Source organism: Arthrobacter sp. UYCo732 (assembly GCF_040547265.1).
In the GTDB taxonomy this organism is placed as follows: Bacteria; Actinomycetota; Actinomycetes; order Actinomycetales; family Micrococcaceae; genus Arthrobacter.
Genome location: NZ_JBEPPJ010000001.1, coordinates 114,306 through 171,976, shown reverse-complemented (window position 1 = coordinate 171,976; position 57,671 = coordinate 114,306). Strand labels below are relative to the sequence as shown.

Genomic DNA, 57,671 nt, shown 5'->3' with positions numbered 1-57,671 from the left:
CTTCTCCGCGTTGCGGTTGTCAGTACGCCAGCGGATCCCGGCGTCGATGAAGTCGTCAATCTCGCCGTCGAACACCGCAGACGTGTTGCCCACCTCGTGTTCGGTGCGGAGGTCCTTGACCATCTGGTACGGGTTCAGGACGTAGGAGCGCATCTGGTCGCCCCACGACGCCTTGACGTCACCGGCGAAGGCCTTCTTTTCTGCATCCTCCTGTTCCTTCTTCAGGAGCAGGAGGCGGGACTGCAGGACGCGCAGGGCGGCGGCCCGGTTCTGGAGCTGCGACTTTTCGTTCTGCATGGACACCACGGTGCCGGTGGGGATGTGCGTGAGGCGCACCGCGGAGTCCGTGGTGTTAACGGACTGCCCGCCTGGGCCGGAGGAACGGAACACATCCACGCGGATCTCGTTGTCCGGAATGTCGATGGAGTCCGTGGACTCGATGAGCGGGATGACCTCAACGGCCGCGAAGGACGTCTGGCGGCGGCCCTGGTTGTCGAAGGGGCTGATCCGCACCAGCCGGTGGGTTCCGGCTTCGACGCTGAGGGTGCCGAACGCATAGGGTGCCTTGACCTCGAACGTTGCGGACTTGAGGCCTGCCTCTTCGGCGTAGGACGTGTCCATCACCGTGGTGGGGTATCCGTGGCGTTCCGCCCAGCGAAGGTACATGCGCATGAGCATCTCGGCGAAGTCTGCGGCGTCCACGCCGCCGGCTCCGGCCCGGATGGACACCACGGCTTCCCGTTCGTCGTACTCCCCCGAAAGCAGCGTCACTACTTCCAGGTCCTTCAGTGATTTCCGGATCGACTCAAGTTCGGTGGCCGCTTCGCCCATGGAGTCGGCGTCGTCCTCGTCCTGGCCGAGTTCCACCAGAACTTCCAGATCGTCGATCCGCGACACCAGCTTGTTCAGCCGCTCGAGCTCGGACTGGCGGTGGGAGAGCCGTGAGGTGATCTTCTGGGCCGCAGCGGGGTCATCCCACAGGTCCGGTTCGCCCGCGCGTTCGCTCAGTTCGGCGATGTCTTCCTTCAACGCCTCGACATCGCTGACTCGCTCGATGGAGTTGTACGTGGCGCGAAGGGCGCGGATTTCTGCGGAAAAATCAATATTGGCCATGGTTGTTTAAGCCTACGCTATCCGGCCGGAGGCCCGGACTCCCCCGCTGCACCTCAGCGGGTGAGCCGCGAACGGGCGGTGGATGCCGCTTCGATCCGGATTCCGTCCGGCACCAGGAAGTTCACCACCGGTGGGTGGACCAGCGAGCTGAGAACCACGACGGCGGTGGACCCGTCAGGGCTGCCGCTCGCCCCTGTCACGGCCAACCCGTCAAACCGGGCCGACGAGGGGCTTCCGGCCACGAAGTCAGCGGCGACGTTCCGGACGCGCTCGGAGCCCAGGACGGCGGACGGGCCCCCGCTCTCCCCCGCGACCTCACCCAGGGTATAGCTGTCAGCAGCAGCCAGCGAGGCGCCGTCGGCCAGGGACAGCAACCGCTTGTGTTCGAGGTAGACGCTGGAGATGCCGATGACCACGGTGACCACCAGCAGGGCCAGCACAACGTAGCCGATGATCATGACCATCATCTGGCCGTCTTCAGCTGTCTGTTTGGAGCCCCCTGGGGGTGCGGTTGCGACGGCGGCCTGGCCGCTCATTCTGCGGTCACCGGAACCTGCCGACCAGTTGAGTGGACGATGCCTCAACTTCGCTGACCTGCAGCCTAAAGTCGTCGTTGAAGGGAACGAAGGGCAGCGGCACGGTGAGATTCACGGTAATGGTTACGGCCGCCCCGGCGGCCTGGCAGTCGGCCGGATCGCAGCGGGTGGAGACCTGCGCGGCGCTAGTTTCGTGGCCAAAGTCCGCCAGCGCGATGAGGGCTGCCTGCTCAGCGGCGGCCTGGGCCGATGCTGCATTCGGCTGGGCCACAAAGACTTTCGCGGCCTGGTCGGCAGCACCCACCACGGCGAAGGAGCCGCCCTGGATCTGGCCCACGGTGATGATGAAGTACACGAGCGGCACCATGAGGAGGAGCGCCAAAAACGTGAATTCGACGACGGCGCTGCCCTCCTCCCCGCGCTCGTTGCCGCGGCGACCGTGGCACAGTGCCTCGCTGAACCTCTGCTTGAGGCCCCGTTTGGGGCAGGCCCGGATCTTGCGGCGGACCCGGCTGGTGTCACGGCTGGATGGCCGCATGGCCCTTCACCTCCAGCATGTCCCGCGGTCCGATGAGCCCGATGACGGGCAGGGGCGCCTTGATGGTCACTTCGAGAGTGCGCAGGCCTTGGAAGGTCACCACTGTGGTGCTGATGTCCTGGGCGAACTCGGCATTGAGTGCGGTCCCAATCAACATCGCTGCCCGATCCTCGGCATCCGAGGCACCTCGGTCCGCAAGCGTTCCATGGCGTGCACCGGACGCGGCAGCATCAATGAGCGTATTGCGGACGTGCAGGACCAGCGTGAGCTGGATGATGGCCAGGAAGAACATGGTGAGCAGCCCGCCCACCAGCACAAAGTCCACCACCGCGGAGCCACGTTCGTCCCTGCGCCAGTCCGGCATGCCCTATCTTCCGACCCTGTCCATGGCCTGGTTGAACATCGTTTCAAGCGCAGGGCCGGCCAGGGCCAGCAGCGCCGCCACCAGCACTGCGGACATCAGCGTGATCATCACCCACCCGGGCACATCACCCCGTTCCCGGTTGTCCGGGCCGGCCGCGCCGGTCGGCTGCGGGCTATGCGCTCTCGATGGAGACCCGTTGGTCCACGTCCACACGCCAGCCAGCAGAGTGATGAGCAGCAGTCTGCCCGAGATTCCAAGATTTTTCATTGTGGTCCCATTCAGTGAGTGTTGCGGATGGTCGGTGGATGTACGTGGTTGGGGATCTGACAATGGAGTGATGATCATGGCTACAGTCCAAGGCTGATGGCAGCGATGCCGGGGAACACTGCGAACACCACTGTTAAAGGAAGGACGCCAAAGACTAAAGGAACCATCATGGCGATTTCCTTTTTGCCCGCCGATTCCATCAGGTCCCGTTTTGCGGTGTCCCGGACATCCTGGGCCTGAGCCCGCAAAACATCTGCCAAGGGTGTTCCGCGTTCGACCGCGACGATGATGCCGTCCACAAATCTGACCAGCGGGCCGAGGTCCGTCCGGGCAGAAAACTCCTGGAGTGCTTCCACCAGTGGTTTCCCTGCCCTGGTTTCAGCGAGGATCTTGGAAAATTCCTTGGCCAGTTCGCCGTTGGCGCTGCGGCAGACGCGGTCCAGTGCGCCGGTGGCACTTTCGCCGGCGCCGACAGCCAGAGCCATCAGCTCCGCGAGGCTGGGGAATTCAGCCATCATCCGGGACTCCCGTTTGCTGATCTGGACGCCCAGCCAGAAGTCGCGGAAGAGAAAGCCGCCAAGGGCGCTTCCGAGGACGGCCACAACGGCGAGAAAGGGACTAAAGCGACCGGCCGCCGCGCTCAACACTACGATCGCCAGTGAAATGACGAAGCCCGCGGCGGCCCAGAGCAACTGCTCGGCCCGAAAATCCACCGTCGATTTGTTGATCCCGGCCTGCGCCAGGCGGCGGGTCAGCGCCTTTGATCCAAGGTTCAGGCGGCCGAGGGCGGTGAGTCCGTCGTGAAGCAGGGGCCGCACAATCCGCTCCAACGGTCCAAAGGGTGTGGCATTCTGTCCGGTGGCGCGCAGCAGTCGGGATTCCAGGTTTTGCGATTTCAGCTGCGGCTCGATGCGCTGAATGAACGTCAGCGGCCGCATAAAGGGGACACGGACAAAAACCAGCCATAGGCCCACCCCGAGGACGATGCCGCACACAACAGCGGCTGCCGAGAGCCCGTTCATCGAAGCACCCTTTCGTCCTGCGGCAGTGCGCCGATGCGCAGCATGATGGAGTAGCAGATGAGCGAGACCACCAGGCCGCCGAGCAGGACGCCGGCGCCCATCGGCGTGTTGTAGGCACTCACGGCCTCGGGACGGGTGGCCAGGAGGAGCATCACAATCCAGGGAGCGGCAACGGCGAGCCGGGCGGCGTTGACCGTCCAGGATTGCCGGGCTTCCAGTTCGCTGCGCGTGCGGGCGTTCTCGCGCAGGAATTCGGCCAGCGTGCCAAGCAGTTTACCCAGGTCCGAGCCGCCCACCTCCCGCGTCAGCCGGAGCGCCTCGACGATCCGGTCTGCGACGGGATCGGCCAACCGGTCCTTGAGCTTGTTGAGGGATGCATCGAACTGGCCGCCTGCCCGGTAGTCCGCCCCGAAGTCGCGGAAGACGTGCCGGAGCTCCTCGGGCCCCTTCTCCCCCAGCTGGATCAAAGCCTCCGGCAGCGAAAGACCCGCGCGGATGGCGGACCGCAGATGATCAACCACATCCGGCCAGAGTTGGCGCAGCACGGCGGTCCTTCTGTTCGCCCGCCACCGAACCACACTGACCGGGAGCCAGGCGCCGAACAGTCCGAAACAGAGCGACATGGGCCAAGTCCCGCTGACCACAAAGAAGATGAGTGCCACAAAGACGCCCAATCCCAGGCAGGAGGCAACGAGGCCGGCGGCCGTGACTTTCTCGATTCCGGCGGAGGCGAGCAGATCCTCGATGCGGCTGGCCCTGGGACGCCGCCTCACCGCCGTCGGCTTGTCCCAGAATGACCACCAGATAAGGAACAGGCCCGTGCCGGCAAGTACCCCGAACAGCGGCGCCATCAGCGCGGCTCCAGCAGCGCTGCGACGTCGTACCCGGCGCGGGCAAACTTCTCCGCCGCCGGCATGGAGTTGGCGCGCGGCTGCAGCTGGCCGTCCGCCATCGCGAAAACCATGGACGACTCGATGATTCCGTTCTCCACCCGCCGGCCGAGGGAGAGGATCTCGGTGACTTGCCTGCGGCCGTTGGCGTGGCGGCTGCAGTGGACCACCAGGTCAATGCAGGACGCCACCGTGGGGACAACGAACGCTGAGGAAATGTTTTCGCCGGCGAGCAACGGCAGCGTGCAGATCTTCGTCACGGCGTCGTGGGCAGAATTTGCATGGACGGTGCACATCCCTGGTAGTCCACTATTTAAAGCGATCAGCATGTCCAGGCTCTCGGCTTCACGGACCTCGCCCACCACAAGTCGGTCCGGGCGCATCCGGAGCGCTTCCTTGACAAGCCTGCGCAGCGGAATCTCGCCCTCGCCCTCGAGGTTGGGCTGGCGGCACTGAAGCCCCACCACGTCCCGGAGCGGAAATTGGAGTTCGAAGATTTCTTCAACAGTGATAACGCGTTCCCGGCTGCCGATGCTGGCGGCCAGGCAGTTGAGCATGGTGGTCTTACCCGCCTGGGTGGCGCCCGAGACCAGGATGTTCAGTCCGCTGGAGACCGCGGCCCCAAGGAACCGGGCGGACTGCGGCGTCAGGGTGCCCAACTCGACCAGGTGCTCCAACCGGCTGGCCTTCACCACAAATTTGCGGATGTTCACTGCCCAATGCCGGCGGGTGACATCGGGGATGACGACGTGGAGCCTGGAGCCATCGGGCAGGGCGGCGTCCACAAAGGGTGAAGACATGTCCAGCCGCCGGCCCGAGCTCTTGAGCATGCGCTCTACGAGGTCGCGCACCTGCTGGTCGGTGAGGCTGAGCGAGGTCAGTTCGGACTCGCCGTTCCGGGCCACATAGATTTCGTTGGGCGCGTTGATCCAGACTTCCTCGATGGAAGGATCGTCCAGCAACGGTTGCAGCACACCGAATCCGGCGACGGCATCAAAGACAAACCTGCGGGCGGCTTCCAGCGGACCAATCGGAGGCAGCGGCCCCATGAGGGCTCGCTCGTCGTAGTCGCTAACGGCCGCCTCCACCAGGCGCCGGACTTCGCCTGCCTGACGCAAGGGGTCCAGACCCCGACGGCGGATCAGTTCACGGACTTCGTCTTCAACGATGCGCACGGCATCCATAAGTTCCCCAATACAACTGCCGCCCCCGGTGGAGGCAGTTCAACTGTGATACAGCCTAGGGAGAGTACGCCATGCCGCCAAGTCAAATTCTGAGGTTGTGGATAAAATTGACGCATTTTTCACACAGGCAACATGGGAAACACTGGTTGCTGCAGGCACTCCGGTGTTACGGTGGGCCCGTTAACATACAGTCTCTCTGTCCGGTGTCTCCCTGGGGGAACCGCCGGAACAGCAACCTAGATGAGCGTTCACGAGCGCGTCATTGTCCCGGAGCCCATAATGAAGCGGAACCCGTCTCAGTCCCGTCGTCCCGCCATGCAGTCCTTCTGGATAGCAATTCTCTCTACCGCCCTTATAGCTGGTCCTGGACTAGCCGGCGCCGCCTTAGCCGCTGACACTAGTCCTACGCCGGCGCCCTCCCTAACAACGGCGCCGGCGACGGCTCCCTCACCTGCCGGCTCAACGGCTGGAGCGGCGCCCGCTGCAACGGCACCTGCGCCTTCCACCCCACCCGCGTCGGCGGCGGCGCCCCCCAGCAAGCCGGTACCTTCCGCTACGAACGAATCGATGGCGCAAGCCATTGGAGTCGGCGGGGCGGAAATGGGCCAGCGGTCGAAACGAGTGACCGCCTCGTCCCCGTCAGCCTCGATACAGAAATTGCAGACGGAGTCGCTCAGCACCGAGGGCACCTGGATGCCAACGTTTGGTGTCCAGGGACTCGACGTCAGCGGTCATCAGTCGAACGTTGACTGGCAGCAGCAATGGAACATGGGGTCCAGGTTCGCCTACGTCAAGGCCAGCGAGGGCAGTTACATGACGAACGACCTCTTCAGCTCGCAATACCAGGGCTCCCGGAATGTCGGCATGATCCGGGGTGCTTACCATTTCGCGATCCCCAACTGGTCATCAGGGTCCGAACAGGCCCGCTACTTTGTTCAGAATGGTGGAGGCTGGACAGCCGACGGGTACACGCTCCCGCCCGTCCTCGACTTCGAGTTCAATCCCTACGCGGGCCGCACCGATATCCCCGGCTGGTGGCCAGGAAACACCTGCTATGACATGTCCCCGTCTCAGCTGAGCTCCTGGGTCCGAGATTTCGGAAGCACCATGCAGTCTTTGACGGGCCGCCTTCCTGTTATCTACACCAACACGAACTGGTGGAATCAGTGCCTCGGCAATCCGTCTGGATTTGGCGATTATCCGCTTTGGGTCGCGGCTTACCCTATGAATCCCTCGAACAACGCGGGCGCGGTTCCTACTGGCAGCTGGAGCAACTACAGCATCTGGCAGTACAGCAGCACGGGGCCGCTCGCTGGTGACTCCAACGTTTGGAATGGGGACTACGCCGCCCTCAGCGCATTCGCACGCAGTGGCATCCCAGCGGCGGCCATCCAGCAGGTCGCGGCCTACAGGGCTAGCCATCCGGCGATGGGCGCCTCCACAACTGCCCTCATTTGTGGTCTGGCTAACGGTGGGTGCTATCAGGGCTTCCAGGGCGGGACCGTGATGTGGTCAGGACCCTCCGGTGCCCACGCCGTGATAGCAGGCGCGGTCGCAGCAGCATGGCAGGCCAGTGGTGCTGAAGGAGGTGCAGCAGGCTATCCGACAGGCGATATCGTGTGCGGGCTCAAGGACAACGGATGTTTCCAGAATTTCCAGGGTGGCAGCATTCTTTCCTCCTCCGGCTCGGGTGGAGCGCTGATTCAACCGGGCGCAATCCGCGACTATTGGGCGAAGACCGGCTACGAAAACGGACCGCTCGGCTATCCGACCAATAACACCGCGTGCGGCCTTCGACTCTCGGGCTGCTTCCAGCTGTTCCAGGCGGGCTCGGTCTTGGCCAGCAGTTCCAGCGGGGCGCATCTGGTGAAGTCCGGCCCCATGCTTGAAGCGTGGTCCCGCGCCGGATTCGAGAACGGACTCCTTGGCTACCCCACCGCAGACGCCACCTGTGGCGCCACAAGTTGCACGCAGGACTTCGCTGGCGGAGTGGTCGCATGGACCTCGGCTTCAGGAGCATGGCCTGTCTTCATGGGCATTGCGGGGGCGTGGAAGGCGGCCCTCTCCCAGTCCATTCCTATGGGGTACCCGATAGGTACAGAGGTGTGCGGCCTGCGGGACGGCGGCTGCTTCCAGCTTTTCCAGGGTGGAACCCTGCTGTTCTCACCGGCCACGGGCGCATTCCCGATCACGGGCAAGGTGCTGGACTATTGGCAGAAAGCCGGCTTCGAAAACGGTGCTTTGGGTTATCCCACCACTTACGCCGTGTGCAACCTGCCGGACTCAGGGTGCCTCCAGTCGTTCGAGCGGGGCACCGTGGCCTACTCGGCAGGAACAGCCATCCAAACTGTTTCGGCTGGCCCCATGCGTGATGGTTGGGCTGCCAGCGGGTCCGCCTCCGGCTCGCTTGGCTACCCGACATCCCCCACGTACTGCGGCCTGGTCAATGATGGCTGCTTCCAGATGTTTGCAAAGGGCCCCCTGATGTATTCACCATCGAGCGGTGCCTATCCAAGCCTCACCGGACCGATCCGTGATCTGTGGCAAAAGGAGGGCTTTGAGAGGGGGCGGCTCAGCTATCCTGTGTCCACAGTCCAGTGCGGGCTGCGTAACAGCGGCTGCTTCCAGAACTACCTCGGTGGCAGCGTCATGTGGTCACAGGCTACGGGTGCGCAGTCACTGTACTTCGGTCCCATCAGGGACGCCTGGGTAAAGTCCGGTTTCGAGAACGGCTCCCTGGGCTATCCCGTCAGCGGGCAAATCTGCGGCCTGCGTGCCGGCGGTTGCTTCCAGAACTTCGAAAAGGGCACAGTGATGTGGTCGCAACAGACTGGCGCGCAATCACTGACGTCAGCACCGATCCAAGCACGCTGGGCACAGTCTGGTTTCGAGTCGGGTTCGCTGGGCTACCCCAGCAGCTCGTCCATCTGTGGTCTGCGTAACGCCGGTTGCTTCCAGAACTTCGAAAAGGGAACCATCATGTGGTCCGCAGCCAGCGGCGCACACACCATGGTTCCCGGGCCGATCCAACAGGCATGGGCTGGACAAGGATTCGAAAATGGTGCTCTCGGCTACCCCACTGCGTCCCAGACGTGCAGCGCGGATAATCAAAGCTGCACCCAGACTTTCCAGGGCGGAAGAATCGACTGGACGTCCGCTGGCGGAGCGAAAATCAAGCCGTAAGGATGCTGGGGACGTACATCGTGACGGACAGTCCGCTGACAGCAGACGCCAACGCCAGACCATGAGGGGCCCGAGGACGGCATCACACCGGACTCGGGCCCTTTGGGTTTCGACGTCCTGCCCGGGCCGTTATGGGTGGACGCTGGGGACCGGGAACGCTGTTCGTGCATGTCGGGCCTCCTTACACACAAAAATGCTCCCCGACAGTCAGACTGAGTTAACAATCCGGCTGTCGGGGAGCATTTCACCACACGTCGTCGTCTTCCGGCCGCGGGGCCCGGTGACTACCGACCGTGCTCGAGGAGGTTTAGAAGATACTGCCCATAGCCGCTCTTCACCAGCGGCTCGGCACGCTGGCGGAATTCGTCGTCGTCCAGGAAACCAAGCCGCCAGGCGATCTCTTCCGGAGCACCGATCTTCAGGCCCTGGCGGTTCTCCGTAGTTCGGACGAAGTTCGACGCGTCGTTGAGGTCGTTGAAGGTTCCCGTATCCAGCCAGGCCGTTCCGCGCGGAAGAATCTCAACCTGGAGCTTGCCGCGCTCGAGATAGGTGCGGTTCACGTCAGTGATCTCCAGTTCGCCGCGCGGCGACGGCTTCAGGTTCTCAGCGATCTCCACGACGTCGTTGTCGTAAAAGTACAGTCCCGGTACCGCGTAGTGGCTCCTCGGCTGGGCAGGCTTTTCCTCGAGGGAGATCGCTTTGCCGTTGGAATCAAATTCCACCACGCCATAGGCCTTGGGGTCAGCGACCCAGTAGCCGAACACCGCGCCACCATCGATGTTTTCGAATCGGCGCAGCTGGGTGCCCATGCCGTGGCCATAGAAGATGTTGTCACCCAGCACCAGGGCCACGCTGTCATCACCGATGTGCTCTTTGCCCAAGACAAAGGCCTGGGCCAGGCCGTCCGGCGAAGGCTGCTGTTTGTAGGTTATGGATACACCGAAGCGGGAACCGTCGCCCAGGAGCCGTTCAAACTGATCGGCGTCGTGGGGTGTCGTGATGATCAGGATGTCCCGGATGCCAGCCAGTATCAGCGTCGACAGCGGGTAGTAGATCATTGGCTTGTCGTAGACAGGAACCAGTTGCTTGCTGACGCCCAGTGTGATCGGGTGGAGCCGAGAGCCGGTACCGCCGGCAAGTATTATTCCGCGCATGCCCCCCATCTTTCCCTTCGCTAATGGCCGCGGCAAATCCGGTAGTCTTGGAAACTATGCAGCGACTTCTTGTTACCGGTGGTGCCGGGTTCATTGGTTCGAATTTTGTTCACTACGTTCTCGACAATACTGATGATCACGTGACCGTTCTGGACAAACTTACCTATGCAGGTAACCTCGAATCCCTGAACGGGCTCCCTGACAACCGCTTCGCATTTGTTGAGGGGGACATTTGCGACGCCGGCCTGGTGGACACCCTGGTGGCCGATGCCGACGTCGTGGTCCACTATGCGGCGGAATCGCATAACGATAATTCACTGCATGATCCGCGTCCGTTCCTGGACACCAACATCATCGGCACGTACACGCTGATCGAGGCCGCGCGCAAACACAACAAGCGCTTCCACCACATCTCCACGGACGAGGTCTACGGCGACCTGGAACTGGATGACCCGGAGCGCTTCACCGAGCAGACCCCGTACAACCCGTCCAGCCCCTACTCCTCCACGAAGGCAGGCTCTGACCTCCTGGTCCGGGCCTGGGTGCGCTCTTTCGGGCTGCAGGCCACCATCAGCAACTGCTCGAACAACTACGGCCCCTACCAGCACGTAGAGAAGTTCATTCCGCGCCAGATCACCAACGTGATTGACGGTATCCGCCCCAAGCTTTACGGCAAGGGTGAGAACGTCCGCGACTGGATCCACGCGAATGACCATTCCTCGGCGGTCCTGACCATCATCGCCAAGGGCCGGATCGGCGAAACGTACCTGATCGGCGCTGACGGTGAAAAGAACAACAAGGACGTTGTCGAACTGATCCTCAAGCACATGGGCCAGTCAGTGGACGCGTACGACCACGTCGTGGACCGTGCAGGCCACGACCTCCGGTATGCCATCGACTCGACGAAGCTGCGCGAAGAGCTCGGCTGGGAACCCCAGTTCTCGAACTTCGACGCCGGAATCGAAGACACCATCGCGTGGTACCGGGACAACGAGGCCTGGTGGCGGCCCCAGAAGGACCGCACTGAAGCGAAGTATCGGGAACAGGGCCAGTAACAGATGTCCATTGAGTTCTCCAAACAACTGAAGGCCCACGACACTCCCATCCCCGGCGTCGTCCTCTACGACCTTCCGGTCCATGGAGACAACCGTGGGTGGTTCAAGGAAAACTGGCAGCGGGAAAAGATGGTAGCCCTCGGCCTGCCCGATTTCCGCCCCGTACAGAACAACATCTCGTTCAACGAAAAGGCCGGGACCACCCGCGGCATCCACGCCGAACCATGGGACAAATTCATTTCCGTCGCCACCGGCCGGATCTTCGGCGCCTGGGTCGACCTGCGCGAGGGCCCGTCCTTCGGTGCTGTCTTCACCGCTGAACTTGACCCCAGCCAGGCAATCTTCATTCCGCGCGGGGTTGGCAACGCCTTCCAGACGCTGGAAGACAACACGGCCTACACCTACCTGGTAAATGACCATTGGTCCGCCGACGCCCAGGGCCAGTACACCTTCCTGAACCTGGCAGACGAAACCGCCGGGATACAGTGGCCCATCCCCCTCGAACAGGCGGAGCTTTCCGACAAGGACAAGGCACACCCGCGCCTGGGCGATGTCACGCCGATGCCGCCCAAGAAAATCCTTGTGCTCGGCGCCAACGGCCAGCTGGGCAAAGCACTCCGCCGCCTCTACGAGGGGGACACATCAGTCGAGTTCGCCGGCCGGGACGCGATCGACCTCACGGCCGAAGACTCGCTCACGAACGTCAACTGGAAGAACTACGCCACGGTCGTCAACGCCGCTGCATACACCGCGGTGGACACTGCGGAGACCCCTGATGGCCGGTCCTCGGCATGGAATGTCAACGTGACGGCCGTTGCCCGGCTGGCTCGAATCGCAGTGGACCATGACCTCACCCTGGTCCAGGTGTCTTCAGACTACGTTTTCGACGGTTCAGAAAAGACCCATGCAGAGGACGAAGCTCTCTCACCTTTGGGCGTTTATGGCCAGACCAAAGCTGCCGGCGACGCCGTGGTCACCGTCGTGCCGAAACACTACATAGTTCGCACGAGCTGGGTTATCGGGGACGGCAACAACTTTGTGCGCACCATGTCATCGCTTGCATCCCGCGGAGTCCGCCCAGCGGTTGTGGACGATCAGTTCGGCCGCCTGACTTTTACCGCCGATATCGCCAGTGGCATTCGGCATCTGCTGGAAACCAGGCCATCGTATGGCGTCTACAACCTCACCAATGACGGTCCGGAGCAGTCCTGGGCGAACATTGCAGCCGACGTCTACGAACTTTCCGGCTCATCACGGGATGATGTGACGGGAGTGTCCACCGAAGAATATTTTGCCGGTAAGTCTGCTTCACCCCGTCCGCGCAACAGCGGCCTGGCCCTGGCAAAGATCAAGGCGAGCGGTTTTGCACCTGTCCCCTCCCGCGAACGCTTGGTTGCCTACCTGAAGGATGGGGCCTAGGTATGGCGGCTCAGGCACGCCAGCACGAGACTCTCGTCATCATGCCTGCTTGGAACGAGTCGGAGGCCATCGGAAGCACTATCCAGGAAGTCTTCGAATATGGGCCGCCCTGTGACGTGCTGGTCGTCGACGACGGGTCCCGTGACAACACGGCGGCCGTAGCGAAAGCCGCCGGGGCCACGGTTCTGCAATTGCCGTTTAACATGGGTGTGGGCGGTGCCATGCGGACCGGATTCAAATACGCCAAATACCGTGGTTACACCCAGGTAATTCAGGTTGATGCTGATGGGCAGCATGATCCACGCGACATTAAGGCCGTACTCGACGGGCTCAAGAACGCTGACATTGCCATCGGCGCACGCTTCGCCGACAAAGGCGACTATTCCGTAAAAGGGCCCCGGAAGTGGGCTATGAACGTCTTGGCATGGACCATCTCGCGAATAGCCGGCACCCGCCTGACCGACGTCACTTCCGGGTTTAGGGCAGCCAATGCCAAGGCAATTCGACAGTACGTTGATCACTACCCCGCGGAATACTTGGGAGACACCATTGATTCGCTGGTTGTTGCCATCAGGTCTGGCTGCACCGTGCACCAGGTCGGGGTGTCCATGCGCGAACGTCAGGGCGGTGAGCCCAGCCATGACCCCATCAAGGCTGCCCTTTACCTTGGCCGCTCCGGGTTGGCGTTGATCTTCGCGTTGACGCGCAAGAAATCCGACCCTTCGTCCAACTAGGAATCTGACATGTCGTTTCTTATGGGAATTGTCGTCGTCGTGGCGATCCTATTTTTCGTTTTTGAAATGCTTAGGCGCCAGAAGCTACGCGAAAAATACGCAGTTCTGTGGATCATCATCGGTCTGGGGACTCTCTTGCTCGCCGCATTCCCCCGGCTGTTGGAGCTCGCCAGCACGCTGCTGGGCATCCAAGTGCCAGCCAACCTGCTCTTCATCATGACCCTTGTGCTTTTGGTTGGCGTCTGCCTTCACCTCTCGCAGGAACAGTCGCAGGCCGAGGACGAAGTCCGGATACTGGCTGAGGAAGTGGCCATCCTGAGGTCGGAAGTGGAAAACATGAAAGGGCGGCCTACCCTCACCGCTGTTCCGACGGGCACCGATGGACCCACAACACCCTGAGTTCAGGACTTTTTACGCACAGCGAAAGCGGCCACCCCTTGGGGTGGCCGCCTTCTTGTGGTTCTGCCTACCGGATAACGTGCTGAGCCAAGCGCGGCAGTGAATCGAACTTTCCGTGGCTAATCGCCTTGAGCATCAGTGAGCCGGCGTTGAGACGGGACGTCGTGTGGAAAGCAGCGGCAAGGGAAGCTCTCTTCCAGCCAAGGGCGCGGAACCTCGTCGCCTGCAGGTCGAAGAATCTCTTCTCCTCATCGAAGCGGCGCCCGTCTAGTGCCCGGACTGAAGAGTCCGACGCCGAGTGGCGGCGGTACAGGAACGACAGCGTCGGATCGATGATCATTGATCCGCCCTCAGCGGCAACATCAAGGAGGAGCGCCAAGTCCTGGACTACGTCAAGACCCTCAGTGAAGCCAATGCGGGTAACTGTTGCAGTATCCCAAGCGAGGGAGGGAAAGTATGCCCAGTCCGCGCGGACAAGGCTCGTGGCCATGGCCTCGCCGCTGAGTTCCATGCGTGCTTTTGTCTTCGGTGCGTAGACCTTTTTAACGGCGTCTACGAGCGGAGTGCACGCAATTCCCTTCTCGTCGATAACCTGAACTCCGGGCTGCACGACGTCCGCATTCGGATAGGCGGCGAAAGCGGCCGCCACGATGTCCAGATAGTTTGGCAACATGATGTCGTCGGCGCCCATGATGACCATATGCGGGGCTTCAACGAGAGTCAGAGCTTTCCGGTAATTGCCGTTGGCACCCAGGTTCTGCTCATTTTTCATATACGTTACGCGCGGATCAGTGATGGTTGAGAACCAGCGCTCCGGCTCCGGATCCGGATACCCGTCATCGATTACGATCAGGCGCCAGTCCTGGTTCTGCTGGTTCATGACGCTCTGGGCCGCCAATTTCATCTGGTCTACGTCGCCGTAGTAGGGCAGCATTACGTCAATGGCCATGGACTGGATTCCTTTCGGTGGATTTAGCCGGCGTCTAAGAAGCACGGCCCGCTCCCGGTGGCCTTAGAGGGCGGCCCAGGACGCGATCATCGTCCTACCAATCATAGGCCAGAGGAGCCGCCACCTTGGCCTTGGCGCCCCTTTGGTAGACTTGTGTGCGTTTGATCAAGCCCCGCTGGAAATAACTGAGCGGGTACACTCTGAAAGCGGTGTTCCGCCTTAATGGACTCGGTACCGACAGTCATCCCACGTGTCAGTGTCTGCATGGCCGCATACAACGGTGAGAAGCATATCCTTGAGCAGGTCGAATCAATTCTCTCGGAATTAGCGCCAACGGATGAATTAATTATCGTGGATGACTGTTCCACTGACAGTACAAAGTCCGTGATCGAACGAATCGGTGATCCCCGCATCCGGCTGATCGCTGCAGCCGTAAACACTGGATACGTACGTACTTTTGAGAGGGCCCTTTCCGAGGCCCGCGGCGAGTACGTTTTCCTGTCTGACCAGGACGACATCTGGCTTCCCGGCCGTGCGGAGCGAATGATCGCCAGCCTTGACGGAAAGAAAATGGTTGTCAGCAATTGCCGACATTTTGACGGGCCAATGGGACGGTTTCATCGGCTCCGCCTTCGGGAAAAAGATTCCACACACACTTTGCGTAACCTCACCGGGATCATTGTGGGATACCGGCTGCATTGGGGCTGCGCGATGGCCTTTCGGCAGGAATTGTCGCACAAAATACTGCCATTCCCTGCCCACATGCGGGAATCACATGACCAGTGGATAGCAATGGTCGGAATAATTAATCGTGCTATTCAGTATCTGGAAGAAGACACCATCCTGCATCGCCTGCATGGCGAGAACCTGACACCACAAGGGATCAGAAGTGCAGGGAAAATTTTGGCAGCGCGGTTGGATTTTTTCAGGAACCTCTTCATCGCGGTACGCAGACGTTTCGTCAGCTAGCAACAAGACAATATACGGCACGCCGGGAGGCACCCACGTGCCCCGAAAGCACCGAATAGGATGGCGTCCAAATTGCACCCGACTCCCAACATGCTGGATGTGGCGGCAGTAGTTTCCGCCTACCGCCCCACCGAAGAACTCGTGGCAAACGTGGCTTCCCTGAAGCAGTATCTCCAGCACGTGGTAGTGGTCGACGACGGCTCCCCCGGTGACGTGTCCGCGGTACTTACCGACGTGGAGGCTTCCGGCGCCATTATTCTGCGGATGCCGGAGAACTCGGGAATCGCTGCAGCCCTCAACGCAGGCATGAAGCGTGCACGTGAATTGTGGGAGCCTGAATGGCTGATCACCATGGACCAGGATTCCACGTTTACTGGTAACTACGTTGAAGCCGCCTTGGAGGTCGCCAGATCATCAAGTGATCCAGCCACAGTCGGCCTCGTGGCCGCACAGTTTCACAACAACATCAGGCTGCCGCTGCTTGGCGGCCCGGTCGAACCTGAAGTCTTTGATCCCATGCAGTCCGGGACGCTCATCAAAACGTCCGTGCTCGACCAGGTTGGGTATCTCGAAGAGGATTTCTTCATTGACTGCGTCGATTCGGAGTTCAATGCCCGCCTCCGTGGTGCGGGTTTCCGGGCGCTAGCCAGTGCGGGCAGCAATCTTGCTCACTCCTTAGGTGACGCCAGGCCTTTAAAGATCCTGGGCTGGCACGCCCGCATCGGCAAGAAGAAGCTGAGTGTGCACTACCACTCACCATTCCGGGTCTACTACATCACGCGAAATTCGCTGGTTCTGGTCCGCCGGTACGCCATCAGCCAGCCAAAATGGATCCTGCGCCGGCTCTACATGGAACTCCAAAGCCACATCGTTCGGTTCGTTTACGGTCCGAACCGGAAGCTCCACCTGCTGGCCTTCCTCTACGGCCTCCGGGATGCGGCCGCAAACCGGATGGGCAAGATCGATCCGCGCTTAGCGGAGCGGCTCAAGTAGCACTGACGGGCCTAAGACTCTGTGGAGACCGGGGCCCGGTGGTCATCAAGATTACGGAGTCGCCGGAGCGCCGGCAGGATCAGCCCCGCAAACAGGACGGCCTCACTGCAAGCCATACCCAAGGCAATTCCGTCCGCCCAGTTGGACATGCCGGCGGCAATCATGGTCGCCAAACCCAGTACCGCCGAAACAGCCGTCCATGCCAAAATCAGTTTTTCGCCCCCGAACGGAATCAGCAGGTTACGGGAGAAGGGTGATGCAGCTGAAATGAAGAAGAATGCCAAGCCGTAAAACAGGCATGTCAGCTGTGTGGCTTTGACGGGTGAGCCAAAGAGTATCTCTGTTGCTGTTGGCCCCAGCAAAGCCAAGAGTCCACCGCCTACCACGCCCAAGGCTACGTGCGACCAGATGGCCAGTACGTGCCGGCCGCCTTCGGGGGCTTCTCTGTGCTCCAGGACCCAGCCTTGGAATGTGTTGCCCAACGCCATCACCGAAAACAGCCCAAACCGATAGATGGTGTCAGCGGACCCGAACTGCCCTGCTGGTGCTGCGTCCACAAACCCCTGGGCAATAGGAAGCGGCGTTGCAGCGTAGGTGTTTCCGGACGCGCTGATTCCCGCAGAGGCCATCTGTGATCGTAGGGTTGCAGGAGTTTGCGCCCAATGAGTAAATGTTGACCGGCCTGCCGGTACCACCCACCGTTGAAACAGCACCAGGCTGACCGCAACGGCGAGAAGAAAAAGCAGCCCGTATAGCCAAATGGCCCCTGTCGCCAAAACCACAGGAATAGCGACCAGGCTCGCGATAACGCGGGGAATCGTGTCGAACTTGGCCAACAGGGACGGTTTCCCAAGCCCAATGCAATACCAGGCCACGGACAGGCCGCCAAGAGCTGTGGTCCATGACATCGCAACTGCCTCCAACCGCAACTCGGGGACAGCAAGCACCGCGGAAAGCAGCGATACAACGGGCAGCACCACCAGGCTTAGAAGCAGCCGGGTTCTCATGCTCTCCCGATACAGCTCGGCACGGAAACCGGGCGACTGATTCTTTGCGATCTGAACCGGCCCCAGCATGTTCCAACCCCATGCAATAACGGTCGCGCCGAATGTGCCGATGGCCTGGCCCGCCAGCAGGCTGGACCACCCGGCGTCACCAACGAGGCGCGAAAGGACAGGGAGCAACAAGAAGGGCGTCACCAGAGAGAGAAGTGGCAATCCCGTAAAGCCCAGCAGCCTGAACAGCACAGTCTTCACAGCAGCCCCAGCCCGTCGTTCAGTGATCGACCAGCGTCACTTGTTAAGGTTTCGATTACATCGCCTTCCAGCTCATCGGCATCCGGCCATGTACGGACTACTCGCCACATGCCGTAATCCGGTAAAGGGTAGCGGAGCCCTGAGAGTCCACGACGTCGGCCACTCCATTGGCTTTCAAATTAGACAGACCATCGTAGTCAATCGTCCGGCCTTCGCCGTTGTTGACCTCGCGATTACCAAAATCCAGAACGTAATCGGCGTTCAGACGATGTACTGATGAACACACAGCCGGGCTAACGCCGGCTTTGTTGAGGTTGGAAAAGACCTCCCGCGCATCATCCGATACGGCACCAAGAACGTGCGGCTGAAGGGTACGCCGTTGGGCAATCGCGTAGACGAGCGAACTGCCGTTCCACGGGTTGCCTACAATGACGGAACCCTTCGGCACCTCGTCCCGGATTCTGTTCAGAAGCCCCATCTCTGCAGTATCCAGGAGTGCTGAATCGCCGGTCAGTGCATAATTGTGCCTCGCCGAGGCTTCGGCGGCGGCAAGGTTCTGCTGCTGTGTCCCCCACACCAACAACAGGACAGTTATTACCGCAGTGGCGGTGACGCCAGTTTGCCCGGAGAGCTTTGCTCCCGCTGAGCTTTCCGCAGTCGTGCGGACCTTCGCGAACCGGCGGCTGAAGAAATCCCAGCTGCCAACTGCCCCGAGGACGGCAACCGGCAGAATTACCACAGGGAGCGCAGCAGCGAGGCGCTGCGGATCGTTGTACCAAACCCCTACAAGGAAAGTCCTGATTCGTCCCGGCTGGCCGGCTACTGCCATAAAGAAGAGGACCGTAAGTGCGAGGTAGGCACCAAGTAGCCAGTAACGTTTTGTGATGACTGCGAACACCAGCCCAAGCAGCGTACACACCATCACCACCCACGACTCCGGGCGGGCGATGCCGGAACTTGAAACGATGTTCCAGATGGCAGCGGGCGCCGACAGCACGGGCGGCCAGGTTGCTGCTGCCTCCGGCGGCCTAACCAACTTCCACAGCGCAAAGCAAACCGCGCCTGCTGCAGCGAGCATCAGGATCCGAGAGAGGCGGCTGCTCCAGAAGAATGCATGTGAGGCATTCCGGCTGTTCCACTGCCACCACCAAATGACCCCGGCCGGCGCCAAGAGGGGTATCAGGGTCATCAGGCCACTGGGGTGGGCCAGAGCCAGCCCAGGCAGCGCACCAAGAAACGCTATTCCGGCCAGTCCCGGCGTCGCCGTCTCATCGCATCCGAGCTTCAACGTTCGAATGGCAAGCGCCAGGAGGACGGGCAGAACACTGAGCGCCAAAAAGTTCGGATAGAGTACGCCGAAGTCGACCATCAGTAACGGATAGGCTCCGAAGGCCGCCGAAATCACTCCCGCAGAGACGACGGCTTCCGGCCTCCGACCCACAACTGTTTGCGCCAAGTAGACACAGCCTGTCGGCCAGACAAGGGCACCAATGCAGACGTTCAGGACATTTGCCCCAACTGGAATACTGGCTCCGCTGACTTCTACGAGTATCGAGACCAGATCGTGCCACGCTGCCGGATAAAAGGCCCCGCCAGTCATTTCGCCCACGGTCAAAGATGAACCGGAACCCTGGTCCTGAATAAATTGAACGGCGTTCATGTGGAAAACGTTGTCAAACGTTTGTGAAATTGCAGCTGGGTCCGAAATCGCAGCAATCATTCGGCCCGCCACCAAAACCCCAGCGATAGCCAGGGCTCCGCAGACTGCGACACTCTGCGTCAGGCAGTACTCAGCGGCAACCTTTTTAAGCGTCCACCACCGGCTCTTCTGTGCCAACAAGAACAGAACCCCTGTCAGGATGGTTGCTGCTACCACCGACCAGACAGACCATTCTAAACCTGCATACGGCGAGAGTACTGCGGCGGAGGCTACCAGCGAAACCGACAGAGCGGGGGCAGACGCGTACAAGGGCAAACCCCGCAGCCCCACAGTCCATCCGACAACCGCGCCAGGCGCAAACAAGATGGTCAACGCAGCACAGAACGCCGTCGCTTCCGACATCCAGGACATAAAAAACCTTACTCTTGACCGCGATTGCAGCCTGGGCGTCGCAACCGTCCCATGCAGGCGGGGCACCTTAGCCTCAGCCGACTATACTTGACGGCCCATGTCGCAGCGCCCTCGGGCCGGCTGTGCCAAGTTGCCGGGCTGGCCTGAACACGGCCCTGAAATAACGCTGGACGAGCCTTGCCGCGTAGGCTAAGCACGTGAAATATCGAGACAAGAACATTGCGAAACCCAGAACCTCTTTCCCGTACGGTCGGTTCGGTGTCGTCGCAATGTCTGTTGTTTTGGCCACGTCAGCCTGTGCGGCACCTGCACCGGGAGCAAGCGATGGCCAGCTAAGGGGTAGCCTGGTTGGCGTCGGAAACGGCTCCATGAGCGGCCTGGTGGCAGCGTGGCAGGAGGCTTGGCGGGGACCGAACCCGGCTGTGAACATAGCTTTCTCCCCAGACGGAGGAAAGGTGGGTGTGGACGCGCTAGCGAGGGAACAGGCGCACTTCGCCACGACAACCATGCCGGGCTCCGTGGAGTTGCCCCCGACGAGTCAGCCGGTGTGTGGCCAGGCAGGACCTTTGGTCCTCCCTGCGGCCGTGCTTCCGGTGGGAGTGGCGTACAACCTGCCTGGAGTTCGAAGCGTTAGGCTCACCGCTGGCATTCTGGCCAACATCTTCCTCAAGAAGGTCACCAAGTGGAATGACCCGCAAATCGTTCGAGAGAACCCGGACACCAGCCTCCCCGATCTGGAGATCAAACCCTTGCTTTCGGACAAGGACGAAGACGTAACGGAAGCCGTCACGGCCTATCTGTCGCGGGAAGCAAGCAGTGCGTGGTCCCCCGGCGTATCTTCGCGGTGGCCCGACGTTGTCGACGTACAGGACAAAACCAAACCTTTGGAGCTCGACACAACGGTTGGGGGCCTGGCGGTCCTGGACCGTGGGATCATCGGCTCCCGGTTTTCGACGGTGGCGCTACAGTTTGACGGCTCGTACCAGTCGTTCTCACCAGACTCCGTTCTTGCGGCCATTGAAGCAGGCGAGACCAACCAGGTTGCCCCTGGCGCCTTGGAGCAGCAGCTGGACGGCCAGGCCGGCTATGCCTTGGCCGTGATGGAATACGTGGTGTTGTGCCGGGAGTACGCCGAGGAGGAGACGGCGAAGCTGGCCAGTTCCTGGGGACAGGCTATATTCAGCGAAACAGGCCAACGCAATGCGAATATCTTCGCAAGCGCGTTGCCTCCAAACAGGAAAACCTCGGAGCAGGCCAAGGAATTGGTTACCGAAATCGCGGAGGGAACGGAGTGAGCGGACTTGAGCGCACGTCAGACAACACCAGCACCATGAGTAGGACGCCTGGCCTGCACCGGGATGGAACGCTAGCCGGGAGTGAAGCCAAGTCAAGTCAGCGTAAAGGCAGGAGCCTGTTCCTGAAGCTCTTTGCTCTCTTCTCGCTCGTAATTTCCCTGTGGGCATTGGCCACACCCTTGATGGCATTTCCGGATGAGCCTGCGCACACTATCAAGGCCGCCGCCGTAGTCAGGAATCAAATAACTGTTCAGGAGGGGATGTCATTTGGGCATGGCATCCATGTAAAGGTTCCTGCCTATATAGCCAATCTTGATGCCCAGAGGTGCTACAAATACCGTCCGGACACTTCAGCCGGGTGTGCACCGGTTATCCCAGCCGACGACAACTACGAGACGATTGGCGTCACCACGGCGGGTACTTATAATCCGATGTATTACTGGATCGTTGGACTTCCGAGCCTTTGGCTCACTGGTGCGCCCGCACTTTATGCCATGCGTATAGTCAGCTCGATTCTCACCGCAGCTTTTCTTGCTGCCGGCTTCACAGCGCTTTCAAGATTTTTGCGTCCACAAATTCCGATCCTGCTGGCCAGCGTCAGCATGACTCCTATGGTCCTGTTCCTTGGATCCGGAATTAATCCGAACTCTTTAGAGGTTGCAGCTACAATGGCTGCGTTCTGCGGTTTCATCGTGCTGCTCGATAACGCGCATAGACCCGAAGCAGTCATCCCGGCCGTTGTAACGGTCGTAGCAGCCTCGACGATACTGGCGAATACGCGACAGGTGTCCTTGATCTGGCTGCTGTGCGCCCTCATGGTAGGGCTCTCGTTTTATCAGCGACGGTCCATTTTCGCGGCTTTTCGGAACAAGCTTGTCCTGACAGCCGTCGCGGCCACTGTGCCGGGTGTGATTCTCGGCATTGTGTGGATACTGCTGATGCTCAACGCCCCAGCATCCGCCGGCGTTGCCCCCATCGGAATCATCAATCCGATGCCGGGAGTTCGTGCGGACCAAGGGTTTGTCACGATGCTGGACCGCTTCTTTGGCTTCTTTCCCCAGTATGTTGGGGTTATGGGGTGGCTCGATAGCCGCCTGCCGGATGCCGTGCAGATGTTCTGGAGCTTCCTCTTTGTGGTTGCACTCCTGCTCCCGGTTGCTGTCCGTCCGCTCCGGCGAACCGCTGGTTATTGGCTCGCCTTGGTACTGCTCCTTGTCATACCCGCCGCCCTCCAGGCCCAAGTCGTAACTTCCATGGGATTCATCTGGCAAGGCCGCTACAACCTGCCCCTGTTCCTGGTTCTGCTGATCTCGGCAGGAATAGCGTGCAGGCATTTGCGGATCAGCCAGTCAGAGGGGGCCCAGACAATCGGCCGCATCGTGGTGGTGGCTGCAATAGCTGTCCACGGCCTTGCTTTCGCCTACATATTGCGGCGATACGTAGTAGGCATTCGGGAACTGGCTAACTGGCAAATCATGATTACCAAGCCGGAGTGGCAGCCCCCCTTGGGGTGGCTGGTTCTGATTGCTGCCTACGTAGTACTGATGGCACTGGCTGGACATTTCCTGTTCAAATTTGTGTTCCCAGGCGCACTCCTCTTCACGCGCCCCTTCCCCGTACTCTCCGGCGAACCGAAAACGACAACTGAATCCGTCAACCTACGGTCCACCATCGCCGAAGCTCATTCCCGATCACGGACGTAGGTCTCGACTCCACGTTTGGGGAGAACGAAGGCAACGTTCATCCTAAGATCCGCGTGGCCGTCAGTTGCCTGCTCAACCGTCCCGGCGGCGTAATCGGGGCTCGATCATAGGTTCGTCGTCGCGCAGCCGCCACGCAACGTCGTAACCCTGATTTGCGAACCATTAGGAGTGGGCCTTGCCCGACCACAACCTCTGTGCTGCCGCACGGCCTCAAGCGGGCACGTACGTGACCGACGTCCCAGTGGGTCGACGGCGACGCGAGGGAGACCCGTCCAGCTGTATTGCGTTAGTCCCGCAGCTGCTGCAAAGGACTATAAGCTGTTGTCTCGATGACTAAAAGTAAAACCCTCGACACCAGCGGAGCTGCCCATCCCTCGGGTGCATGGCGGGGCTTCAATAAAACGCGGACATTCGCTGCACTTGGTTGGACCGGCGCCGCAGTGGCCCTCAGCTACATCGCGTGGTGGCGGTTGCCAGAAGACGCCCGCGGGACAATTTGGGCGGAGGACGGCGCTGTTTTTCTCAGGGAAACAGTGACCATTGGTCCGGTTGCCAGCATCGTGGAACCTTATGCGGGGTACCTCCACACAATTCCTCGCCTCATATCCGGGATCGCATACACGATCGCGCCCCTAGAGTCGTATGCCGTCCTGATGTCATTTTTGAGTTGTGCTGTCGTTGCCTGCATATCGCTCGCGGTATTCCAGCTGTCCGCTGCCCTGGTTGCCAGCCGCCCGATTCGCCTCATGTTTGCCATGATTCCGGTTTTCGTTCCTGTTGGGCCCCTCGAAGTTCTTGGCAATGCTGCCAATTTGCATTGGTATGTCTTGTGGCTGGTTCCATGGCTGCTTATCTACCGGCCTTCCCGGTGGGGAGCCAAAGTTATTCTCTTCGTCGTTGCCTTGGGCTCCGCAACCACCGAAATCATTTCTGCGATCTTTCTGCCCCTCGCCCTCTGGCAATGCTTTCGAGCCAAGAACTACGCAGCCGCAATGGGAATGTTCGCAGGCCTCGCTTGCCAACTTGTCGCCACGGCGAGCAAGCCCCGCTATTCTTCCCTGCCACCTGTGGATTCGATAGAGCCGCTGTCAGTCTTTTATGGCTTCGGGCTGCAGTCCATGACCTCGCTGTGGGAGACAGACAAGCGCAGTGTCGCCTCCGGCATCGTAAACTTCGGCGCCTACTCTGTTCTCATTCCCGTCGCCGTCATTGTGTGCCTTCTTATTTACGTACTGGCATTCGGGAGCCTCAAATGGAAAGTCGTAGCCGCGTCATCATTCTGTGCTGCAGCAATTTGCTGGACCGCAGCCGTCGTGCTCAACACCACTCCGGAGATAGACTTTGCTAACTTCACGGAGCAGGATTGGCTCGGAAGGTTCACATTCTTGCGGTACGCCGCTGCTCCCTCGATGTTTCTGCTCGTCCTGGTTCCGGCTGCCTGGGCTGTGGCCACCGAGCGCGCAGGCACCACAGGATGCAAGGAGACGTCCCGGGCCTTCCTGGCACCCGCTGTGCTCCTAGTCTTCTTATCAGTGAACTATTTCCCATCTCTGCCCTCGCGGGCCGGAGGGCCTGAGTGGAAAGAGTTCCTGACGCTGGCCCGCACCGACTGCACGGAAAATAGTGAGCCGCGCGAAGCCGCAATTCCGATCTCGCCCACGCTCTGGTACGCGGTCCTGCCATGTGAGGTCATTTTGACCCGCTAACAACGCGAGGCCTCGAATCGATGCGGCAGACCGATATCCTTCGATAAGCATGCGGTGCATCGAAAATATCGGCGCACATTCCGTACTACCTGGCCCTGGTATGTGCGAAGGCTCGTGGCCATCCGGCGTGAGCGTGCCAATCAATCACTCTGACCGGGTCCCCACTCAAACTGCCATGATCAAGCCGTGAATGAGCCAACCTGGTTGATAACCAACGTGCCACCTCAGTTATCAACCCGCACGACTCCCGTAAGGCTTCCAGGCTCGCTCAGCAGCCGTGTCATCGGCCCTCGGCCGGCGGCAGCTACGCAGCTGCGGCGAAACAAATGGTCGGGGGACGAACACTCAGGCCGAAGCGGTTCGGGCCCGGAGCTCCGATACAACATCGTGCACTGCGCCGTCCATGATGATCTCTCCGTGTTCCAAGAGAACACCCCGCTCGCAGACGGTAGCGACGAGGTCCAAATCGTGGCTCACGACAAACAAGGTCTTGCCATTAGCGGCCAGCTCCTTGATTTTCGCGATGCACTTGCGCTGGAACGGCTCATCGCCGACGGCCAGAATTTCGTCGATAAGGAAGACTTCCGGGTCGGTGTGAACCGCGATGGAGAACGCAAGACGTAGGTACATTCCGGAAGAGTAAAACTTGACTTCGGTATCGATGAATTCTCCGATTTCGGAGAACTCCACGATGGAATCGAACATTTCATCGATCTGTTTCTCAGTCATGCCCAGAATGGCACCATTGAGGTAGACGTTGTCCCGCCCGCTGAGATCGTGGTGGAACCCCGCACCGACTTCGATCAGGCCAGCCACACGACCACGAGTGCGGACCGTCCCGCCGTCCGGCTGGAGGACTCCCGAAATCAGTTTAAGCAGGGTCGACTTCCCGGAACCGTTAAGGCCCAGCAGCGCAACCGTCTCGCCCTGTTTAACTTCGAGGGAAACATCCTTCAGGGCGAGAAACTTCTTCGACAGGTCGCCTTTGCGCCCTTTGACTAACCATACGAGCGCTTCCTTCAAGGACCGCGTGTGACGAAGGACGAACTGTTTGCGCAACCCAATGCAGCTGATTGCAACGCTTCCGTGGCTGGACATCTAGAGCTCCTGTGCGAAATGTACGGCCAGACGGCGGAAAATGAACTGGCCCAGGAAAAGGATCACCACGGTGACCAACAGTGACACCGGAAGCCAAAAAGTCAGCAGGCCCGGCGGCATGTCAGCGAGTCCGATCTGGTCAGCCTTCAGCGTGGGCTGCCAAAAAGTCCAGTGAAAAATTTCCACAGCGGTAGTCATGGGGTTCAGCTGGTAAAGCCAATACCACGGGCCCATGACCCGCTCCACCATCGACCAGACGTAAAGTACCGGCGAAGCCCAGGTAACCACCATGACGATCATGTCCACGATGTTTTCGGAATCCCGAAAGTAAACGTTGACTGCCCCGAACATCAGACCGAGCCCGGTCGCCAACAGCGCCACCATGGCGAACACAAGAACGACTGCCACAATCTGAAGGATCGAAGGCGTCCATCCCACGAAGAGGCACGCACCAATGAGCACGAGGAGTTGCGGAAGGAAGTGCGCCGCGGAAACCCACACGGTGGCCGCAGGAAACAATTCCCTCGGAAGATAAATCTTCCTGATGAGGTCGCGGTTATCCACAATTGACCGGGTTGCATTTGCCAGTGACTCAGTGAAGAAGTTCACCAGGACTATGCCGGAAAACAAGTAGATGGCATAGTTGGGCGTGCCGCGTTCAAGGTTGAGGAAAATACCGAGGGCAATGAAATAGATCAGGAACTGCATCAGCGGCTTGACATAGGACCACATCAGTCCCAGGACAGAGCCGCGGTAGCGAACCTTAATTTCTTTGCGGACCAACAGCTTCAGCAGGAACCGGTGCCCGTAAACGTCAAGGAGTCCGCGGCCTTCCCCGGGCTTGACCAAGACGTCCGTTGTAGCGGCCATCTACTTGCCCGCGCCCGGGTTGGCGTCAAAGGTCCGCTTCCAGGCCTCCAGGGACGTCAACTCAGGGAGAGCTTCCCGATACTGCTCGGCCAGGCGCTCCCATTCCCGGAATATCCGCATGTGCAGTCCAGTGGCCTCAGTCAGCATGGCCTTGAGCTTTTTGGGGTCACGGCGGTACCAGGAAGCGCCTGTTCCTTCGGCATTGGAGACAACAACGCTGTCATAGTGGGCCAGCCTGAACCAGCGGTTATCACGGTGGGCGAGGAAGCCCTGGGGGCGTTCCAGGCTTTCAGCACCGGGAGTTGTTACCAGCTGCTTTGCGACAGTCCTGATACCCCATGGAACCAGTTCTTTCTTGCTTGGCATACCGATGGGCGCACCGCCGATGGGACCGCGTCCGATTTTCGGTGTGGGGAAGTCGTCGACGTTCTCCCGGAGCTGGGCATCCGAGTAACTGGCCTTCAGAGCATTGATTTCCGGCAGTTTCGAGCCGAGGGAGGCGTGGAGGACATCCGGACCTTTGAGTACGTCTTTCAGTGCCTCGATTCGACCGTGCTCCGTGAAGTATTGCATCGATACAAGGTGCTTGACGTCGTCCTGGACGGACTCCCGCAGGACCCGGCCGCCCTTCTTATAAGGGCTGTGGATGAGCGTGGTGATCATCCGGTTACGGGCGTGGAAATATGCCTGCCAGCCGACGAGATCGTCTTTGTCGGTCCATGACACATGCCATACCGCAGCCCCCGGAAGCGACACGGTTGAGTAGCCCGCTTCACGTGCCCGCAGACCGTACTCGGCGTCGTCCCATTTGATGAACAGCGGCAGGGACAGCCCAATTTCGCGAATGACCTTCGTGGGAATCAGGCACATCCACCAACCGTTGTAGTCGACGTCGACCCTTCGGTGCAGCCACGCCGTTTGGCGGAGGTTGGCAATGCTGAAGTCATGCCGGACATCCATGTCAGCGTGCGGCTGGGCGGGAACGATGCGATGAGGGTTGACCACTTCGCCAAACGTGTGAAGCACGCTACGGTTGTAGAGGTCGAACATGTGGCCGCCAATGATTGACGGCTTGCGGCAGTGGTCGGCGAAGGTCAGCAGGCGGAGGATGCTCTCCGGCTCAATGACGATGTCATCGTCCAGAAGCAGCACGTAATCGCTGCCATTTTCCACGGACTCGTACATCCCGCGGGCAAATCCACCGGATCCGCCGAGGTTGGCCTGGTTGATGACCCGGAGCTTTCCCCCCAGGGCGGAATCGATGCCGGCAAAGCCGTCCTGGTCCTCAACCTGGTTGGTCCCTTGGTCAACGATGAGTATTTCCTTGACATCCTTGAGGACGTCAAGGTTCTCGGACAGAATCCGTGCGTTGTTGAGGCAGAATTCCGGCTTGTTCATGGTCGTGATTTGGAGCGTGACCTGGCCTGGGCCGGAAACCTGGCTCAAACCTTCCCACTCCGCGTGGTCAAGGACCAGTTCGCCTGAACTGCCGGCCAGATCGAACCAGTACCACCCGCCGTCGCCAAACGGCTTGAGCGACAACTCGAATTCGGAAACCGCGGAGCCTTCGACGTGCTTGCCGTCCACGCGCTGGACGGAACCCCGCGCATTGGATTTGTAGACGGAAATATTCCCCGAGCCGCTCGTCTTCACGACGAGGCGGATGTCCCGTACGGATGTCCAGCGGCGCCAGTAACTGGCCGGGAACGCATTGAAGTACGTTCCGAAAGAAACCTGCTCGCCTGAGCGCACGCGCATCGAGTGCCGGCCCAGGAGGTCCTCAAAGTGGGCTTCGCGCCCGCCGGAGCTGAACATCTGAAGCTTTTCTTCGGGTTGCTTCGGCGTCCGGGCAAGCTCGTCGTTCTCACGAAGCCTGATTCCGTTGGCACTTCCGGCGTCAGCATAAAGCGAGACCGTATCCGTCTGGTCAGGGGACGGCAGGACTACCCTCTGAAGAACGCGCCAGGCCGACGTATCTTCAGTCACTGTCATGCCTCCACGCCTCCGCTTTCAAGCTTAGCTCCGCCCTCGAAATGCGGCCGAATCTGGTTGTCAAACATGGTCAGGGCCGAGCCAATGGCCATGTGCATGTCAAGGTACTTGTACGTGCCGAGGCGGCCTCCAAACAGGACGTCCTTCTCGGCAGCAGCCAGGTCACGGTACTTGAGCAACCGCTCCCGGTCCGCGGCAGTGTTGATCGGATAGTACGGTTCGTCGCCCTTTTCTGCGGCACGCGAGAATTCGCGCATGACGACGGTCTTTTCGGTCTGGTACTCGCGCTCCGGGTGGAAGTGGCGCGGTTCAATAATGCGCGTGTAGGCCACATCGGCGTCGTTGTAGTTGACCACGGACGTTCCCTGGAAGTCTCCGACGTCGAGAATTTCTTCTTCGAAATCGATGGTCCGCCACGAAAGGTCGCCTTCGGCGAAGTCGAAGTAACGGTCAACCGGGCCCGTGTAGATCACGGGGATGTTGCCAACAACTTTATTTTTGCTGTACTCGTGCGACTCATCGAAGAAGTCCGTGTTCAGCCGCACCTCGATGTTCGGGTGTTCCGCCATCTTTTCGATCCACGCCGTGTACCCGTTGGTCGGCAGGCCCTCGTACTTATCGTTGAAGTACCGGTTGTCGTAGTTGTAGCGCACGGGGAGGCGGGAGATGATGCCTGCGGGCAGGTCCTTGGGATCGGTCTGCCACTGCTTGCCCGTGTAGTGCTTGATGAACGCCTCGTAGAGCGGACGGCCAATCAGCTGGATGCCCTTATCGTTCAAGTTCTGCGGATCGGTTCCAGCGAGCTCGCCCGCCTGCTCCTGGATCAGCTCCTGCGCCTGGCCCGGCGTCAGGTTCGCACGGAAGAACTGGTTGATCGTGGCCAAGTTGATGGGCAGGGAGTAAACCTCACCCTTGTGCACGCCGTAGACCTTGTGGACGTAGTTCGTGAACGTGGTGAAGCGGTTCACATATTCCCACACACGCTCGTTGGAGGTGTGGAACAGGTGTGCGCCGTAGCGGTGCACTTCGATCCCGGTCTGCTCTTCCTTCTCGCTGTAGGCGTTTCCACCGATGTGGTGCCGGCGGTCAAGGACAACCACCTTCAAGCCGAGCTCGGTGGCGGCCTGTTCTGCGATTGTCAGGCCGAAAAAGCCAGACCCTACGATGACGAGGTCAGCGGTCACAAAATCTCCTGGTTCGAAAGCGGGCAGCCCAATGGTGCGCATTGTCTGCGGAACCAGCCTACCCGAGACCCCGTCGTGACCTACTAATCCGGTGGGTGACCGTCCACGCAAGCCGGCGCTCAACCTCCGCTAATCCCCCTCCTCGCGGCGCCCGCCGTCGTACTCCTCGTCGCGGCTGCCCGTATGCGGCGACCGTGGCCCAGGAGCCGCTGGTCACTGGGGCAATGCACACAGGCCAATTCACGCGGACAGTATTTTGCCGGTGAAGCCCCACGCCCTTATCCACATACGGCGACGCACGCCACGACACCCCGGCGCCTGATGGCTAGCTTGGAAACAACTCAACCGTGAGGAATGTCAATCATGCTGCTGCACTGCACGCTCGTTCGGAGTCCGGGCGCAGCCCTGCAGGACCCGCCGGCGGAGCTGACCATGGAGGGTCCGGACGGGGCCGCCGGCGCCGGCTTGCAGGCAGTGCTGGCCGCCAGGTTCGGCACCGGCAAAGTGACAGTCGACGGGCAAGATATGAGTTCACTCACGCTCGGGCAACCGCCGCTGGTCAACGGCGCCGTTCTGGTCGACGGGGCGGAACTGAGTGCCCGCAGATCGAGGCAGCGCACTGCGGAACCGCCTGCCTCGCTGGCGCTTGCAGTGCACAGCGGCTCCGGCGCTGGCCTGGTGGTTCCCCTGCGCCGGGGCACCTACACCATTGGCCGCAGCGATGCCGAGATCGTCATCCCCGACGCCGATCTTTCGCGTGCCCACGCGCGCCTGGTTGTCACCGAGACGGCCATTACAATCGTTGACCTGGACAGCGCCAACGGCGTCGAAGTGGACGGCGAGCGCCGGAGGAACGCCGTCGTGTCGACCAGTTCCACGATCCGGTGCGGCAAATCGACCATGTCACTGGTCTTCCTGGAGCACGGCAACCAATTGGACCAGGCAGGAACGGATGTCCACGAACCGATCGTCGTCAGCCGGCGCGACGAACCTATGAACCGGGCGGCGCTCCTGCTGACGGCTGTCCTGCCGGTGATCATCGGCGTGGGCCTAGCGATCACCACGGGAATGTGGATGTTCCTCGCCTTCACCGCCGTCTCCGCGATCTCCATCCTGGTGCCCGTGATCGGCGGGCGCCGGCAGCGCCGCGACCTGGCCGCGGCTGTCAGGGCTGCTGTCGCCAAAGACCAGGAACGACGACGGCGGTCCGCCCCGCCGCTGTCAGCCCTTACTTTGGGGGGTGCAACTCGGAGGGAGCGGACTTCCCGCGCCGCAGGCAAGGGCATCTGGCTGCGGCTGGGCCAAAGCACTCAACCAGCGAACCTCCGATTCGAGCCGCCCGATCCGGGCCGAGCGGTTCCATCCGCCGATCTGCTTCCGCTCACCCTCGATCCCGCACAGCCGGTCACCACGATCCGCGGGCCGCGAGACGCCGTCCTGGGACTGGTGCGTTCATTCCTGATGCAACTGGCCGGCTACCCGCTTGGCCGGGATACCCGCGTGGTGCTCCACGGAAAAACGGACCAGTTGCCCCTCGCGGCCCGTCTTCTGGAAGGAGTTACCCTCTCCAGCCATCCCGGCACCGTTCAGGCGCTGCTGAAGCGCGGCTTCGCGCCCGCAAGTGACCACGGCGTGCTGATTCTCCTGGACGGCAACCAGAACACAGCGGCGATCATCGAAAAGGCGCGCGAACATGCGTGGCAGGTCATCCACTTCCCCTGCGACAGCGAAGCCCCGATCAGAGCAGACATTGAGCTTGGTGAACGCAGTTCTGTGTTCACCGCAGGAGCGGAAAGCATCCGGTTCGCGCCGGATCTGGCGCCCGTCGCCGTCTTCGACAGTTTTTGTCGCCGTCTGGCTAAGGACGCGCCCAAGACCGGCGATGCCGGCGGAAGCACCCCGCTCTCCTGCCGGCTTACGGATCTTCTCCCGGCCTCCACCCCGGAAACAGCACAGCGGTGGTCGGCACACAGCGTGCGGCCCGGACTTGCCGTACCCGTCGGTCTGGGTCCGCAGGGTGCCCGGATGCTGGATCTCCAATCCGACGGCCCCCATCTGCTGGTTGCCGGCACTACGGGCTCGGGGAAGTCTGAACTCCTTCGCAGCCTGACGGTTGCCCTGGCGCTCAGCTACCCGCCGGACCAAATCAATTTTCTTTTTGTGGACTTTAAGGGCGGCTCCGGCCTGGGGCCTCTGACGGGGCTCCCGCACTCTGTAGGCATGCTCACCGATCTGAGCAGCCACGAGCTGGAAAGGTACCTGCAATCCCTCCGCGCCGAAATCAGATTCCGTGAAGAGGCCCTGGCCGCCGTGCAGGCACCCGATCTTGCTTCTTACCGGACCACCCAGGCGGGCCTCGCGGCACAGCTCCCCCACCTCGTGATTGTCATCGACGAATTCCGAATGCTCGTGGAGGACGCTCCGGAAGCGCTCCGCGAACTCATGAGGATCGCCGCGATCGGCCGTTCGCTGGGGATACACCTCATCATGGCCACGCAACGGCCGCAGGGCGCTCTGACGGCTGACATCCGTGCCAACGTGACTACAAGCATCGCGTTGCGTGTCCAATCGGAGATGGAGTCCGTGGACATTATCAATTCGAAGGCCGCCGCCGGAATCAGCGTGGACACCCCCGGGCGGGCCTATCTGGCGCGCGGCACTGAAGCACCAGTTGAGTTTCAGGCCGGTTCGCTGACTGCCGGTGCTCTTACCTCCGAACCGCCCAGCCTCTCGGTGCGCCTGGCATCGGAGTACATCGACACCCCACCCACGTCGGGTAAATCCGAATTTGCGGACGTTGAGCCCACACCGGCCCAGGCAACCGCGCCGTTGGTGGCTTCCATGTCCGCGTTGTGGTCTGCCATGACTGGCCCACCCGCCAGGAAACCGGTCGCTGCCCCGCTCCCCTGCGTTCTGCCTGAGCCTGCGGTTGGGCTACTGGTCAGTCCCAGCACAGCCACCGGTGACGTGATTGGAAACCAGACCGTGAAGTCGGCCGGCGATCTGGCACGGGAGGGTAACCGCCGGATCATCAGGCTCGGACTCATGGACCTGCCGGCGGAACAGAGAACGGCTCCACTCATCTGGGAACCTGCCGGGCACGGGCATCTGGGCCTTGTTGGCGGACCGGAATCGGGCATAGCTGAGGCGGTCCGGCTGGCAGTCCGCGGCCTCGCATCCCATCCGCGCGAATCGCATTTGTACGTCCTGGACCCGGACAGCTCATTCGCGGGGTTGGCCTCTCACGGCCGGGTGGGTGCCCGGGCCGGGCTGCACGAGCTTCGACGCGCCGTCCGTATCCTGGAGCGCCTCGCACAGGAGCAGTCGCGCCGACTGGCCAGTCCCGCCGCCGGTGCCACGCCCCTCGCGCTGGTGATCGCCGGCTGGGGGTCCTGGGCCTCGGCCTTTCGCGCCGGACCGCTGGCCTGGGCCGAGGACCTGGTCCACGATCTGATCCGTGATGGCGGCAGGTCCGGTATCACGGTGATCATCTCCGGCCAGCGGGAGCTTGTCACCGCCCGGTTCTTCGCCGCCGTTCCCAACCGCGTGTATTTTCCCTCCGGTTCAAGCGAAGAGAGCCGGATTGCCTGGCCCAAACTTCCTTCGACTGCACCGGTCCTCGGTCGGGCCGTCGCCATGGGCGCGCTGTCCGCCGGCACAACGGCAGTTTGCCAGTTCTACACGGCCAGCCCAGAAGCAGAGGGGATGGCGAATGGCCGGGCGCAGCAAAGGTTCCCCGCGAACCGGCCGTTCCGCGTCGAGCCGCTGCCGGTCATGGTCAGGGCGGCCCAAATCCTGGATGGGGCTGCGACTCCCATCCTGGATGGCACTGGCCCCGGCTCCCTTTTCCCGGATGGAATACCAGCCACGGCCGGACAGATGCCAGGTCTCTTCCGGATAGGCGTGGGCGGTGACGAACTCGAATCTGTATCCATCCGACTCCAGGCGGGCGGTGTCCTTGCGGTCTTGGGCGGACCGTCGTCGGGAAAGTCCTCGTTTTTACGCCTTCTGCCGCAGGTCAACCCCGGTTCAGGACCTTGGCTCCGGCCGGAAACTGCCACCGATTCCGCGGCCTATTGGTCGGGAGTCCTGGGACAGGCAGCCACAGGCAGCCTGGGCCGAGGATCTGTGGCCTTGGTGGACGACGCAGATCTGTTGACACCCGATGTGAACCGCCACCTGGCCGACCTCAATGCCCTCGGATTCAGAGTGGTGATGACGGCCGGCTACAGCCCGATACTCTCCCAGCGGGTGCCGTTGGCGCTCCAGGCACGAAACCAGGGCACCGGCGTACTGATCGCGCCCCGGACATTCCTGGATGGCGATCTCTTTGGGGTGCGGTTCGAGACGGAACCGAATCCTCCACCCGGCCGGAGCGTGCTGATCCAGAACGGTCGCGCCACGGCCGTCCAGCTGGGCTGGGTGCCTCCTGACGCGCCGGTCAGACGGCTGGCCGCCTGATGGAGCAGGGGGCTACAGGGCCGGGGGCAATCCGCCGCTCTGGGAGGCGTAGCTGATGACGCGCTTGTGGAAGAGGAGCACTATGGCTGTCAGTGCCGGCAGGATCATGGCCAGGCCTGCCAGCAACACTCCGGCGGTGAGGGTTGGAAACCCAATGGTCAGGACGAACAGCTGCGCTACCAGCGCTGCCGCCCGCGTCCACCGGCGTCCCCGGAAGAGGAAGAGCCCCACCGAATACAGCCAGGCAGAGAACGCAAGCAGCAGGCCAAGGGTGAAAACGGCTCCCCAAAGAGAAAGTACAGGGGCGCCCGTCACAAGTTCGAAGGCATACCAGGCCGCGGCCACCAGGAGGGCTGTGGCCTCCGCCGCCACAATCAGCGCGATCACCAGAATGCCCCGCGGGCGCCCTGTGGCCGGGTCCGGCCCGGGACCCGCGTGGGCGCCGCTGCCATCACTTGCACCACCACCATCGCCCGCCGGGGACCCCGGGGTTTCTGGGGCAGGCTCGGGCAGCGGATCTGACGGGTTTTGGGGGGCTCTTGACACACTGGCACCCTACCGGACATAGTCTGACAGTGGTGGGGGTCGGCTAAACGGATGTGATGTATCGCTCAGGAATCCGGGGATTTCAAGCTGTATTACCCCTTGTTTACACAGCCTTAACATGACAATCTTGATGAAGATGACCGATGGGGCCCCGAAGGGCCCCTTTCTTTTGTAGCCAATCGTGAATAATTTCACAAATGGCATTTCCCAGAATTGGAGCAACTGATCAGCATGGATTGGCGTAACCGCGCAGCGTGCCTTGAAAAGGACCCGGAACTATTTTTCCCCGTTGGAAATACCGGGCCTGCCCTCCTCCAGATCGAGGAAGCCAAGAGCGTCTGCCGCCGCTGCCCAGTTGTTGACACCTGCCTTCAGTGGGCCCTCGAGTCCGGCCAGGACGCCGGCGTCTGGGGCGGGATGAGCGAAGACGAGCGCCGCGCCCTCAAGCGCCGGGCCGCCAGGGCCCGCCGCGCTTCCTGATTTCGGAGCCCACCGGCTGAGAGCCGGCCGGCTCAGAGCACACCAGCTCAGAGCCCGTCGGCGCACCCAGCGGCTTGCACAAAACGCTGGGCACAAAACGCTAGGCACAAAACGATGGCCGCGACCCCTTCCGGGTCGCGGCCATCGCCGTTTAAGCTAAATCCTTACCGAACAGCCAGGCTGAGGCGGATCTGGACAGCCGTCCCGCCACCGTCACGGGGATGCCACTGGATGGTACCACCCAGCTCACTGGTGACCAGAGTCCGCACAATCTGCAGCCCAAGACCCTCCACGTGCGGCGTGTCCGGCAGCCCCACACCGTCGTCGGCGATCGTGACCGTCAGCAGTTCCTCGCCGTCTTCCTCCTCGGAGCGGTCGGCGATGAGCCAGACAGTTCCCGCGCGTCCCGCCAGGCCATGCTCGACGGCGTTGGTCACCAACTCGTTGATGACCAGTGCCAGCGGGGTGGCGAAGTCGCTGGGCAGTTCCCCGAACAGCCCCGACCGCTCGGTCTTGACCTGCTGCGAGGGCGACGCCACCTCAGCGGACAGCCTGAATTGGCGGCCAATCAGTTCGTCAAAGTCAACGCTCTGCGCCAGGCCCTGGGACAGCGTCTCGTGCACCAGGGCGATGGTGGCCACCCGCCGCATCGCCTGCTCCAGGCCCTGCTTGGCCTCGTCGCTGACCATCCGCCGGGACTGCATCCGCAGCAAGGCAGCCACGGTCTGCAGGTTGTTCTTCACCCGGTGGTGGATCTCGCGGATGGTGGCATCCTTGGTGACGAGTTCCATCTCCCGGCGCCGCAGTTCCGAAACGTCCCGGCACAGCACCAGCGCGCCAAAGCGCTGCTGTTCATCCCGCAGCGGAATGGCCCGCAGGGACAGGCTCACGCCGCGGGATTCAATCTCACTGCGCCACGGCATCCGTCCGGTGACCACCAGCGGCAGCGTCTCGTCCACCAAGCGCCGGTCCTTCAGCAGCCCAGCAGTCACTTCGGCCAACGACCGGCCTTCCAGCGACTCGCCGTCGCCGAGCCGCCGGATAGCCGACACCCCGTTGGGGCTGGCGTACTGCACAATCCCCTCCGCATCGAGCCTGATCAGCCCATCCCCCACCCGCGGTGCACCACGGCGCGAGCCGGTGGGGGACGCAAAGTCAGGCCACAGCCCAAGTGTTCCCATCCGCAGAAGGTCGTAGGCACACTGCCGGTACGTCAGCTCCAGCCGGGACGGCATCCGGGAACTGGACAGGTCCATGTGGGTGGTCACCACAGCCAGGGTCCGGCCGTTGCGGACCATCGGCACAGCCTCCACCCGCAACGCCATGTCCGAATTCCAGTTGGTCTCGCTGGACCGTTCGATGGACCGGCTTGCCCAGGCCTTATCCACCAGCGGCTGCAGGTCGGCCCGGATGGGGTCACCCACAAAGTCGCTGTGGAAGACGGTGTGCGTCGTTGACGGCCTGACGTGGGCCAACGCAACATACCCGTGATCCGGATGCGGGAACCACAAAGCCAGGTCAGCGAACGCCAGGTCCGCAACCATCTGCCAGTCACCCACCAGGAGGTGCAGCCATTCGGCATCGCCCGGCCCAAAATCAGCGTGTTCCCTGATGGGGTCCGTAAAGATTGCCACTGCACCTCCAGTTTACGACGCCGGGATTCCTAGCGTCGGACGATTGACCTCAAGAGCCTCAATGCTACCGACAGTGAGGCCATGTCGTCGGCCTCGAGCGCGTTGACCTCATCAAACATGCTCTTCGCCCTGCCCAGTTGCTCGGCATTCTGCCCCTCCCACTTGGTCAGCCGGTTCTCCGCAGAGTCCTCGGACCCCGTCGACTCAAGCACCGCCGTCGTCATGTCCGAAACAGTGGAATACAGATCATCGCGCAGCGCGGCGCGCGCCAGCGCCTGCCACCTGTCCTGGCGCGGCAGGTTGGTGATCCGTTCCAGCAAGGCGTCTGCGTGGAAACGGTTGAACACTGTGTAGTAGACCGACGCAATCTCTTCCACCGGCTCCTTACGCGCATGCACGATTTTGGCGATGTCCAGCAGGACGAAGCTCTCAAAGAGCTCCGCCCACCGGACGCCAAGGTCTTCCGGAAGTTCCCACCCGCGGGCCTTCTCCAGCCAGCCGGCCACCCGCTCGCGGTCTTCGCCCCGGAGGTAGTCCAGCAGCCGGCCGCGCATCGGATCCAGGAGCGGCTTGAACTCGGCCACCGTCTCGGCGATGGGACGTGAGCTACCGCCCTGGGCCAGCAGCCACCGGACCGCACGGTCCAGGATGCGGCGGATGTCCAGGTGGACCGCACTCCAGTGCTCGGTGGGGAACGACGCCGGCAGGCTGTTCAGTTCGTCCACCATGACGTTCAGTTCGAAGATCTCCCGGAGCGCCACGAAAGCCTTGGCCACGGCAACTTCCGTGGCCGAGGTTTCCTCCATGGTCCGGAAGGCGAACGTGATGCCGCCCAGGTTGATCATGTCGTTGGCCACCACCGTGGCAATGATCTCGCGCCGCAGCGGATGAGTGTCCAGTTCAGCGTCGAACCGTTCGCGCAGCTGCGCCGGGAAGTAGGCACGCAGCGTGGCTCGGAACCACGGATCGTCGGCCAGGTCGCTTGTACGCAGTGCCGTCGCGAGCTCGATCTTCGCATAGGCCGCCAGCACCGACAGCTCCGGCGACGTCAGCCCCTGGCCCTGGCCCAGCCGTTCCTGCAGCGTCTCCGTGCTTGGCAGCGCCTCCAGGTCACGCTTCAGGTCAGCGGAATTCTCCAGCCAGTCCATCAGGCGCTCATAGCTGGGACTCCACTCGGCCACGCGCATCCGGTCATTGAGGAGCAGGATGTTCTGGTCCACATTGTCCTCAAGGACCAGCCGCCCCACCTCGTCCGTCATGGCAGCGAGGAAGCCTGCGCGTTCCTCCGCCGACAGCTTGCCGTTGGCCACCATCCGGTCCACGAAGATCTTGATGTTGACCTCATGGTCAGAGCAGTCCACACCGGCAGAGTTGTCGATCGCGTCGGTGTTCAGGATGACCCCCTGCAGGGCTGCTTCAATGCGGCCGTGCTGGGTCATGCCCAGGTTTCCGCCTTCGCCCACCACCTTGACGCGCAGGTCTCGGCCGTCCACGCGGATGGCGTCGTTCGCCTTGTCGCCCACGGACGCGTTGGTCTCCATGCTGGCCTTGACGTACGTCCCGATGCCGCCGTTGTAGAGCAGGTCGGCGGGGGCGAGCAGGATGGCCCGGAGGAGCTCCGGCGGGCTCAATTCGGTGGTCGCGGCGGGCAGCCCCAGCGCGGCCCGCACCTGCGGCGAGACCGGAATGGACTTCACGTGACGGGCGTACACCCCGCCGCCTTCGCTGATGAGGGATTTGTCGTAGTCGTCCCACGAGGACCGCGGCAACTCGAACAGTCTCTGCCGTTCCACAAACGACGTTTCCGCGTCCGGCGCGGGGTCCAGGAAGATGTGCCGGTGGTCGAACGCGGCGACGAGCCGGATGTGCCGGGTCAGCAGCATGCCGTTGCCGAACACATCCCCTGACATGTCACCCACGCCCACCACAGTGAACGGCTGGGACTGGGTGTCCACGTCCAACTCGCTGAAGTGGCGTTTGACCGACTCCCAGGCCCCGCGGGCCGTGATGCCCATGGCCTTGTGGTCATAGCCCACCGAACCGCCGGAGGCAAACGCGTCACCGAGCCAGAAACCGTATTCAGCCGCCAGCCCGTTGGCGATGTCCGAGAACGTGGCCGTTCCCTTGTCCGCCGCCACCACAAGGTAGGAATCGTCGTCGTCGTGCCTGACAACGTCCGACGGCGGCACGACCGTTTCAGCCCCATCCACCGTGACGAGGTTGTCCGTGAGGTCGAGCAGGCCACGGATGAACGTCCTGTAGCTTTCGGTGCCCTCGGCAAGCCAGGCTGCGCGGTCCGCGGCGGGGTCAGGGAGCCGCTTCGCAAAGAAGCCGCCCTTGGCCCCGGTAGGAACAATCACCGCGTTCTTGACGGTCTGTGCCTTCACCAGGCCGAGGATCTCCGTCCGGAAGTCCTCGCGGCGGTCAGACCAGCGCAGGCCGCCACGTGCCACCTTGCCGAAGCGCAGGTGCACACCCTCCACCTGCGGGGAATACACCCAGATCTCGAACATCGGCCGGGGGAACGGCAGCCCTTCAATCCGGGCGGGATCGAGTTTGAAGCTCAGGTGCGGCTTGTACTGGTAGTAGTTGGTGCGGAGGGTTGCCTCGATCAGGTTGGCGAACGTGCGCAGGACACGGTCGGCGTCGAGCGTTGCCACCTCCTCAATGGCGGCGGCAAGTTCCGCACGGACCCTCCCCTGGGCAGCAGGCCGCGCGTCGTTGGACAACGCAGGATCAAACCGGGCAGCAAACAAGGCCGTGAGAGCTTTGGTGACCTCAGGATTGGCGAGCAGGGTATCCGCCATAAAGCCCACCGAGTTGGTGTTGCCCATTTGCCGCATGTACCGCGCATAAGCCCTCAGCACAGTGATTTGGCGCCAATGCATCCCTTCCCGCAGCACCAGCCGGTCAAAGCTGTCCGACTCCACAGCGCCGGTGACTGCAGCGCCGAAGGAGTCGCCCAGCAGCTCGCCGGTTGCCACCGGATCGACGCCGGGCGGGTACTTCAGTCCGAGGTCATAGAGGAAGAAATCGCGGCGGTCAGCGGTCTCGATTTCAAAGGGCCGCTCATCCAGCACTTCGAGCCCCAGGTTGTGGAAGAACGGCAGGATCTGGCTCAGGCTCTTCGGCTCAAGCATGTACAGCTTGACGCGGGCGTCCTCTTCGAGGTTATCGCCGGCCCCCTCGGGGAGGTAGACGTGGACTCCCGGCCGTTCCTGCCGGGCGCCGGCAATCCGCTCCGCTTCCGCCCCGTATTTCTCGAACCGGGCGATGTCCTCCAGTGCGTCCTCTACCTCGTAATCCACCCGGTAGCCGGCGGGGAATGCCTCGGACCATATAGCGGCGAGCTCCGTCGCATTCCTGTCAGCCCCGCCGTCGCGCAGTACTTCGGTTATGCCTTCACTCCAGGAGCGGGCCGCGCGGACCAGACGGCGTTCGAGCTCTTCAGCGTTGACGTGGCTGAGCTCGGCATTCTTGGGCAAACGGATCCGGTAGAAGAGCCGGGCGAGGGCGGACTCAGTCATCCTGGCCTCATAGTCAATGCTCTCCGCCTGGAACGTGGACCGCAGTTCCTCCTCGATGCGGAGCCGGACGTTGGTGGTGTACCGGTCACGCGGCAAGTAGATCACCGCGGACATAAAGCGGCCATAAATGTCCGGGCGCAGGAACAACCGGGTGCGCCGGCGCTCCTGCAGCCGCTGAATACCGGCCGCCGTGGCCGCCAGGTCCTCGATTTCGATCTGGAACAGTTCGTCACGGGGATAGGTTTCCAGGATCCCCAATAGGTCCTTGCCTGAATGGGAATCCGGCGGGAAACCTGCACTGCCCAACACCGCGTCAACCTTCTCGCGCACAATGGGGATGTTCCGGACCGAGCCGGCATAAGCGCTGGTGGCGAACAGGCCGATAAAGCGGCGCTCGCCGTTGACGTTGCCTGCCGCGTCAAAACTTTTGACGCCGATGTAGTCCAGGTAGGCGGGACGGTGGACGGTGGACCGGGAGTTCGCTTTGGTGATCACCAACGCGCGCTTCTCCCGGGCCTTCCGCCGGCCGGCGTCGGTCAGGTGCTGGAGATGCGGGGCACCTGCTTTCGCGCGGAGCAGACCAAGCCCGCTGTCTTCGCGCAGTTCCAGCACATCTTCGCCGTCCACGTTCACAAGGTCGTACTCGCGGTAGCCCAGGAAGGTGAAGTTGCCGTCGTCGAGCCACCGCAGCAGATCCTGCGCCTGCCGCAGTTCGGCGATCTGGGACGGGTTGGCCACCTGGTCCAGGGTCGAGGCGATTTGCATCGCCTTGTTACGCATCTTCGGCCAGTCTTCGACGGCGGCGCGCACGTCTGCCAGGATCCGCTCCAGACCCTCCAGCAGGGACGCCTGGGCTTCTTCGGGGACGCGATTGATCCCCACGGCAATCCACGACTCCATGTGGGAGGTGTTTTCGCCCTGGGCGATGAGATGGGACATGAGGGGCATCGCGGCGGTGTCGCCGCTGGAGATCCCGATGTGCGATGGTACCCGGTCCACTTTGACCAGCTCCCCGGTTTCCCTGTTCCGGGTGACCACAAAGAGCGGGTGCAGGACAAGGCGAATGGCAGCTTTTTGGCCGACAAGCTCGGCGTTGACCGAATCCACCAGGAAAGGCATGTCATCTGTGACGATGTAGACGACGCTGCCGTCCTCTTCGTCGACGAGGGAAACTTTCGCCTGGCCCGGCCGCCGGTTGCCGGCGACGTGGCGGTGAGTTTCCGCGCGGGTGGCGAGCACGTCCTGGGAGTAGCTCCGGGCATCCTCTTCAGCAAGGTGTTGATAATAGTCCCCCAGGAATCCCTCCCGGTCTCCAATTGCTACGGACTGATCCTCCACGCTGGATCCAGACGACATCAACAAACGCCTCCATCACAAAAATTGACGCTGCACCGTTGCAGCTCCTACGGCGAGCCTAACCCTTTACCCCATGCCGCGAGGTGGAAGAAAACACAGAGGATTTGGCCTTTCGCTGGACAGGTGCACAAACCAATTCGGCGATTGCCCGTCTTAGCATGGAATCCGGGGCTGCTTCGAGGAGTAACGAGCCGCCCAGCAGTGCCGCGTCAGCTGCGGTGTTGTCTGCCGGCAGGAAGGCACCCACCCCCGACGACGGGCCATACCGTTCCCAGGCGTCCTTCAGCTGGCGTTCCGGCGATCTGCCAACGGCCGATGCCCGGACCTTATTCATCACCACCACTGGCGACGCGTGCGGCACCGCCAATTCGAGCTCCGCGAGTGCGCGGACCAGCCGCGGGACGCCCACCGGGTCGGCGGCCCCGACGGCGAAAACGGTGTCCGCCAGTTCCAGGCTCCGTAGGGTCGCCGCGTTCCTGCGCGGCGCCATCGTGTCGAAGCTGAGTTCTTCATCGGCCTCCAGGCAGAAGCCGGTATCCACCACCACGACGTCTGCAAGCTCCTTTGCGCGGTCCAGGACGAGGGCCAGGGCTGCTGCCCGGAGTTCGGTCCATCTGTCTGCCCGGGTGATCCCGGTCAGAACGCGGAACGTCCCCAGCTTGGTGCTGACCGGCGTGGTCACCTTGAGGAGTGCTGCGGCGTCCAGCACCCCCTGGTCCGCCAGCCTGCAGGCCTGCGCGATACCTGCTGATTCGTCCAGCAGGCCCAGCACGGCCGCGATGCTTGCCCCGTAGCTGTCCGCATCAATGAGCAGGACGGACTTCCCTTCCGCTGCCAGCTCCCCCGCGATGTTGGCAGCAACGAACGTGCGGCCTGGCGAGCCGGCGGGACCCCAGACGGCAATGATCCTGCCGGCCCCGGATGCCTGTGGCACGTCAGCGGGTGCGGCGGCGAGCGGGCGCAGCGCGGCACCCGGATCAGCCAATGCGCTCCCGGACGTGGACTCAGGCGCGGTTCCGGTCAGCTGGGCAACAACGTCGGCAATCCTGCCGGCCAAAGTGGCCGATTCAACGCCGGTCAGGGCTGAGGCGACGCCGATCCCGCGGAGCCTTGCGGCCTCTTCAGCGTCATCCGTAAGGGCAATGATCGCCACGCCTACCGCGCCGAGCCGGTCAACCAGGGACGCCGTCAGGCCCTCGGAGCCGTCCGCCACCACCGCTGCCCGCGCCAGCCCGCCTTGGCAGGCGGCCAGCAGTTCGGTCAGCTCGGCGCAGCGCCGGACCACGGTGACCGGACCGTGGAGCCCCTCCAGGCCGCCGACGATGTCCTCCTGGGCCTGGCCGACAGTAACTACGGGGATGCTCATGACGTCCCACCGCCTGGGTTCCACACAACGGAAATCTTGGCCTGGTTGGCCTGCGCTCCAAGAATGGCCGGCATCTGGCTGTCAGCAACGAGGACCATCAGCACCGTGCTGCGGGAGGACCCCAGGGCGGTGGACGCGGCAGTCACCTGGGCAATTTCCGCCCTGGGCAGGAGCAACTTCGGCTCACTGAAACCGTTCCGGGCATCGGGCAAGGCCACCCAGACGTCCACCCGGGTACCGGCCACTACCTGCAGGGGCAGGGGTTCGTCAATCGTCACGGCCACGGGCTTTCGGTCCAGCGCGTCTGTTCCGGCCAGGCTTTCCTTGGGCACCAACTGGCTCTTGCCGATCCTTTGGACCGCAACCAGGCCCTCGGGCAGTCCCGCCTCCACGGTGACGTAGTGCTCTTCCGTATCACCCAGTCGGACCCTGGCCCGGACCACGTTGTCCGTTGTCAGCTTTTCTCCCACCGCAATGGTGTCCCGGGCTGCGTACACCTCAGTGGTCTGGTCTGCACTGCTGACCAGCGAGATCACCCCCACCACGGAGGCCAGCACCAACAGCACCCCCACCAGCAGCCGTGGATCCTTCCAGGACGGGCGCTTCAGCCTGGCTCCTGCGGTTCCTGCATCGTGGCTCATGCTTTGTCTCCCCCTAGCTCCGAGCATGGAGCTGCTGCCCCCGGACACCTCATTGTTACGGCAAGGACCCCGGAACGAAAGTCAAAAGACCAAATAACATCAAACTGTGGATAACCCCACCAGATGGCATCACAAGTGGCAAAATGATTGCATGCCCAGATTCCTCACCCTCGCCGACGTTGCTGAACAACTCCAGATCAACTCACCGGCGGCCTATGCGCTGGTCCGCAGCGGGGAGCTCAAAGCCATCCAGGTGGGTGGCCGCGGCCAGTGGCGTGTTGAGGAGAAGATGCTGGAGGAGTACATCGCGGAGCGTTACGCCGAGGCCAGCCGCATGATCCAGGAAGCCAAGGCCAAGCACGCCTGAGCCTGGTACGCTTCGGCCTTAACGCGGCCGCTTCCGCCACCGCCCACCCGCCCGCTGAGTTTTTGTCCAGATAATCGCCTCAAGCGGGCCCGAAAATCCGATTATCTGGACAAAAACTCCGGCCGGGGGCTACAGGGCTCCGGCGCTCCACGACCGGATCGCACCCAGCGCCGCAAAGGGAATGGTGGCGACCTGCCGGACCTGTGCTGCCCGCCGGGCCTCGCCCGGGCTGACCAGCGCCAGGTCCATAAAGTCACTGCCCACCCGGTCGATGACACCCGTCAGCCCAACGTCCTCGGCCTGCACGTGCCGGATGAGGACCGCAACCCCCGCCCGGTCGCGCGCCAGGCCGCGCAAGGCGTGCGCCAGCCCGATCCGCGCCCGCACCTGCGAGGGCTCAGCCATCGAGATCCGTCCCAGGCCGCCATAGCGGGCCACGGCGCCGTAAGGAACCAGGACCTGGTGCCGGCCCTCGTCCAGGACCAGCGCGTCAGCTCCCGCATGGCTAAGTTTGCCCTCGAAGGTCCGCCCACACACCAGGTGAACAGCTACCTGGCTCCCAAGGCCGCCCCGCAGCCTGTCAGCGAGGACAACGGACGCGGCTTCCACCCTGGCCCGCTCCGAGATCTCGGCTTCGACCGCCAGCTTCCCGTCCTCGGCAAACTGTGCCTCCATGTCATTGAACAGTGCATCCCAGCGCATGGGCCCAAGCGTAGGGTGCGGCCCTGTGGCGGTCAATTCACCAATAAATTCCTTCCAGTCTCTGGACAAATTAAGGATAACTGAGTCAAACTGATGCTAGATGGATCAAACAACATCAAACTGCATCAAAAACCCCAAGGGACATCATGCCTGTTGCCACAGCACGCGGCCTTCGCACAGATGCTTTTATGGCCGTCGCCATCCTGCTACTGGGATCCTTCCTTTGCTTGGCAGGCCTGGGCCTGTTGGACCGGTGGCAGATCTCGGCAGGCCGACGGCAAGCGCCCGGGATCGACGACCTGCTGGGGGCCTTGGCGGTGGCGGCGGGGCTGGCCATCGTGGCGTGGTGGATCCTTTCCGTCCTGCTGGCCGTAGGGGTTGCCATCCTGGCCCGCTGTGGCAGTGCTCGAGCCGCCGACCGGGCCGGCAAATATTGCCCGGCCTTCATGCGGCGCCTCGCTGTGGCGGCTCTTTCAGTGCAGCTGCTTGCAGCCCCGATGGCCCAGGCCACTGAACCGCCGGCGGGACCTGCCTGGGTACCAACCCAGGAAGTTGCCGTCCAGGCCCGGTGGTCCCCCACGGAGTTGCAGCCCGGCCCGCAAATATCGGGCCGGCCGTCGCAGGCCGTGGACGTGGCCTTACAACCGCCGATCACAGCAGCGCCGGCAGGACGAACGCCCGTTGTTGACGGGCCAGGCACGGAGTCCCCGGCCCCCGGGGTTACGCCGCCTGCGGTCCGGCCCGACTGGCGGCCCAGCGCGCCGGTGGCCGATCCTGGCCTGCTGGCGGCCCAGCCCGTCCGGTCAGCCGAAGACACACCCCCCGCCGGTCATGACGTCACGGTGCTGGCCGGCGACACACTCTGGGACATTGCTGCGCATCAGTTGGGACCAACCGCTTCGGATGTAGATGTCGCCTTGCACTGGCCCCGCTGGTACGAGGCCAACAAGGCCCAGATCGGCGAAAACCCGCATGTCCTGCTGCCCGGCCAGATCCTGAAAGCACCGTCCAGGGCCTAGCCGACCTTCCGACATTCATCAGCACACAACCAAGGGGAATCACATGAACGCAGTTACGCCAATCCGCTCAGCACGGGCCAACGGAGTTCCAGCGGCCGCAGTCCGCCAGCTGCCCTTACGGCCGGACGTCGCGCCGGGCACGCCGGGCCAGCCCCTCAGGGCAGCGGATGAGAATGCCGAAGTCCTCGCCATCACCCGCAGTACTGTGCAGGCCGCCATGGAAGTCCTTGCCGGAATCCGGCCCATCCACCAGCTGGCGCGCCGTCTGGATCCCCGCTGCCTGGCGGTGTTGCAGCACCGTGCCGCGCTGATCCGCCGCGAACAGGCCCGCTCCGCCTCACCTGCCCTTGCCCGGCTCCACAAGAATTCCGTGGTGCGCTCGGTCCGTGCGTGCGAGGTCTCCCCCGGTATTTACGAGGCAAGTGCAGTGGTGCTTGACGATGTCCGCGCACGGGCCGTGGCGGTCCGGCTTGAACGGGGCAACCAGGCCTGGCGTGTGACTGAATTCGTAGTTGGCTGAAGCAGATGCCTGCGGAAGCAGGAAGTGCCCGGAGCTGATGCTCCGGGCACTTCCTGTCAGACATCGCACTGAGGTCAGCGGCGCTTCTTTTTCGCCTGGCGCTTGGCGGTGTCCTGACCTGCAGCCTTTGCCGGGTTGCCGGACCGGGACGAGGCCCGAGCCTCCACCCGGGTCTGGGATGCGCCGTCCTCGCCAGGGGCCGTGTACTGCAGCTGGGCCGGCTTCTCCGGCGCTTCCAGGCCGGCGGCGCGGATCTGCGGCTCGACGTGCTCGGTGTGGCCTCCGGCAGCATCGGCCACAACAACGTCCTGTGCCGGAGTGACTTCAACCTCCAGGTTGAACAGGAAGCCTACGCTCTCTTCGCGGATGGCCTCCATCATGGCCTGGAACATGGTGAAGCCCTCGCGCTGGTATTCCACCAGCGGGTCGCGCTGGGCCATGGCACGCAGGCCGATGCCTTCCTTGAGGTAGTCCATCTCGTAGAGGTGTTCCTGCCACTTTCGCCCGATGACGGAAAGCACCACCCGGCGTTCAAGCTCGCGCATGCTTTCGGAGCCGATGGCCTCTTCGCGGGACTGGTAGACCAGGCGGGCGTCAGAAAGCAGCTCCTCCTTGAGCATTTCAACGGTGAGCCGCGACTTTCCGCCGGCTTCCTCGATGATCTCGTCCGGCGTGACACTGACCGGGTACAGCGTCTTCAGGTTGGTCCACAGCTGTGTGTAGTCCCAGTCGTCGCCGTTGCCCTCGGCGGTGGCCGAGTCGATCAGCGCCATGATGGTGTCCTCCACGAAGAACTGGACCTTCTCGTGCAGGTCATCGCCTTCCAGGATCCGGCGCCGGTCACCGTAGATGGCTTCGCGCTGCCGGTTCAGGACGTCGTCGTACTTCAGCACGTTCTTGCGCTGCTCGGCGTTACGGCCCTCAACCTGGCCCTGCGCAGATGCGATGGCCCGCGAGACGAGCTTTGACTCCAACGCCACGTCGTCCGGCACGGAGCTGTTCATCAGCCGTTCGGCAGCACCTGAGTTGAAGAGCCGCATCAGGTCGTCGGTCAGCGAAAGGTAGAAGCGAGACTCACCCGGATCGCCCTGGCGGCCGGAGCGGCCCCGGAGCTGGTTGTCGATGCGCCGGGACTCGTGCCGCTCTGTTCCCAGCACGTACAGCCCGCCGGTGTTCAACACTTCCTCGTGCTCGTCCTTGACGGCCTGTTTGGCCGCTTCCAGGGCGGCCGGCCATGCGGCCTCGTACTCTTCGGAATTTTCTTCGGGATCCAGCCCGCGCTTGGCCAGTTCGGCCACGGCCGTGAACTCGGCGTTGCCGCCCAGCATAATGTCGGTGCCGCGGCCTGCCATGTTGGTAGCCACCGTGACAGCACCCTTGCGCCCGGCCTGCGCCACGATGGCCGCTTCACGCGCGTGGTTCTTGGCGTTCAGGACCTCGTGCCGGATGCCTTCCGTGGCCAGCAGCCGGGACAGGTACTCGCTCTTCTCAACGCTGGTGGTGCCCACGAGGACCGGCTGGCCCTTTTCATGGCGCTCGGCGATATCCTGCACCACGGCGTCGAACTTGACTGTCTCGTTCTTGTAGACGAGGTCCGCCTGGTCGAGGCGCTGCATGTCCCGGTTGGTGGGGATAGCCACCACACCCAGCTTGTACGTGCTCATGAATTCGGCGGCCTCGGTCTCGGCCGTACCGGTCATGCCTGCCAGCTTGGAATACATACGGAAGTAGTTCTGGAGGGTCACCGTGGCCAGGGTCTGGTTTTCGGCCTTGATCTCCACGGCTTCCTTGGCCTCGATGGCTTGGTGCATGCCTTCGTTATAACGGCGCCCGGCCAGGATACGGCCGGTGTGCTCGTCAACAATGAGGACTTCGCCGTCGAGGATGACGTAATCCTTGTCGCGCTTGAAGAGTTCCTTGGCCTTGATGGCGTTGTTCAGGAAGCCTATCAGTGGAGTATTCGCGGACTCGTAGAGGTTCTGGATGCCCAGGTAGTCCTCCACCTTTTCGATGCCGCTCTCCAGGACACCGACGGTGCGCTTCTTTTCGTCCGTCTCGTAGTCTTCCCCCAGCTTCAGGCGCTGGACCACCTTGGCAAATTCGCTGTACCAGCGGTTCGTGTCGCCCTGGGCAGGACCGGAAATGATCAGCGGCGTGCGGGCCTCATCGATGAGGATGGAGTCCACTTCATCCACGACGGCGAAGTGGTGGCCGCGCTGGACCAGTTCTGATTTGTCCCACGCCATGTTGTCGCGCAGGTAGTCAAAGCCAAATTCGTTGTTGGTGCCGTAGGTGATGTCCGCGGCGTACATCTGCCGGCGCACAGAGGGATCCTGGTTGGAAAGGATACAGCCGCTGGTCAGGCCGAGGAAACGATAAACGCGGCCCATAAGGTCGGACTGATACTCGGCAAGGTAGTCGTTCACGGTGATCACGTGGACGCCGTTGCCGGTGAGGGCGTTGAGGTAGGCGGGAGCGGTGGCCACGAGGGTCTTGCCTTCACCGGTCTTCATTTCGGCGATATTGCCCAGGTGGAGGGCCGCACCACCCATGAGCTGAACGTCAAAGTGGCGCATCCCCAAGGTTCGCGACGACGCCTCACGCACGGCAGCAAAGGCCTCGGGGAGGAGATCGTCCAGCTGCTCCCCGTCCTGGTGGCGGGCGCGGAGGCGGTCGGTCTCCTCGCGGAGCTCGGCGTCGGTAAAGGTTTGGAACGATTCTTCGAGAGCATTGATGGAGTCGGCATAGTTCCGAAGTTGCCGCAGGGTTTTTTTGTCACCCGTACGGAGAAGTTTTTCGATAAGTGATGCCACGTGAAGATACTCCCAGTCTGATGCTGCCGAATTCTGGCGTTTTTAGTCTACGGGAGGGACACAGGCCACGCGGCCGGTGTTCCCTGAGAGCGGATAGCCCCCACCCTCACGGCGGAGGGCCGCCGTGAGGGGCTCCGCCAGGTCGCCCACCGGACTGACCACGATGTCCCCCAAACCGAGCCACTTGGCCATGAGTTCCAGCTCGTGGGCAAGTTCGACGGCGGTTCCCGGCGGTGCGTCCGGCTCACCGTGCGCGGACTTGACCAGGAGTTTCCCTGCTGCACGGTCCGCCTTCAGATCCACGCGCGCCACGATGGTCTCCCCCAGCAGGAAGGGCAGAACGTAGTACCCGAAGCGCCGGCGGTGCTCAGGGGTGTAAATTTCGATCCGGTAGAGGAAGCCGAACAGCTCCTCGAGCCGGCGACGCTCGAACACCAGCGAATCAAACGGGCTCAGCAGCGCACGCCCGGCAGCCCGCCGCGGCAGCCTGGCATCTGCGTGAAGGAACACCTTCCGGTCCCAGCCCGCCACCGAAACCGGCTCCAGCCGCCCGGCCCTCACCAGGTGCTCCACGGCGGCGGCCGCTGCCTTGACCGGCGTGCGGAAGTAATCGGCAAAGCACCGCACTGTTCCGATACCGTGGGCCTTCGCCGCAGCGTCGATGAGCCTGTGCATCGCCTCCGCTGGATCCCCTCGGTCGTTTTCCAGCTCCAGCCGCTTCGGCAGGACCTGGGCTGTGAGGGTGTACCTGCGCTCGAACTGCTCCGTTCTGGAGGCCGCCGAGACCAGGCCGTCCTGGAAGAGGTGTTCGAGAACCCTTTTGACGGCGTTCCAGTTCCATCCCCAGTTTTCGTTCCGCTGGTCCTCCACATGCCCGATTTTCACGGTGAGTTCGGCCGCAGTCATGGGCCGTCCCGTCGCAAGGGCCTCGAAAATCCTGCTGGTCACGGATTCGCGTAGCCCGGGTTCAATGGCAGCGGCCCCGACCCAGGTGCGCTTCTGCCACAGGAGGAGGTCCGGGAAAAGTTCAGGCCGGATGAAGCTGGCCTCATGCGCCCAATACTCCATCATGCGCCTGGGGTGCGAGGAGGACATCCGATGCAGGATGGTTCGGTCGTAATTTCCGAGCCTTGAGAAGAAGGGAAGGAAATGACTGCGGGACAGCACGTTGACGGAGTCGATCTGGACCAGCTGCACCCGGCAAAGGTACGGCCCACCGTCCGTGAAGTCACGGGGCCGGCGGGCCGCCCTTTATCCAGTCCCTGCGCTGCCAGGGCGATCCGCCGGGCCTGGTCAAGGCTCAGCGTCGCTGGCACGGCAGTCCTTTTATTAGAGGGTGTGGACCACCCTAGACTTTTGCTGCCTCATCGTCGGAGCGGTAGGCAAGGATTTTCTCTTCGACGGCGGTGTCCCCCGGTTCGCACTCATGGTCAAGGGTGATCACGCCGTATGTCCAGCCGCGGCGGCGGTACACCACGGAGGGTGTGTTGGTGGCTTTGTCCACAAAGAGATAGAAATCGTGGCCTACGAGCTCCATGTTGTCCACGGCATCGTCGAGGCTGAGAGAGGCTGCAGGGAAGACTTTGCGCCGGATCAGCACAGGCGAGTCCCCTGCCGGAATGTCGTTGTCGACCTCGTATTGAGACCGTTCTGCTGGTGCCGTCTTCGGCTCAGCCTGATGGCTTGCTTCGACGTAAAGGGGTTCACTGGCGCTGGCGGGTTCCAGGGTGGCAGTGGCTTCACGGACGGCCTTGGGTGTGTGGCGTCCGTGGTGGACCTTCTTACGGTCCTTGGCGCGGCGGAGCCGCTCAAGCAGCTTGGTGTATGCGAGATCAAAGGCAGCAAATTTATCTGCGGCGCTGGCTTCTGCACGGATCACAGGTCCGCGGCCCAGAACGGTCACTTCAACGGTGAGCTGGTCGCCGGTCTGGCGTGCGTTCGTTTCCTTGGACACTTTCGCATCCACGCGCTGGACCTTGTCGCCCAGTGACTCGATCTTTGAGATCTTCTCACCGGCGTATTCGCGGAAGCGGTCTGAGACCGTCAGATTTCGTCCGCTGATCATAAACTCCATGGTGCCCTCCAAATGACTTCGGTGACACGACGACGGCACATCCCAGAGACCGATCTGATTGACAGTCGAGCCCCTTTCCGAGCCGCCATCGAAAGGTACAACTTGTTCTTGGTACCCACCACCGACGTTAGTTCATAGACACCCGTTATTCATCCTTTATTCGTTTATTTTTTTCTCAGACCGGCGGCTTGCCGCCCCCTCGCGGGGAGGGCGGTCCGCTGCCAGCTGAATCGGGCGGGCGTGTCGCCGCGAGGACCACGGCGCCGGTAACAAGGGCCCCGCTGAGGTGGAGTGTGCGGGCCGCTTCAGCCAGCGTGGCACCGGTGGTGAGGACGTCATCGACGATGATGCACCGGCGGCCGGCAACCTGCTTTTGCTTCCGTCCCGGGACCTTCATGGACCCCCTGACCCTGGCTGCCCTGGCTCCGCGGCCGAGGCCCTTTTGGCCTCCGGGCAGCTGTGCCAGGGGCGCCGCCCGGCGCCGGGATTTCCTGATCACGTCCACCACGGGAGGGCCGCCTCCGGCGTGACCTTGGCGCCATCCCGCGAGCAGGAGATGAACGGGGCTGAAACCGCGCTTCACGAACGCGCCGGTGCTGCTGGGCACTGGAACCAGGCAGACACCGTCGACGCCGGCCGCTGCTGCACCAATGCCCTGGCCCAGCCCCTTCGCCAGCACTGAGTTGAGCTGATGCTGGCCGTGACGCTTGAACGACAACAGAGCCTGCGCCAACTCCTCGCGGTACACCCCTGCAGCCACCACCGGAAGGATGATGCCGCCGTCGACAGTCATCAGGGCGGGTGCCTGCTCCTCTGCCCTGAACGGGTGCCGGGTCAGTAAGCGGACCTGGCGTTCGCAGGCAACGCACAGGGCCAGGTCCTCGGCGCCGCAGCAGACGCAGTCCACCGGAACTGCCAGCGCCAGGAGCTCGACGGCGGCACGCATCACGTGATCGGCAACCTTCAACCAGGTGCGGGGCTGCCCGCTGCGATGCTTAGCGGACGGCATGGCCGGCTGAAGGTCCGGGTCCGCGGCTGCCGCGGTCCTGGCCGGGCGCCGGGCGGCCGGACGGGGTGTCTGTTCTTCTCGCACACCCCATCCTCACCTGGCAGCGGCGGCTCGGGTAGCGGGCACCGGCCCTATGTGGACAAACCGCTATCCCGGGAACGAGGGATCGATGGGGCCCTTGAGCTGGGGCGACCAGCCGTTGCCCAGCCGCTGGAAAATCCCCTCCGCCGACTGGCCATAGATCTCCTCGGCACCGTTGCCGGCGCTGAGCCGGACCAGGCCCGGCCAGGGTGCCAGCTGCTGCGGTTGGCCGGACGTGAGGGACAGCAGTTCCGGCGTGACATTTGCCGCGGCCGATCCCTTCATCACGGCAACTGTGGTGTCGTTGACCCAGACTCCCTGGTCCGGGTCACTGGCCGTCACGAGGGTGATAGGGGCTGTCAGTTCCTTGGGCGTCCCGTCAGCATTGCGGATGATCCCCGATACCTGCACCTTGGTGTGGCCGTTCTGTTCCGAAATGACCAGGGCGCGGACACCCTCCCGGGAGATCCTGAGGTCCTTGACAGTTCTTCCGGCGAGCCATGCCGGGGTCAGGGTGACAGTGGGGACTGTTGCGCCGTCGGGCACTCCTGCCGGCCGGTAGGCCACCACTTCCGTACCGCCGGTGGCGCCGGGCCCCGCTGCCCACACCCAGTCCTGAAGGCTGAAGGAAGGATGCGTGATGGTGCTGCGCGTCGTCAGAGCACGGGCCGGCTGGCCCGGCACCATGCTGTAAAGAGTCGTCCGGCTTTCGTTGAGGAAAGCCACAGTCTGGGAGACCGGGGACTCCGCAGGGTAACGGGGACCGAGCGAGGAAACCGGCTGCATGTCGGGGAGCGGGGACACCCTGTTGTTTTCGTACCGCACCAGTTCGTTGCCGCTGACGGCGATCTCGCGCGACGGCACGTTCTTGTCCCGCACCGGAGGCAGGACCGAGCCGTTGTCGTCCACGCGCACCAGGTCCTGGTTGGCTCGCAGCTCAACGTTGACGACGTCGGGCTGGCTGCGGAACGTCAGCGCAAGCTGAGTCTGCATCCGGAGCCTGTCCTCCGCGGACGCCTCAGTGAGTTCCTTCGCGGTGAGGTCCACCTGGGCGGCTCCCGATACCACCGGCACCGACTCCCGGGCCAGCTTGATGCCGGACGGGAAGGCGCTCACCACTGCCCCGCGGAGGTAGGGGGCGGGGCCGGCAAGCAGTGCACTGGTCATGGCCTTGACTGTCTTGTTCCTAATGAACCAGCGCACGTCGGGAACCGCGTACGTGAAGCTCGGATCGTAGAAGTAGATGGGGCTGGCGCCGTAGATGACTTTGAAGGTTTCCTCCGGAATAGCGGTGCCGTCCGGAATGGCCGAGATCCGCCATTCGCCGTCGACCTGCGTGACCGTGGCCGGGATGTTCTCGATGGTGCCTTCCGGAGACTGCGTGGCGATGCCGTCAACATCCACGGTGTAGGCGACGTCCAGCTGGTAGTTATAGACATTTTCGACGCCGGTCGCCACCACCGTTTGGCTGCGGTAGACCAGGGCACGCTTGTCAGGCTTCCATGCCACGGACGCGGCCTGGGTCAGGAATTCGCGGGCCACCGCGTAATCATCCTCGTACCCGCTCCCCGCCCGGTAGAAGTCTTCGATGATCGACTCGGGTGCGGCGCCGGCCTGGGGCGCGGCAGGGAGGAACACGGGGGCATTGAGGTTGCCCGCACTGCCCTCTTCGCTCTTTCCTACCGGCCCGGACGTGGGGATACGCGCGCAGGAAGCAAGCAGGAAAACTAACACCAGCAGGACCACAGCCCTCAGCAGACCGCTCAGGCTCTGGCGTGGACCGGTCAAGGATTCCCCTTTCATGCCTGTTCCTTCGGTAGCGCCGGGCCGAGGACCAGCAAGTTTTTTTCGTCCCCGCCGGGCAGGATGATGTCCCCCGGCTCAAGCAGTACGGGCGAGCGGTCGATCTCCTCGCCCTGCCGCAAGGGGATGGTCAGCCGGAAATTTGACCCACTGCCTTTGTTTCCCCATGCCTGCAGCCATCCGTTGTGGAGTTTGGTGTCCTCCATGGCAATGGACAGCCCCAGTCCGCTGCCTCCGGTGGTCCGGGCGCGGGCAGGATCTGCCCGCCAGAACCGGTCAAAAACCCGGGCAGCCTCGGCCGGCGTCATCCCAATCCCCTGGTCCCGGACAGCCACGCCCACTGCTGACTGGTTGGCCGCGACGGTAACAGTCACCGGCCTGCCCTCACCGTGCTCCACCGCGTTCAGGATGAGGTTCCGCAGGATCCGGTCAATCCGCCGGGCATCCATCACCGTCACAATCCCCTCGGCGGGTCCGCGCAGGATGATCTCTGAGCCGTATTCAGCAGCCACCGGTGCCGCACCTTCGATGACGTGGGCGATGACCTGCAGGATGTCCTCGGGTTCGGCGTCGAGCATGGCCACGCCGGCATCGAAACGGGAGATCTCGAGGAGGTCGGCCAGCAGGGACTGAAACCGCTCCACCTGGTTGTAGAGGAGTTCCGCCGAGCGCTTGTTGATGGGGTCAAAGTCGTGCCGGGCGTCGTACAGCACCTCTGCCGCCATCCGGACCGTGGTCAGCGGCGTCCGCAGCTCGTGGGAGACGTCGGAGACAAACCGCTGCTGCATCTGGGACAACGTGGCCAGCTGGGTGATCTGCTCCTGGAGGCTGGCGGCCATGTGGTTGAACGACGCACCCAGGCGGGCCACTTCGTCCTCGCCCTTGACCACCATCCGCTCCTGCAACTGCCCGGCTGCGAGTTTCTCCGACACCAGGGCGGCGTGGCTGACCGGGCTGACCACGTTGCGGGTGACGTACCAGGCGATGGCCCCGATCATCAGCACCAGCACCGCCCCGCCGGCCAGGAGAACGCCCTGGATCTCGTCGAGGGTTTGCTGGGCGGTGTTGAGGTCGTAAATCAGGTACAGCTCGTACACGGTCCCGTTAAAGGTCACTTTGTTGCCCACGGCGATGCCCGGGCGGTCCTCGGTCCCCACCGGAATCACCGTGGACGCCCAATACTGGTCCTTGCCGGAATCCTGTACGGCCTTGCGCAGGTCGGGCGGGATGACGCTGACGGTCAGCTGGTCCGACGCCCTGGACTCCACCCAGCGGTTGCGGGGTTTGGTCTGCTCCGGCATGGCCTCGAAGACGTAGCGGCGCTGGATCACGGAGCCGCGGCCCTCTACAGCGTTCAGCGTGTCATAGACCAGGGTGATGACGCTGGACTGGTCGGTGACCTGGGCGCCGTCGAACGTGTCTTGGACCTGCTTGACGTTGTAGCGGGTTTCGGATTCCGCCTGGGTCAGCCGCTCCTGGAAGAGGTTGTTGGCGATCTGGTTGGACAGGTAGGCGCCTACGGCGCCGAACGACGTCACGGCCAGCAGGAGGGTGGTGAGGACGGTCCGGAACTGCAGGGACCGGCGCCAGCGCCGTTGCAGGGAACGTCCCACATAACGCAGGGCCGGAAAAAATCGCTGCAGCCCGATGCGAACGAGGCGTGCCACGCGCAGGCCAACAATGATCCCGCGGCGCCGCCAGATCCGTGCGCGGAAAGGCAGGGCTGCCAGTTCCGCAGCCAGCGCATCCGTGTGCTCAGGCCCCTTGGCCGGCGCGGGGTCCGGGGCGCCGTCGTCTTCCGGTCCCGAGGACTCAGGAACCTGCTTTGTAGCCGACACCACGAACCGTCAATACAACTTCCGGGGCTTCCGGATCCCGTTCAATCTTGGACCGGAGCCGCTGTACGTGGACGTTGACCAGCCGGGTGTCTGCCGCGTGGCGGTAGCCCCAGACCTGTTCCAGCAGCAGCTCACGCGTGAACACCTGCCACGGCTTCCGTGCCAGCGCCACGAGGAGGTCGAACTCCAGGGGCGTCAGGGAGATGCGCTCGTCCGCGCGTTTCACCGTGTGGCCGGCGACGTCGATAGTCACGTCAGCGATCCGCAGTGTTTCCGGCGCCTTCTGGTCGCCGGGCCGAAGGCGTGCCCGGACGCGGGCAACCAGCTCTGCCGGCTTAAAGGGCTTAGGCACGTAATCGTCAGCCCCCGACTCCAGGCCGCGGACGACGTCGGACGTGTCGGACTTGGCGGTAAGCATCACGATGGGCACGTCCGACTCTGAACGGATCTGCCGGCAGACCTCGATGCCGTCCACGCCGGGAAGCATAAGGTCAAGCAGCACGAGGTCCGGCTTCGATGAACGGAAAACGTCAAGGGCCTGACCCCCGTCGGCGCAGAAGACGGGGTCAAAGCCGTCATTGCGCAGAACAATTCCAATCATTTCGGCCAGCGCTTCGTCATCGTCAACTACCAGAATGCGTGCCTTCATAGTTATATATTCCCCTATTGAACATGGTTTGTCCTGTTCAACGCCCCTCCGGCATGGCGCCACACCGGGATGCACGGCCGGTACATTGGGAACAGACAGCGGCGCAGCCGACGGTACCGTCCAGGAGGTCACCGATGAACATCCCCATCTACCAGCAGGCCCTGGGCGAAGATTTCACCCGGCTGCAACCGGAGCTGCAGGAGTATTTTTCCTTGCTGCCGGGCTCCGGACAGTACGGCGTCGGTGAGGGCGTTTTCGACGTCGCCGGATGCCGGCAGGCCTGGCTGCGGCCGCTGCTGAAGTTCACCTCCGGCGAGGAGGCCTTCTTCCCGGAGTTTGGTGCGGGCGTCCCGTTCCGGATCGAAAACCATGCGCACCTTGATCCGTTCGGGCGCCCCAGCCTCACCGCCCGGCGGGAGATCCATTTCCCCGGCCGCAGCAGGATTTTCCAGGACACCACCAGTCTGGTGGAATCCGACGGCGGACCGCGGCTGGTGGACTATCTGGGCCGGTTCCGGCGCATGGTCACTGACCTGAAGCTCAGTGTGACGGAGGAGGGCAGGCTCCGCGGGATTTCAGAAGATTCCCGGCTGTTCCTTGGCCACCTCCGCCTGCCGCTGCCGGGTGCGGTTGACGCCAAGGCCTACGCCGAGCAGTGGTGGGAGGGAACTGCGGACGGCCAGGGACGGCACCGGATCCAGGTCAAGGTCATCCAGCCTCAGATAGGGGAAGTGCTGGTCTACGCCGGGCATATGCAATACCGGCTGCGTCCTTACGTCGGCGGCAGCTCGGCGCAGAGCTTCCTGCCCCGCTACGCGCAACCGGACCGCTGGGAAGAGCG

At 62.7% G+C, this 57,671-nt stretch carries 44 protein-coding genes and 1 pseudogene (2 of these 45 cut by a window edge); 16 read left to right on the top strand and 29 right to left on the bottom strand.

From position 1 onward, the window contains the following. The 8 genes from prfB to ABIB45_RS00710 form a co-directional block, all read right to left on the bottom strand. A protein-coding gene (gene prfB / locus ABIB45_RS00745; RefSeq protein WP_354213973.1) for a peptide chain release factor 2 crosses the window boundary here: on the bottom strand, positions 1-1,113 show its 5' portion. It extends 3 nt beyond the left edge of the window; 1,113 of the gene's 1,116 nt are visible here — the first part of the coding sequence; the start codon lies at positions 1,111-1,113; its stop codon lies off the left edge, out of view. A 53-nt stretch (positions 1,114-1,166) separates the two neighbouring features. Further along, positions 1,167-1,649, bottom strand: a complete 483-nt coding sequence (locus tag ABIB45_RS00740) for a pilus assembly protein TadG-related protein (RefSeq protein WP_354213972.1) — start codon at positions 1,647-1,649, stop codon at positions 1,167-1,169. A gap of 7 nt (positions 1,650-1,656) precedes the next feature. Beyond that, complete coding sequence (locus ABIB45_RS00735; protein ID WP_354213971.1) at positions 1,657-2,187, bottom strand: hypothetical protein; 531 nt, start codon at positions 2,185-2,187, stop codon at positions 1,657-1,659. Then, positions 2,168-2,551 (bottom strand): TadE/TadG family type IV pilus assembly protein, encoded by a 384-nt coding sequence (locus tag ABIB45_RS00730; RefSeq protein ID WP_354213970.1) that lies wholly within the window; start codon positions 2,549-2,551, stop codon positions 2,168-2,170. The genes ABIB45_RS00735 and ABIB45_RS00730 overlap by 20 nt, the downstream gene beginning before the upstream one ends. Positions 2,552-2,554: 3 nt before the next feature. Continuing rightward, on the bottom strand, positions 2,555-2,818 hold the full coding sequence (locus ABIB45_RS00725) for a hypothetical protein (RefSeq protein WP_354213969.1): 264 nt from the start codon (positions 2,816-2,818) through the stop codon (positions 2,555-2,557). Positions 2,819-2,898: 80 nt separating this feature from the next. Next, on the bottom strand, positions 2,899-3,840 hold the full coding sequence (locus ABIB45_RS00720) for a type II secretion system F family protein (protein WP_354213968.1): 942 nt from the start codon (positions 3,838-3,840) through the stop codon (positions 2,899-2,901). Beyond that, positions 3,837-4,691: a type II secretion system F family protein gene (locus ABIB45_RS00715; protein ID WP_354213967.1), complete on the bottom strand. Its 855-nt coding sequence runs from the start codon at positions 4,689-4,691 to the stop codon at positions 3,837-3,839. The genes ABIB45_RS00720 and ABIB45_RS00715 overlap by 4 nt, the downstream gene beginning before the upstream one ends. After that, positions 4,691-5,914, bottom strand: a complete 1,224-nt coding sequence (locus ABIB45_RS00710) for a TadA family conjugal transfer-associated ATPase (protein ID WP_354213966.1) — start codon at positions 5,912-5,914, stop codon at positions 4,691-4,693. Before ABIB45_RS00710 ends, ABIB45_RS00715 begins: the two co-directional genes overlap by 1 nt. Before the next feature lie 567 nt (positions 5,915-6,481). On the opposite strand from ABIB45_RS00710, the gene ABIB45_RS00705 reads away from it, so the two are divergent. Then, positions 6,482-9,097: a GH25 family lysozyme gene (locus tag ABIB45_RS00705; protein WP_502909079.1), complete on the top strand. Its 2,616-nt coding sequence runs from the start codon at positions 6,482-6,484 to the stop codon at positions 9,095-9,097. Positions 9,098-9,381: 284 nt separating this feature from the next. Here the strand turns inward: ABIB45_RS00705 and rfbA are convergent, their stop codons facing one another. Next, positions 9,382-10,251 carry a glucose-1-phosphate thymidylyltransferase RfbA gene (rfbA, locus tag ABIB45_RS00700; RefSeq protein ID WP_354213965.1) on the bottom strand — a complete coding sequence of 290 codons (870 nt, stop codon included), beginning with the start codon at positions 10,249-10,251 and terminating at the stop codon, positions 9,382-9,384. 56 nt (positions 10,252-10,307) lie between these two features. Between rfbA and rfbB the strand changes: the two genes are divergently transcribed. From rfbB to ABIB45_RS00680, 4 genes are read left to right on the top strand one after another with little or no spacing between them, the layout of a single operon-like run. After that, positions 10,308-11,306 carry a dTDP-glucose 4,6-dehydratase gene (gene rfbB / locus ABIB45_RS00695; protein WP_354213964.1) on the top strand — a complete coding sequence of 333 codons (999 nt, stop codon included), beginning with the start codon at positions 10,308-10,310 and terminating at the stop codon, positions 11,304-11,306. A 3-nt stretch (positions 11,307-11,309) separates the two neighbouring features. Further along, positions 11,310-12,725, top strand: coding sequence for a sugar nucleotide-binding protein (locus tag ABIB45_RS00690; RefSeq protein ID WP_354213963.1), 1,416 nt, complete (start codon positions 11,310-11,312; stop codon positions 12,723-12,725). 2 nt (positions 12,726-12,727) lie between these two features. Then, positions 12,728-13,459 carry a glycosyltransferase family 2 protein gene (locus tag ABIB45_RS00685; protein ID WP_354213962.1) on the top strand — a complete coding sequence of 244 codons (732 nt, stop codon included), beginning with the start codon at positions 12,728-12,730 and terminating at the stop codon, positions 13,457-13,459. 9 nt (positions 13,460-13,468) lie between these two features. Beyond that, entirely contained in the window at positions 13,469-13,858 is a 390-nt protein-coding gene (locus tag ABIB45_RS00680; protein WP_354213961.1) for a DUF2304 domain-containing protein, read from the top strand. 67 nt (positions 13,859-13,925) lie between these two features. Here ABIB45_RS00680 and ABIB45_RS00675 read toward each other — a convergent pair whose 3' ends face one another. Beyond that, positions 13,926-14,807, bottom strand: coding sequence for a glycosyltransferase family 2 protein (locus tag ABIB45_RS00675; RefSeq protein ID WP_354213960.1), 882 nt, complete (start codon positions 14,805-14,807; stop codon positions 13,926-13,928). A gap of 222 nt (positions 14,808-15,029) precedes the next feature. On the opposite strand from ABIB45_RS00675, the gene ABIB45_RS00670 reads away from it, so the two are divergent. Together ABIB45_RS00670 and ABIB45_RS00665 are read left to right on the top strand one after the other, a co-directional pair. Next, positions 15,030-15,776: a glycosyltransferase gene (locus ABIB45_RS00670; RefSeq protein ID WP_354213959.1), complete on the top strand. Its 747-nt coding sequence runs from the start codon at positions 15,030-15,032 to the stop codon at positions 15,774-15,776. A gap of 72 nt (positions 15,777-15,848) precedes the next feature. Continuing rightward, complete coding sequence (locus ABIB45_RS00665; protein ID WP_354213957.1) at positions 15,849-16,769, top strand: glycosyltransferase; 921 nt, start codon at positions 15,849-15,851, stop codon at positions 16,767-16,769. An 11-nt stretch (positions 16,770-16,780) separates the two neighbouring features. On the opposite strand, the gene ABIB45_RS00660 is transcribed toward ABIB45_RS00665, so the two are convergent. Both ABIB45_RS00660 and ABIB45_RS00655 read right to left on the bottom strand, forming a co-directional pair. Next, positions 16,781-18,025 (bottom strand): polysaccharide biosynthesis protein, encoded by a 1,245-nt coding sequence (locus ABIB45_RS00660; RefSeq protein ID WP_354213955.1) that lies wholly within the window; start codon positions 18,023-18,025, stop codon positions 16,781-16,783. Positions 18,026-18,122: 97 nt separating this feature from the next. Continuing rightward, entirely contained in the window at positions 18,123-20,096 is a 1,974-nt protein-coding gene (locus tag ABIB45_RS00655; RefSeq protein WP_354213954.1) for a DUF6541 family protein, read from the bottom strand. Between the two features lie 269 nt (positions 20,097-20,365). On the opposite strand from ABIB45_RS00655, the gene ABIB45_RS00650 reads away from it, so the two are divergent. The 3 genes from ABIB45_RS00650 (at position 20,366) to ABIB45_RS00640 (ending at position 24,800) form a co-directional block, all read left to right on the top strand. Further along, positions 20,366-21,391 carry a substrate-binding domain-containing protein gene (locus ABIB45_RS00650; protein ID WP_354214403.1) on the top strand — a complete coding sequence of 342 codons (1,026 nt, stop codon included), beginning with the start codon at positions 20,366-20,368 and terminating at the stop codon, positions 21,389-21,391. Continuing rightward, entirely contained in the window at positions 21,388-23,094 is a 1,707-nt protein-coding gene (locus ABIB45_RS00645; protein WP_354213953.1) for a DUF2142 domain-containing protein, read from the top strand. The genes ABIB45_RS00650 and ABIB45_RS00645 overlap by 4 nt, the downstream gene beginning before the upstream one ends. 329 nt (positions 23,095-23,423) lie before the next feature. Further along, a complete protein-coding gene (locus ABIB45_RS00640; protein ID WP_354213952.1) occupies positions 23,424-24,800 on the top strand; it encodes a hypothetical protein in 1,377 nt (458 codons plus the stop codon). Between the two features lie 345 nt (positions 24,801-25,145). Here the strand turns inward: ABIB45_RS00640 and ABIB45_RS00635 are convergent, their stop codons facing one another. From ABIB45_RS00635 to glf, 4 genes are read right to left on the bottom strand one after another with little or no spacing between them, the layout of a single operon-like run. Further along, positions 25,146-25,898: an ABC transporter ATP-binding protein gene (locus tag ABIB45_RS00635; protein WP_354213951.1), complete on the bottom strand. Its 753-nt coding sequence runs from the start codon at positions 25,896-25,898 to the stop codon at positions 25,146-25,148. Beyond that, positions 25,899-26,768: an ABC transporter permease gene (locus ABIB45_RS00630; protein ID WP_354213950.1), complete on the bottom strand. Its 870-nt coding sequence runs from the start codon at positions 26,766-26,768 to the stop codon at positions 25,899-25,901. Beyond that, a complete protein-coding gene (locus tag ABIB45_RS00625) occupies positions 26,769-28,760 on the bottom strand; it encodes a glycosyltransferase (RefSeq protein WP_354213949.1) in 1,992 nt (663 codons plus the stop codon). Further along, the gene (gene glf / locus ABIB45_RS00620; RefSeq protein WP_354213948.1) at positions 28,757-29,944 is read right to left on the bottom strand and encodes a UDP-galactopyranose mutase; all 1,188 of its coding nucleotides are present in this window, start codon (positions 29,942-29,944) and stop codon (positions 28,757-28,759) included. The genes ABIB45_RS00625 and glf overlap by 4 nt, the downstream gene beginning before the upstream one ends. A gap of 363 nt (positions 29,945-30,307) precedes the next feature. On the opposite strand from glf, the gene ABIB45_RS00615 reads away from it, so the two are divergent. Continuing rightward, entirely contained in the window at positions 30,308-34,405 is a 4,098-nt protein-coding gene (locus tag ABIB45_RS00615; protein WP_354213947.1) for an FtsK/SpoIIIE domain-containing protein, read from the top strand. Between the two features lie 12 nt (positions 34,406-34,417). Here ABIB45_RS00615 and ABIB45_RS00610 read toward each other — a convergent pair whose 3' ends face one another. Continuing rightward, positions 34,418-34,951, bottom strand: coding sequence for a hypothetical protein (locus ABIB45_RS00610; protein WP_502909078.1), 534 nt, complete (start codon positions 34,949-34,951; stop codon positions 34,418-34,420). Between the two features lie 231 nt (positions 34,952-35,182). Here ABIB45_RS00610 and ABIB45_RS00605 point away from each other — a divergent pair, with 231 nt between their 5' ends. Then, the gene (locus ABIB45_RS00605) at positions 35,183-35,431 is read left to right on the top strand and encodes a WhiB family transcriptional regulator (protein ID WP_015937605.1); all 249 of its coding nucleotides are present in this window, start codon (positions 35,183-35,185) and stop codon (positions 35,429-35,431) included. Between the two features lie 164 nt (positions 35,432-35,595). Here ABIB45_RS00605 and ABIB45_RS00600 read toward each other — a convergent pair whose 3' ends face one another. Genes ABIB45_RS00600 through ABIB45_RS00585 form a run of 4 tightly spaced genes read right to left on the bottom strand, consistent with a single transcriptional unit; the run spans position 35,596 to position 43,955 of the window. Continuing rightward, the gene (locus ABIB45_RS00600; protein WP_354213946.1) at positions 35,596-37,065 is read right to left on the bottom strand and encodes a sensor histidine kinase; all 1,470 of its coding nucleotides are present in this window, start codon (positions 37,063-37,065) and stop codon (positions 35,596-35,598) included. A 29-nt stretch (positions 37,066-37,094) separates the two neighbouring features. Then, complete coding sequence (locus ABIB45_RS00595; RefSeq protein WP_354213945.1) at positions 37,095-41,948, bottom strand: NAD-glutamate dehydrogenase; 4,854 nt, start codon at positions 41,946-41,948, stop codon at positions 37,095-37,097. A 58-nt stretch (positions 41,949-42,006) separates the two neighbouring features. Next, positions 42,007-43,314 (bottom strand): CpaE/TadZ family protein, encoded by a 1,308-nt coding sequence (locus tag ABIB45_RS00590; protein ID WP_354213944.1) that lies wholly within the window; start codon positions 43,312-43,314, stop codon positions 42,007-42,009. Next, on the bottom strand, positions 43,311-43,955 hold the full coding sequence (locus tag ABIB45_RS00585; RefSeq protein ID WP_354213942.1) for a hypothetical protein: 645 nt from the start codon (positions 43,953-43,955) through the stop codon (positions 43,311-43,313). Before ABIB45_RS00585 ends, ABIB45_RS00590 begins: the two co-directional genes overlap by 4 nt. A gap of 151 nt (positions 43,956-44,106) precedes the next feature. On the opposite strand from ABIB45_RS00585, the gene ABIB45_RS00580 reads away from it, so the two are divergent. Continuing rightward, positions 44,107-44,322 (top strand): helix-turn-helix domain-containing protein, encoded by a 216-nt coding sequence (locus tag ABIB45_RS00580; RefSeq protein ID WP_354213940.1) that lies wholly within the window; start codon positions 44,107-44,109, stop codon positions 44,320-44,322. 129 nt (positions 44,323-44,451) lie between these two features. Here the strand turns inward: ABIB45_RS00580 and ABIB45_RS00575 are convergent, their stop codons facing one another. Beyond that, entirely contained in the window at positions 44,452-45,024 is a 573-nt protein-coding gene (locus ABIB45_RS00575) for a hypothetical protein (RefSeq protein WP_354213939.1), read from the bottom strand. 146 nt (positions 45,025-45,170) lie between these two features. On the opposite strand from ABIB45_RS00575, the gene ABIB45_RS00570 reads away from it, so the two are divergent. Together ABIB45_RS00570 and ABIB45_RS00565 are read left to right on the top strand one after the other, a co-directional pair. Beyond that, positions 45,171-46,043 (top strand): LysM peptidoglycan-binding domain-containing protein, encoded by an 873-nt coding sequence (locus tag ABIB45_RS00570; protein ID WP_354213938.1) that lies wholly within the window; start codon positions 45,171-45,173, stop codon positions 46,041-46,043. Between the two features lie 43 nt (positions 46,044-46,086). Next, positions 46,087-46,563 (top strand): Rv3235 family protein, encoded by a 477-nt coding sequence (locus tag ABIB45_RS00565; RefSeq protein ID WP_354213937.1) that lies wholly within the window; start codon positions 46,087-46,089, stop codon positions 46,561-46,563. 74 nt (positions 46,564-46,637) lie between these two features. Here the strand turns inward: ABIB45_RS00565 and secA are convergent, their stop codons facing one another. The 7 genes and pseudogenes from secA to mtrA all read right to left on the bottom strand — a co-directional run bounded on the left by secA (position 46,638) and on the right by mtrA (position 56,830). Then, a complete protein-coding gene (gene secA / locus ABIB45_RS00560; RefSeq protein ID WP_354213935.1) occupies positions 46,638-49,376 on the bottom strand; it encodes a preprotein translocase subunit SecA in 2,739 nt (912 codons plus the stop codon). Positions 49,377-49,418: 42 nt separating this feature from the next. Beyond that, a pseudogene (locus ABIB45_RS00555) lies at positions 49,419-50,692 on the bottom strand (winged helix-turn-helix domain-containing protein). Between the two features lie 32 nt (positions 50,693-50,724). Then, positions 50,725-51,450 carry a ribosome hibernation-promoting factor, HPF/YfiA family gene (hpf, locus tag ABIB45_RS00550; RefSeq protein WP_354213934.1) on the bottom strand — a complete coding sequence of 242 codons (726 nt, stop codon included), beginning with the start codon at positions 51,448-51,450 and terminating at the stop codon, positions 50,725-50,727. A gap of 175 nt (positions 51,451-51,625) precedes the next feature. Further along, the gene (locus tag ABIB45_RS00545; RefSeq protein WP_354213932.1) at positions 51,626-52,543 is read right to left on the bottom strand and encodes a ComF family protein; all 918 of its coding nucleotides are present in this window, start codon (positions 52,541-52,543) and stop codon (positions 51,626-51,628) included. A 63-nt stretch (positions 52,544-52,606) separates the two neighbouring features. After that, complete coding sequence (locus tag ABIB45_RS00540; protein ID WP_354213931.1) at positions 52,607-54,343, bottom strand: LpqB family beta-propeller domain-containing protein; 1,737 nt, start codon at positions 54,341-54,343, stop codon at positions 52,607-52,609. Then, positions 54,340-56,184, bottom strand: a complete 1,845-nt coding sequence (mtrB, locus tag ABIB45_RS00535) for an MtrAB system histidine kinase MtrB (protein WP_502909077.1) — start codon at positions 56,182-56,184, stop codon at positions 54,340-54,342. Before mtrB ends, ABIB45_RS00540 begins: the two co-directional genes overlap by 4 nt. Then, the gene (mtrA, locus tag ABIB45_RS00530; RefSeq protein ID WP_275212443.1) at positions 56,156-56,830 is read right to left on the bottom strand and encodes an MtrAB system response regulator MtrA; all 675 of its coding nucleotides are present in this window, start codon (positions 56,828-56,830) and stop codon (positions 56,156-56,158) included. The genes mtrB and mtrA overlap by 29 nt, the downstream gene beginning before the upstream one ends. A gap of 134 nt (positions 56,831-56,964) precedes the next feature. Between mtrA and ABIB45_RS00525 the strand changes: the two genes are divergently transcribed. Beyond that, positions 56,965-57,671 carry the 5' portion of a DUF4166 domain-containing protein gene (locus ABIB45_RS00525; RefSeq protein ID WP_354213930.1) on the top strand. It continues 7 nt past the right edge of the window, so only the first 707 of its 714 coding nucleotides appear in the window; the start codon lies at positions 56,965-56,967; its stop codon lies off the right edge, out of view.

Excerpts from the sequence above, each read along its gene's own strand:
- ABIB45_RS00685 (WP_354213962.1), top strand. The coding sequence starts at position 12,728 with ATGGCGGCTCAGGCACGCCAGCACGAGACTCTCGTCATCATGCCTGCT.
- ABIB45_RS00575 (WP_354213939.1), bottom strand. The coding sequence starts at position 45,024 with ATGCGCTGGGATGCACTGTTCAATGACATGGAGGCACAGTTTGCCGAG.
- ABIB45_RS00715 (WP_354213967.1), bottom strand. The coding sequence starts at position 4,691 with ATGGCGCCGCTGTTCGGGGTACTTGCCGGCACGGGCCTGTTCCTTATC.
- ABIB45_RS00540 (WP_354213931.1), bottom strand. The coding sequence starts at position 54,343 with ATGAAAGGGGAATCCTTGACCGGTCCACGCCAGAGCCTGAGCGGTCTG.
- ABIB45_RS00680 (WP_354213961.1), top strand. The coding sequence starts at position 13,469 with ATGTCGTTTCTTATGGGAATTGTCGTCGTCGTGGCGATCCTATTTTTC.
- ABIB45_RS00615 (WP_354213947.1), top strand. The coding sequence starts at position 30,308 with ATGCTGCTGCACTGCACGCTCGTTCGGAGTCCGGGCGCAGCCCTGCAG.
- rfbA (WP_354213965.1), bottom strand. The coding sequence starts at position 10,251 with ATGCGCGGAATAATACTTGCCGGCGGTACCGGCTCTCGGCTCCACCCG.
- ABIB45_RS00690 (WP_354213963.1), top strand. The coding sequence starts at position 11,310 with ATGTCCATTGAGTTCTCCAAACAACTGAAGGCCCACGACACTCCCATC.
- hpf (WP_354213934.1), bottom strand. The coding sequence starts at position 51,450 with ATGGAGTTTATGATCAGCGGACGAAATCTGACGGTCTCAGACCGCTTC.
- ABIB45_RS00565 (WP_354213937.1), top strand. The coding sequence starts at position 46,087 with ATGAACGCAGTTACGCCAATCCGCTCAGCACGGGCCAACGGAGTTCCA.
- ABIB45_RS00625 (WP_354213949.1), bottom strand. The coding sequence starts at position 28,760 with ATGACAGTGACTGAAGATACGTCGGCCTGGCGCGTTCTTCAGAGGGTA.
- ABIB45_RS00640 (WP_354213952.1), top strand. The coding sequence starts at position 23,424 with ATGACTAAAAGTAAAACCCTCGACACCAGCGGAGCTGCCCATCCCTCG.
- ABIB45_RS00580 (WP_354213940.1), top strand. The coding sequence starts at position 44,107 with ATGCCCAGATTCCTCACCCTCGCCGACGTTGCTGAACAACTCCAGATC.
- ABIB45_RS00710 (WP_354213966.1), bottom strand. The coding sequence starts at position 5,914 with ATGGATGCCGTGCGCATCGTTGAAGACGAAGTCCGTGAACTGATCCGC.
- rfbB (WP_354213964.1), top strand. The coding sequence starts at position 10,308 with ATGCAGCGACTTCTTGTTACCGGTGGTGCCGGGTTCATTGGTTCGAAT.
- ABIB45_RS00570 (WP_354213938.1), top strand. The coding sequence starts at position 45,171 with ATGCCTGTTGCCACAGCACGCGGCCTTCGCACAGATGCTTTTATGGCC.
- ABIB45_RS00650 (WP_354214403.1), top strand. The coding sequence starts at position 20,366 with ATGTCTGTTGTTTTGGCCACGTCAGCCTGTGCGGCACCTGCACCGGGA.
- ABIB45_RS00635 (WP_354213951.1), bottom strand. The coding sequence starts at position 25,898 with ATGTCCAGCCACGGAAGCGTTGCAATCAGCTGCATTGGGTTGCGCAAA.
- ABIB45_RS00595 (WP_354213945.1), bottom strand. The coding sequence starts at position 41,948 with ATGTCGTCTGGATCCAGCGTGGAGGATCAGTCCGTAGCAATTGGAGAC.
- ABIB45_RS00630 (WP_354213950.1), bottom strand. The coding sequence starts at position 26,768 with ATGGCCGCTACAACGGACGTCTTGGTCAAGCCCGGGGAAGGCCGCGGA.
- ABIB45_RS00735 (WP_354213971.1), bottom strand. The coding sequence starts at position 2,187 with ATGCGGCCATCCAGCCGTGACACCAGCCGGGTCCGCCGCAAGATCCGG.
- ABIB45_RS00740 (WP_354213972.1), bottom strand. The coding sequence starts at position 1,649 with ATGAGCGGCCAGGCCGCCGTCGCAACCGCACCCCCAGGGGGCTCCAAA.
- ABIB45_RS00705 (WP_502909079.1), top strand. The coding sequence starts at position 6,482 with ATGGCGCAAGCCATTGGAGTCGGCGGGGCGGAAATGGGCCAGCGGTCG.
- ABIB45_RS00605 (WP_015937605.1), top strand. The coding sequence starts at position 35,183 with ATGGATTGGCGTAACCGCGCAGCGTGCCTTGAAAAGGACCCGGAACTA.
- ABIB45_RS00655 (WP_354213954.1), bottom strand. The coding sequence starts at position 20,096 with ATGTCCTGGATGTCGGAAGCGACGGCGTTCTGTGCTGCGTTGACCATC.
- ABIB45_RS00590 (WP_354213944.1), bottom strand. The coding sequence starts at position 43,314 with ATGAGCATCCCCGTAGTTACTGTCGGCCAGGCCCAGGAGGACATCGTC.
- ABIB45_RS00720 (WP_354213968.1), bottom strand. The coding sequence starts at position 3,840 with ATGAACGGGCTCTCGGCAGCCGCTGTTGTGTGCGGCATCGTCCTCGGG.
- ABIB45_RS00675 (WP_354213960.1), bottom strand. The coding sequence starts at position 14,807 with ATGGCCATTGACGTAATGCTGCCCTACTACGGCGACGTAGACCAGATG.
- ABIB45_RS00670 (WP_354213959.1), top strand. The coding sequence starts at position 15,030 with ATGGACTCGGTACCGACAGTCATCCCACGTGTCAGTGTCTGCATGGCC.
- ABIB45_RS00585 (WP_354213942.1), bottom strand. The coding sequence starts at position 43,955 with ATGAGCCACGATGCAGGAACCGCAGGAGCCAGGCTGAAGCGCCCGTCC.
- ABIB45_RS00725 (WP_354213969.1), bottom strand. The coding sequence starts at position 2,818 with ATGAAAAATCTTGGAATCTCGGGCAGACTGCTGCTCATCACTCTGCTG.
- ABIB45_RS00730 (WP_354213970.1), bottom strand. The coding sequence starts at position 2,551 with ATGCCGGACTGGCGCAGGGACGAACGTGGCTCCGCGGTGGTGGACTTT.
- mtrA (WP_275212443.1), bottom strand. The coding sequence starts at position 56,830 with ATGAAGGCACGCATTCTGGTAGTTGACGATGACGAAGCGCTGGCCGAA.